Raw genomic sequence first — 57,671 nt, forward strand, 5'->3', positions numbered from 1 at the left:
TGTTGCTGGTGTTAAGCCCATTGCAACATGAGGATTATTTGTTGATGTTGGAGTTCCTGAACCTGTTGGCAAACCTGTGCCTTGAGGCTGTATAGCTATTTCCCAAGCTGTTTCTGTTCCACCTGCTGTCCATGATAAATTAGCGGTTGTAGCTGTAGTACTTACTACATTTGCATTATTAGGTTCTGGACATGTAACTTCAAAAACATTTATGTCATCAAAAGCAACACCTTCATCTTGCACTGATCCATCTGAACCAAAAATAAAACGCAATAATACGTTTGATTGACCAGCTAAACCATCAAGTGAGTGACTTGCTAACACCCAACCGTTTGAACCAGTTCCATTACGACCTGTCCAACCTTCTTGTTGTCCTGCTGGAAGACCGTTTATTGTGCCATCCGTATACCAGTTTCCTGTATCTCCTAGCATTCCTACAGTTATCCATGTTGTTCCTCCGTCTATTGAAGATTGTAGCGCAGTTCCATCCCAACTAAATTCTGATTCCCACCAAAGGCTAAAAGAAATTGCTGGTGCAGCTAAAGCTGAAAAATCAAAAATAGGACTAGTAACAGTTGATGAATCATTATTGTTATAATTTCCTGTTAAATTTGTTGCCCATGAATTAACTCCTGAGGCAGCACTGTTAATAACAGCTCCTGTTGGTGTACCAAGAGCCCAAGTACCATTGTTGGTATTATCTTCTATCCAGCCACCTGCTCCGGCTTCAAAATTTTCAGTGTAAGGATATACAGTAATTTGCGCATTGATATTTTGGCTTATAAATAAAGTCACAATTATCAAAAAAAGTGTAATTTTTTTCATCTTCGCTATTTTCAATTAGTTTTAAAAAGTTTCCTAAGCTAAAAAAAATAACATTCCTATTATCACTAAGTTTGTGTTTATAGATTAAATACGCTTTTTATCGATTAAATGCGCTTTAAATAAAATTGTTCGGTTTTTATATTATGGAGCCGGATTTGGTATTACGTTATGGATTTTATTAATAGCATTTAAAACCTCATCGCTTAACTCTAAATCGATACTGCTAATATTTTCTTTTAACTGCTCTAGGTTTGTAGCTCCAATTATGTTACTCGTAACAAACTCTCTTTGATTAACAAAGGCCAAAGCCATTTGTGCTAAAGACATATTATTGTCTTCGGCTAATTCTAAGTATTGTTTAGTAGCATTTGTTGCTTGGTTACTGCTATATCTTGCAAATCTTGGAAATAACTTTAATCTTGAATCTTCTGCAGCAGTGTTTTTAATATATTTTCCAGAAAGCACTCCAAAAGCCATTGGTGAGTAGACTAATAATCCAATATTTTCTCTCATGGATATTTCAGCCATATCACCTTCATAAACACGGTTTATTAATGAGTATGCATTTTGAATTGTTATTGGTCTTGGTAAATTACTTTTTTTAGATTCTTCGATATAGCGCATAGTTCCCCAAGCTTTTTCGTTAGATAAACCTATATTACGTACTTTGCCTACTTTAATAACTTCATCTAAACTCTCTAAAACTTCTTTAAAATTATCTTGCCAAGCATCATTAGGACTATGTTGATAATCTCTTACTCCAAAAGTATTTGTATTTCTCTCAGGCCAATGCAATTGAAATAAATCTATATAGTCTGTTTGCAGTCTATTTAATTCGTTATCTACAGCATCTTTTATGCTTTGTTTGCTAAAACCTGTGGTTCTAATATGAGCTGTATAATCTCCAGGTCCTGCAATTTTAGAGGCTAGAATTACTTTATCTCTATTTCCAGATTTTTTTAACCAAGTTCCAATAATTTTGCTTGTTTTTCCTTGTTTTTCTGCTGTTGCGGGAACAGGATACAACTCTGCTGTATCTATAAAATTTACGCCTTGATCTAAGGCATAATCTAGTTGTAAGTGGCCTTCGGTTTCAGTATTTTGGTTTCCCCAAGTCATGGAGCCTAAACATATTTTACTAACTTTTATATCTGTATTTGGTAGTTTTGTGTATTTCATAATAAAGTAAAACTTTTAATTTTTTATAAATATAAAAAGACCTTTCTGCTTTTGGTAAGTAGAAAGGTCTAAATATTTGTTAATTATTGATGGTTTAAATATCGTTTAATAGTTTAGAAATCTCATCTAACTTTGGTGTTAATATGACTTCTATTCTTCGGTTTTTTGCTTTTCCTTCAGTAGAGTCATTATCTGCTATTGGTGCAAATTCTCCACGTCCAGCTGCAGTAAGGTTTTCAGGATTAATACTTTCGTTCTCTTGTAAAATCTCCACTATTGCAGTTGCTCTTTTAGTAGATAAATCCCAATTTCCTTTAACTTGTCCTGAACCTGTATAAGGTGCATTGTCTGTATGACCTTCTATTAAAACTGCTATTTCTGGGTTATCACCTAAAACAGTTCCTAGTTGTTTTACAGCTTTTTTTCCTTCTACTCCTACAGCCCAACTACCTGAATTAAACAATAGCTTATTTTCCATAGATACATATACTTTGCCATTACGTTGCTCTATAGTTAAACCTTTACCTTCAAAATCTGTTAACGCATTTGAAATTGCATTTTTTAAATTTGTCATTGCTGCATCTTTTGCTGCAATAACACTTTCTAGCTCTGCAACTCTATTTGATCTTGCTTCTAGTTCTTTCTTTAGTTTCTCTAATCTTTCATTTTCTGAAGCCAAGGCTTGTTCTTTTGCTTCTAATTGAGCCAACAACTCTCTATTCTTTTTTGAATTGGCTGCAATTGCCGAAGAACTATTTGCTTCTAGAGCATTGTAAGATGTTTTAAGGTTGTCGTGTTCTTTTACCAAAGCTTTATATTCTGCTTCCCAATTATTTCTATCAGCTATTGCATTATCATAATCTTCTTTGGTAGTATTGTATTGGTTTTCTGCTATATTTTTCGCCTTTAATAAAGCATCATATTCATTTTGCAGACTTCTGTTTTCTTTTTTTAATGCTGCATATTTATCTTCTAAGTTTTTATATACTTTAGGTGAGACACACGATGTAACAAACACTAATAATAAGGCAATGATTGTGAATTTGTTTTTCATTTTTATTCTTTTTAATTTTCTAATTCAAGAAGTATAGGACAATGGTCACTATGTTTTGCTTCTGTAAGTATAACGGCTCGTTTTATTTTTTCTTGTAATGGTTTTGTTACCATAGCATAATCTAAACGCCATCCTTTATTATTGGCTCTTGCATTTGCTCTATAACTCCACCAACTATACTCTACTTTTTCTGGGTTTAAATAGCGAAAGCTGTCTGTAAGACCACTTTCTATAAAATTACCAATCCACTCTCTTTCTACAGGAAGGAAACCCGAAACATTTTTCATTTTTGGATTATGAATATCTATCGCTTCATGACAAATATTATAATCTCCACAAACCACTAAATTAGGAATAGTTATTCTTAATGCATTTATATAATCTTGAATTTCTGCCATGTAATTTAGTTTAAATTCAAGTCTATCCATATTTGTTCCAGAAGGCAAGTACATGCTCATTACAGAAACACCATTATAATCTGCACGAATATTTCGCCCTTCAAAATCCATGGTTTCTATTCCTGTACCATATTCTATATGGTTTGGCTCTATTTTACTTAAAATGGCAACACCACTGTAGCCTTTTTTTTGTGCGCTATACCAATAGCTATATTTATAACCAGCATCTTCAAAAAGCGATAAGTCTAATTGGTCTTCCATTGCCTTAATTTCCTGTAGACACACTACATCTGCATTTGTACTCACTAACCATTCTATAAACCCTTTTTTAAGTGCTGCACGTATTCCGTTAACGTTATAAGAGATAATTTTCATGTGTCTTATTTTTATTCTGTAATTGTTATTTCTGCTAAAATAAATAATGCGTTACTTTTACAACATTAATTAACGTTGAAATTAAACACAAACTATTAACAAAATAATTCGTTCTGTTTTTAGTTAAACTACTATATGAAGTTTACTGTTACTCTTTTTATCTTTTTCTTCGGAATTGCTATTGCGTTCTCTCAAGATCGTAGTACAAATTTGAAACAAAAAACAGTAGCAGTAACTAAAACCGTTACAATAGATAGCGTAAGTATAAATCCTAACTTTTTCTCCATAACACTTAAAGATTCAACATTAATTGATAGTACTTATTATTCTGTAGATTTCTCTAAGTCTCTTTTAACTTTTAATAAACCTGTAGAAGCAGACTCTCTTGTTATTAACTACCTTAAATATCCAGAATATCTTACTAGAACCTATCAGCAATTTGATGAAGCTATTATTGTTGAAAATAATGAGAAAGCAAATAAACTTTATAAAATTAAACAATCTAATACTGATAATATTTTTACACCTTTTGATGGCTTAACTACAAGCGGAAGTATTTCTAGAGGAGTAACTATTGGTAACAACCAAAACTCGGTATTAAATAGTGAATTAGACCTTCAAATTACAGGGAAGTTAAACGATAATGTTTCGCTTCGTGCATCTATTCAAGATGCAAATATTCCCTTACAAGAAAGTGGCTATTCTCAACGTTTAGATGAGTTTGATCAAGTTTTTGTAGAAATTTTTAGTGACAAATGGAATATAAGAGCTGGTGATGTTGACCTAGAAAACAAGAACTCTTACTTTGCAGAATATTCTAAACGTGTACAAGGACTCTCATTAAAAGCCAGACTGGGAGATGACGATGCTCAAACCAATCTTTTTGCAGCTGGCGCATTAGTACGTGGACAATTTACAACCAGTCAATTTACAGCTCAAGAAGGCAATCAAGGACCATACAAACTACAAGGACAAAATGGCGAATTATTTGTGCTTATTGTCTCTGGAAGTGAAACCGTTTATGTAAATGGAATTATAGCCGAACGTGGTGAAAATGAAGATTATATAATAGATTACAACGCTGGAGAACTAATTTTTAACTCTACATTTCCCATCACTAGCGAAATGCGAATTACTGTAGACTATCAATTTAGCGATAGAAATTATTCGCGTTTGGTAGCTTATGCAGGTGGAAACTTCGAATCTGAAAAATTTAAAATTGGTGCTTCGGTATATTCAGAAAACGATGCAAAAAACAATCCGTTACAGCAAAATTTATCTGCACAACAAGTTGAAATTCTTGGAACAGCTGGTGACGATAGATCACAAATGGTAGCACTTTCTAGTGTAGAAGAAGCCTTTAACGAAAACCGAATTCTTTATAAAAAAGAAAATATTAATGGAGTAGAAGCTTTTGTTTTCTCTAATAATCCAGACGATACGCTGTTTAGCGTTCGCTTTACAAATGTTGGCGACAATCAAGGTAATTACGTTATAAGCAGTATTAATGCCATAAACACAATTTACGAATATATTGAACCTATTATAGGTGAGCCACAAGGAAATTTTGAACCTATTGTACAATTAGTTGCTCCAGTAAAATTACAAATTGCAGTGGTTAATGGAAGTTATACACCATCAGAAAAAACCACCATTACTTTTGAAGCTGCTGGTAGTAAAAACGATTTGAATTTATTTTCTAGTATAGACGATAATGATAATAATGGTTTTGCAGCAAAACTTAATATTAAGCATTCTATTATAAAAAAAGATAGTTTGTGGAATTTAGATGCCTTTGTAGATACAGACTTTATTCAACAGGAATTTAGAAATATTCAAGGTTTATATAATCCAGAATTTAATAGAGACTGGAATATTAATGCCACAACTACTACTGGCTTAAATTCTAACTTTGGAGATCAGGTTTTATTTTCTGCGGGAACTAGGGCTTTTCATAATAAAAAAGGTACTGCTAATTATTTATTTGAACATCTAGGTTTATCAAATAACTTTAGTGGTAATAAACATACCGTTAATGCTAGATTATTTTTAAACGAAAAACTAGCGCTTACCACAAATACAAGTCTTTTAAATAGTAATGCTACAGAAAATACTTCAACTTTTCTTCGCACATATAATGAAGCGCGTTACAATTTTAAAAAGAGTTGGGTAGGTACAAGACTCTCTGCCGAAAATAACGAACAAAAAGATGTCGCTACAGATAATTTTACCCAATTAAGTCAGCGTTTTAAAGCTTACGAAATTTTTACAGGCGTTGGAGATAGTACTGGTGTTTTTGCAGAAATTGGCTATAAATATAGAGTAAATGATAGTTTGCGAAACAACAACTTACAACGTGTAAACACATCTAACACCTATTATTTAAACTCTAGAATTATTAAAAACGAACGTACAAACCTTTCTTTATTTGCTAATTACAGAACTTTAAAAAACACAGACGAAAACAGTGACGACGAACAATCTCTAAACTCGAGATTATTATATAATCAGCAATTTTTTGAGAATATTGTGAATTGGAATACCGTTTTCGAGACCAATTCTGGCACATTGGCACAGCAAGACTTTACATATGTAGAAGTTGAGCCAGGTCAAGGCGCTTATACTTGGATAGATTATAATGGCAACGGTATTCAAGAATTAGAAGAATTTGAAATTGCTCAATTTCAAGATCAAGGACAGTATATTAGAGTATTACTGCCCAATCAAATTTTTATAAAAACACATCAAAATAGATTAAGTCAATCGGTAACATTAAATCCTTCAAGCTGGATTAATGAAGACAGCAAAAGCAAAAAATTCTGGTCTCATTTTTACAACCAAAGCAGTTATTTAATAGACCGTAAAATTAAACGCGAAGGCAATGCTTTTAACATCAATCCGTTTGAAAACAATGAAGACAACCAATTAGGCCTACAACTTAATTTTAGAAATGTATTGTTCTATAATCGCGGAAAACAAAATTACACAACCTCTTATACTTACTTAAGCAACCAAACTAGAAATGTATTAAGCGTTGGTTTTATTGCTAATAGTTTACGTAGTCATCAATTAAATTTTAACCATAAGTTTGCAACAAGTTGGCTTATTAATATATTAACAGGTTTAGATAAAAATGAAAGTGAAAGTGAAAATTTTGTTACTAAAAATTTTAAAATAAACGAAGAACGCTTTAACCCAAAATTATCTTATTTACTAAGCGATAATATTCGTTTTGATGTATTCTACCAATACACAAATAAAGAAAACACCATAGGAGACCTAGAGACTTTAAACCAACAAAAATACGGCTTGTCTTTTGCCTTTACAAAAAACATAAAATCTGCCATTTCTGGCGAGTTTAACATCTTCTCAAATACCTTTACAGGTAATGCAAATTCACCTGTAGGTTATCAAATGCTTGAAGGTTTACAATCTGGTAAAAACTTAACATGGAGTGTTTTAGCCCAACAAAAAATAACTAAGTTTTTAGATTTAAATCTTACGTATTTTGGACGTAAAACCGAAACCAGTAAGACCATTCATACTGGAAACGTACAGTTAAAGGCCTATTTTTAAACAGCCTATGTAACTTTTATCACACTCAATTAAAATAAATTTTATACTTTCGCTTTAATATGAGTAAACTGCTAGCAGTCACCTATTCCTTTTTGATTCTTATACAAAGTTTCAATATAAACTTAGAAGATATTTCTAAGTTTAGTGCTTTGTTAGAACATGCTAGTTTCCATAAAGAAATGTATGGAGATACGTGTTAGTTTTAATGTCATTGTTCATAAAAATATAGCAATTTTTATTCTGTGAATAACAATTTAAAACAAAAAATAAAACAATAAAATTTAGAATAGGTTTCATAGATAGATAAAATTAGTCATTCAAAGATTAAAAAACTATTGTATTATTAAAAGTAGTAATGAGTGAACACTACTTTTTAATGAGTGACAACAAAAAAAGCTCGATTATACTATAATCGAGCGTTTTTTTAGGATTCCTTTTTTTAATGAATTTATGGTTATTTCATTTTCATTAACCACGTTTTTACATCCACTTCTTTTTTAATAATACTTCTTAAATCTTCAATTTTAACACGCGTTTGTTCCATAGTATCTCTGTGTCTTATGGTTACTGTGTTATCTTCTAAGGTGTCGTGATCTACCGTTATACAAAATGGTGTTCCATTGGCATCTTGCCTTCTGTAACGTCTTCCTACTGCATCTTTCTCGTCGTAAGCAATATTAAAATCCCATTTTAAATCGTCTACAATTTGTTGTGCTACTTCTGGTAAACCATCCTTTTTTACTAGTGGTAAAACGGCTGCTTTAAATGGTGCTAAAACGGCTGGTAATTTTAAAACGGTTCTTGTAGTGTTATTATCTAGCTCTTCGTCTTCTAGCGCGTTAGAAAATACTGCTAAAAACATACGATCTAAACCAATAGAGGTTTCTAAAACATAAGGTGTGTAATTTGCATTGTCTTCATGATCGAAGTATTGCAATTTCTTACCAGAATGCTCTTCGTGTGCTTTTAAATCGAAATCTGTTCGCGAATGTATACCTTCTAGTTCTTTAAATCCGAAAGGGAATTTAAATTCTATATCTGTAGCTGCATCTGCATAATGTGCTAATTTCTCGTGATCGTGAAAACGATAATTATCTTCGCCTAAACCTAGAGAATTATGCCATTTCATTCGGGTTTCTTTCCAATATTCAAACCATTCTTTTTGGGTGCCTGGTTTAATAAAAAATTGCATTTCCATTTGCTCAAACTCACGCATTCTAAAAATAAATTGTCTGGCAACAATTTCGTTTCTAAACGCTTTTCCTGTTTGTGCAATACCAAAAGGAATTTTCATGCGTCCCGTTTTCTGTACGTTTAAAAAGTTTACAAAAATACCTTGTGCTGTTTCTGGTCTTAAATATAAGTCCATGGCAGTTTCTGCACTTGCACCTAATTTAGTGCCAAACATTAAATTAAATTGTTTAACGTCTGTCCAGTTGCGACTTCCTGTTAATGGGTCTGCAATTTCTAATTCTTCAATTAGTGCTTTTACATCTGCTAAATCTTCAGCCTCAAGAGATTTTCCTAGACGTTTTAAAATACCATCTATTTTTTCTTGATAACCTAATACTCTTCCGTTTGTGGCTAAAAACTCTTCTTTATTAAAAGCGTCTCCATAGCGTTTTTCGGCTTTTTTAACTTCTTTTTCTATTTTGGTTTCTATTTTAGCACAATACTCTTCAACTAAAACATCTGCTCTGTAGCGTTTTTTAGAATCTTTATTATCTATTAATGGATCGCTAAAAGCATCTACGTGACCAGAAGCTTTCCATGTTTTTGGATGCATAAAAATTGCTGCGTCTATACCAACAATATTATCATGCATTTGCACCATGGCTTTCCACCAATAATCGCGAATGTTCTTTTTTAATTCTACGCCATTTTGTGCGTAATCGTAGACTGCGCTTAGTCCATCGTAAATTTCACTACTCTGGAATACGTAACCATATTCTTTAGCGTGAGAAATTACTTTTTTAAATTTATCGTCTTGATTTGCCATAGCTGCAAAAGTATAAAACCGCTGCAAATTTTAAACGTTTTCTGTTAAAATATTGCACTATTTTTTATTTACTCAATTCTGCAGATAATTTGCACATAAATTGTAATTGTATTAAATTTTACAACTCATTATCAAATTGTTAGTGTATTTTAGTGTCAACACATACACACTATTTATTATACATGTTTAAAGCGCTTTTAAATATCTTTTTTCCAGAGGTTTGTTTAACGTGTCAATTACAACTTATTGATAACGAAAAATACTTGTGTACTGCTTGTAGACATAAGCTTCCGTTAACCAATTACCATTTAGATAATAATAATTTTTTGTCTAAACTTTTTTACGGAAGAGCAAAAATTGAAACTGGTACAGCCTTGCTACATTTTGAAAAAAAAGGCATTACACAACAATTAATGCACCAATTAAAATACAGAGAACACCAACAAATTGGTACTTTTTTAGGTGTTTGGCTAGGTAAAGAATTAAAACAGTGTGAAGCATATTCTAACGTAGATCTTGTAATTCCTGTACCATTACATAAAAAGAAACTTAGAAGTAGAGGTTATAATCAAGTCTCTAAATTTGCACTAGAAATAGCAAATGCGCTTGGAGCAGATTATGAAGAGGATGTTTTAATAAAAGTAACAAATACAGCCTCTCAAGTTACTAAAAACAGATTTGCAAGATGGACAGGTAAAGACGATTTATTTGCTCTAAATATGGCTGAAAAAATTTCTGGTAAGCATATTCTTTTGGTAGATGATATTATTACCACTGGAGCGACTTTAGAAGCTTGCATTCAAGAATTAAATAAAGCAGAAAACATAAAAATTAGTATTGCAACTATGGCAATTGCTTAATTTATAATATAGTATTACTTATCGCTGTGTTAAATTCTTTATAAATAGACTGTTTAATACACTACTATTTGTGTTACTTTACAAATATGTTGTTATTTTGCGAACAATTAATTAGTAGCATGAAAAACAGGTTTCACAATACTTTATTTTTTATTTCTATAGCACTTATTATTGCAAGCTGTGCTAATAGAGGCTCGCCTAGTGGTGGAGAAAAAGATATTTTACCTCCAGTAATACTAAAATCTGTTCCTGAGAATTATAGCACTAATTTTAAAGGAAATGAAATTAGAATTTACTTTGATGAGTATGTAAAAACCAAAAATTTAAGTAGGCAATTGGTTATTTCTCCTCCCATGAATACGCAACCAAATATTACACCTTTAGGTTCTGCTAGTAAATATATTACCATTAAAATTTTCGACACACTCCAACCTAACACAACTTACGCCTTTAACTTTGGCAATAGTATTGTGGATAACAACGAAGAAAATCCGTTTAAATATTACAGGTATGTATTCTCAACTGGCGATTTTATAGATTCTCTTGCTGTAAAAGGAAATATTAAAGATGCTTTAAAATTTGATGTAGACGATTTTGTTTCGGTTGGCCTGTATGAATTAGATTCTACTTATACAGATTCCTTAATCTATAAAACACAACCCAATTATATTACCAATACCTTAGATAGCACTACAAATTTTACAATAGAAAACGTTAAAGCTGGAAAATATATGCTGCGTGCTTTAAAGGATAACAATAGTGATAATAAGTTTCAGCAAAAGACAGAAAAAATAGCATTTTATGAAACTCCTATTACCTTACCTCAAGACACCTCTAAAACTTTTGAGCTTCAGTTATTTGCAGAAGAAGTAAATTATAGAACTGTAAAACCTAGTTTAGTTGCAGGTGAGAAAATTATTTTTGGATACGAAGGTGATTACAAAAACACCAAAATAGAATTACTTTCTAAAGTAACAGATAGCTTTAAAGGACGCTATTATAAAAATGAAAAAACCGATTCGCTTTTCTATTACTATAATCCACGATTAAAGGTTGATTCGCTTATATTTAAAGTCTCCAATCGAAAGGTCATAGATACTTTTACAGTAAGAATAAAAGACAAAGAACGTGATTCTCTTGTAGTTAATTCTAGCCCTAAAGGAACTATTGGTATTGAAAAAGACCTTTACGTTTCTGCAAATATACCATTTGAAAGTATAGACGAAACCAAAATATCTATTAGAGATAAAGACTCTAGTATAGTCGCTTTTAAAACAGAATATGATAGTTTAAAGAATAGCTATGCTCTAAAATTTAAAAAAGCACAAGACAATAAATATAAAATACAACTGCTTCCAAATGCTCTAACAGATTTGTTTGAAAATACAAACGACACATTAAATTACAGCCTTAACACGCAAACAGAATACCAGTTTTTTAATTCAAGAATTATTCTTGAAAACGCAAAATATCCAGTAATTGTTCAGCTTACAGATTCTAAATTTGAAGTCATGGCAGAACAATACATTACTGAAGCTCAGCCAATAGATTTTAGATTTTTAGAGCCAAAAAAATTCTATTTACGTGTGATTTACGATAGTAATAAAAACGGAAAATACGATACTGGTGATTACTTAAAAGGTATCCAACCAGAACGTGTAAGTTACCATCCAGATATTATAGAAGGTACTGCTGGATTCGATGAAGTGACTACGCTTAAACTGTTAGATTAAAAGAATCTCTATCGTTTAAAAAGCCTAAATGTCTTCGGTTTATCTCTATATGAGATTTACTTAACGTTATCATTTCTATAGTTTCTTTGTTGCTGTTCTCTCTAGTTAATTTTTTGCCTAAAACATCGTACACTGCAGAATGTCCTGGATACTCATAATTATTTGCATCTAATCCTACTCTATTTACACCAATACAATAACTCATGTTTTCTATTGCTCTAGCTTTTAGCAAAGTGTCCCAAGCTGTAATTCTGGGTTTTGGCCAATTGGCAACGTATAACAAAACATCGTAATTATCTGTGTTTCTAGCCCAAACAGGAAAACGAAGATCGTAGCATATTTGTGGACAAATTCTCCAGCCTTTATACTCTATAATCACTCTTTCTGTTCCTGAAGTATAAACTTTGTCTTCTCCTGCTAAAGAAAATCCGTGCCTTTTGTTATACTGTATTATTTTTCCTTTTGGTTCAACAAATAATAAACGGTTATAATAATTATTATCCTCCTCTATTACAAGGCTACCAACAATTGCTGTTTGCTTCTGTTTTGCCATGTCTAGCATCCAGTGTACTGTTTCACCTTCCATACGTTCTGCTGCTGTTTGGGCGTTCATAGTAAAACCAGAAGTAAACATTTCTGGAAGTATAATTACATCTACAGCTTCAGTAATTTGTTCAAGCTTACTAGCAAAATTTAATCTATTTTGCAGAGGATTTTCCCAAACTAAATGAGATTGAATAATAGCTATTTTTAATTCCTCTTGCATATTATAGTTTTCTTAAACGTTTTTCAGCTTTTGCAATATTACCTTTAAGTTTTGAGAATTTTTTCTCCCATTTAGTATGATCATCAATAGATAATTTCCCTTTTCTTTATAGCTTTTCAAATTTTTTGTTTTGAGATACGTACTTTGCTTTAGCCTTTTTTAAATTCTGCTCTGCAGATTTTAATTTCTTTTCAGCCTTTTCTTTCTTTTTTAGTTCTTTTTCTGCTTGTTTTTGCTTCTTTTCAGCCTTTTTTTGAGATTTTTGGGCTTTTTTAAGCACTTTCTCTTGTTTTTTGCTTGCTTTTCTTCTTTCTTTATTGCTGCTGCTTCACTATCTAAAGTGTCTTGAATACGTTTGGCTTCTGCAAACATATCTTCTTTTTCCTTTTCAGTAAATGACTCAGTTACATCATCACCATTTACAAGGATTCTATTTTCTTTAACTTCATAAGTTCTTCCATTGTTTAATACTTTTTGTGAGAATGCAAAAGTTGAAACAAAAAATAATATTAATAATAAAAGTGGTTTTATTGTTTTCATTCTATATCTAATTTCAAAGTTATAATCGGTTCAATATAATAATTTAAATCCTATTTAAAATTGCTGCAGCTTGTTTAATTGTATCATCGGTTTTTGCGAAACAAAAACGTAACACTTTATCATCTTTATTATTATCGTTAAAAAACGATAATGGTATAGATGCTATTCCATGTTCTATTGTTAATCGCTTGGCAAAGTCAACATCATTCTCTTGAGTGATTTCAGAAAAATCTAACACTTGAAAATAAGTACCTTTTGAAGGTTTAAAATTAAAACGCGAGTCTTTAATTAAACCTAAAAACAAATCTCTTTTCTCTTGGTAAAATGGAGATAATTCTAAATAGTATTTCGGTTCATTTAAATACTCTGCTAGTGCTTTTTGCGTTGGACTATTTACGCTAAACACATTAAATTGGTGTACTTTTCTAAACTCTTCCATGAGATTTTTTGGTGCACAACAATAACCTACTTTCCAGCCTGTATTATGAAACGTTTTACCAAAAGATGCTGTAATAAAGCTTCTTGATTTTAAATCTGAGAACTTACAAACACTTTGGTGTTCTAAACCATCAAAAATAATATGTTCGTATACCTCATCACTTAAAACTATACAGTTAGTATTTTGTGTTAGATTTTGTAATGCTAACAAATCTGCTTCAGAAAATAATGAACCACTTGGGTTTTGTGGTGTGTTTACAATAATCATTTTTGTTTTATTAGAAAATTGGGATGCTACGCCTTCCCAATCAACTTTATAATCTGGTGCGTTTAATTGCACAGAAATGGTTTTTCCACCATTAACTGCTATTGCAGGTTCATAACAATCGTAAGCAGGACGAAAAATTATAACCTCATCATTCTGTCTAATGAAAGCAGAAATAATAGTATAAATAGCCTGTGTTGCTCCTGCAGTTATAGTAATCTCAGACTTTGGGTTATAGCTAGATTTGTATAACATATCCATTTTAGTAGCAATGGCTTCACGCAACTCCAAATTTCCTGGCATTGGTGCATATTGATTGTAACCAGAATTCATAGCTTGCGATACTAAATCAATAAGTTTTTGGTCGCTATTAAAATTTGGAAACCCTTGAGATAGGTTAATGGCATTGTGTTTATTTGCCAATGCACTCATTACAGAAAAAATGGTAGTGCCAACATTTGGAAGTTTAGATTGGTGTTTCATATTCTCTAAATATAATGAGAAATTTGGTTGATTTTAACAAAACTTAGCTCTTGATTATTTATATTTGAGACTATTCAAACAAAACAGCATTACTTATGAAATTTTTTAAATTCCTTTTACTTTTTATCACCATTAATGTGTCTGCACAACAAGGTGGAATGTGGATTCCTTCGCTTTTAGAAGGGATGAATGAAGACGAAATGACAAATCTTGGAAGTAAACTCACCGCAAAAGATATTTACGATGTTAATAATTCTAGTCTTAAAGATGCCATTGGCCACTTTAATGGTGGATGTACCAGTGAGATAATTAGTGATCAAGGTTTAATTTTAACCAATCACCACTGTGGATTTGGACAAATACAATCGCACTCTTCTTTAGAAAACGATTATCTAAAAGATGGTTTTTGGGCAAAGAATCTTGAAGATGAATTGCCAAACGAAGGATTATACATTGAGTTTATAGTGAGAATTGAAGATGTAACCACTAAGGTTTTAGCCAACGTAAACGATACAATGACTGAGAAAGAGAAGCAATCTCAAATTAGTAAAAATAGTAATGCTGTTGAAGGTTCTACTGCCAAAGAAGCTTGGCAAGACACTAAGGTTAAATCTTTTTACAATGGTAACCAATACTTTTTATTTGTAACAGAACGTTTTGAAGATATTAGATTAGTTGGTGCTCCACCAACAAGTATTGGGAAATTTGGTAGTGATACAGACAATTGGGTGTTCCCAAGGCATACAGGAGATTTTTCTATGTTTCGTATTTATGCAGATGCCAATAATAGACCTGCAAAATATAGTAAAGACAACAAACCATATAAACCAAAACACTTTTTATCAATTTCATTAGATGGTGTTGAAGAAGGCGATTTTACATTAGTTTTTGGCTTTCCAGGAACTACAAGCGAATATTTACCTGCTGTAGCAATAGAGCACATTACAAAAGAATTTAACCCTACAAATATTGCTATTCGCGAGGCTGCTTTAAAAGTTATTGATGCTAAAATGAAAGAAAGCGACGCTGTACGTATTAAATATGCTTCTAAACAAGCTCGTATCGCAAACGCTTGGAAAAAATGGATAGGCGAAAACCTTGGGATTGATAAGAGTGATGCTGTTGCAAAAAGACGTGCTTTTGAAGCTTCTTTTACTAAAGCTTTAAAAGAAAATAATTTAGAACAGAAATACGGAACTATTTTACCAGAATTTGATAGGCTTTACAAAGACTTTGCACCTACAAACATTAAACGTAGAAACTTTATTGAGGTATTCTTAGTTACTAATGAACTTATGCAAATGACCTTTAGAGCTTACCAAATGGAACAAGCGATAGCTGCTAATCCTGCAAATTTAGAAGCTGCAAAAGAGCGTTTGGTAGGCACATTAAACGGTATTCATAAAAATTACGATGTTACTGTAGATAAAGGTGTTTTTAGTAATGTGATGCCTTTTTATAATGAAAATGTAGATGTTTCTATTTACAATAAAACAGCACTTACTAATTTAGATTCTGCCTTAAAACTATTAAAAGGAGATGCAACAGAGGTTCTTAAAAAACTTAACGAAGATGCTGCATATAGTTACGCAAAACCAATGATAGAGGAGTTTTTTAATACTATAAATGCAGAGTATCAAAACAAAAACGAACCTATAACTGCTTTACAAACAAAATACATGACAGCACTTATGGAAGCCTTACCAAACGCACGTTATTTTCCAGATGCAAACAGTACACTTCGTGTAACTTATGGTCAAGTTCGTGGTTATGCACCTAGAGATGCTGTATATTATAATCCTGTAAGTTACCTTGATGGTGTTATTGAGAAATTTGTACCTGGCGATTATGAGTTTGATGTACCTAAAAAACTATTGGATTTATATGAAGCTAAGGATTATGGACAGTATGCTGATGCTAACGGAAAAGTACCTGTTTGCTTCTTAGGTACAAACCATACAACTGGTGGAAACTCTGGAAGTCCTGCTATTGATGCGCATGGAAATTTAGTTGGTTTAAACTTCGACCGTGTTTGGGAAGGCACAATGAGTGACATGAACTACGATCCGGAAATATGCAGAAACATTATGGTAGATGCACGTTATGTACTATTTATAGTAGATAAGTTTGCAGGTGCTACTCGATTGATTGATGAGATGACGTTGGTGCATCCTAAGAAGAAGTAGTGTTTTACTTCTCGATACAATTTGCTCGTGCCTCACAAATCACTCGAAGTGACAAACTTAATACTAAACTGAAACTCTTTGTCAGTTCGAGTGATGCGACCAAAGGAGCATTGTATCGAGAACCTTTTAATCTTTAAATTTCTTTTTTGAAAGATTAGGTAACTTCTCAAATTCATTATTTATTAGAGCTTCTTTCTTTGCTCTTGACCATTTTTTTATTTGTTTTTCAGAATCTATTGCATAATTTGGGTCTGTAAATTCAGCATGAAAAACCAATTTAACTGGTAGTCTTGTATAAGTGTAGCAATCTGGATATTTTCCAGTTTGGTGTTCTATTATTCTCGAGTACAATTTTGAGCTAAAACCTGTATAATAACTTTTATCGGAGCATTCGAGTATATAAACGTAGTAAGTTTTCATGCTTAAAGATAGTTAAAAAGTAAGCTTCTCGATACAATTTTCTCGTGCCTCGAAAACCACTCGAAGTGACAAACATAATATTAAACTTGAACACATTGTGAGTTCTATTGACGTGACGAAGGAGCGTTGTATCGAGAACTTCACCCAATCTTCAACTTACTTAACAGCTCCTGCTTGTACGTTCTACCAATTGGTAATCTATTTCCTGAAACATAAATTTCGTTTCCAGCAATTTTATCGACATCATTTTTATTTATAATAAACGATTTATGTATTTGAATAAAATCGGTTGTTGCTAGTTTTTCTTTCCAATTTTTAAGAGATTCTATATACGATAGCTTTTGTGTTTTGGTAACAACTGTAATATAATTTCTATTACTTTCTATAAATAAAATATCACTTACTACTATTTTATGATGCGTTTTATCGACATTTAAAAATAGTGTTTCTGTGTTATCTTGTACTCTTGTATTTGGTGCTTTATTACTACGTTTTTCTGCTTTATTAATCGCTTTTAAAAACCTATCGAAAGCAAAAGGTTTTACTAGCTGTTGTTGAATTAAGTAATATGAATATAGTCTATAGAGATGTTAGAAATCCTGTTAGAATTTCTTTTCCAAATGCTATTAAAATTGAAGCTGAAGGAAAAGGTTTGAAAAAAATTGATGATTTTGGAAATTATGAAATTGTTCCACAATCTGGAAGAACAATAGATATTACTTTAAATGCTACTATGATTGATGGTACATGATGACTGATGTAAAGTAGATTAGAATTAAAAATATAGGTAAGCTTGAAGGAACTATTAATGGGCTACTATGTACTAAATATTGTGAAGTGTTACTCAATAAAAATCAATTTAAAGAAGCTGAAATAAAAGCTAAACTAGTTGATTTTTTATTTGCTTTTAGATTTGATGTTGTTGGATTTAAAATAAAAAAACCATTAGTATCGATAGAAATAAAATTACCGAAGATTTATTTAATAAATTTAAAGACAACTTATATATTGGTGATTTAGTACAAATTTTTGATCTAAAAGTTAATACTAATTCTGGATATCTAATAAAACCTCCATCTCCAATAATAATTAGAATAATTGAGTAAAAAGATTTCGTTTTTTACTCTGCAAATTCACTAAACAATCTCCATTTTCTTCAATAGAAAACTAGCGTTCATATTCTGGCAAATGCCTTTTTTAAAGGTATAATCGAAATACAACTCGTTATCTATAATTTGCGCATCGAAATAGTAGTTTTTAACTTCCTCAAGTTCTTTTTCTATTTCACACAAGCTTAAATCGTGAGTAGCAATAATTCCTGTTGCATTAGTCGCTACCAATTTTTCTACAAATTTTCTTGAACCAATGGCCTTATCTCTGCTGTTAGTACCTTTTAAAATTTCGTCAAGAATAATAAAATAATTATCGTTGGCAATGGCATCGACTATATATTTTAAACGCGTTAATTCGCTAAAAAAGTAAGAACTATCATCTGTTAACGAGTCGCTTGTTCGCATACTTGTTATGAGTTTTACAGGTACGTATTCGCTAGATTTTGCACAGACTGGCAAACCTACATTCGCCATAACAATATGTAAAGAAACAGTTCTTAAAAACGTACTTTTTCCTGCCATATTTGCTCCTGTAACTATAAAAAATTGTTCGTTATCTGTAGTAAAATCGTTGTCAATACGTTTCTCTGTTTTTAATAATGGATGTCCTAATGCAGTAACTTTTGTTTGCTTACCTTGTTCTAAAACCTTTGGATATATATAGTGTTTATGGTTAAAGGCATAATTTCCTAAACTGTTATAAGCATCGAAAAAAGTGACAACTTTAAACCAATCGTTCACCTTATTATTGTAAGTTTCAATCCATTGTTCTATTATAAAGCTGTTTTTTATATCTGTTAGAAAATAACCATTCCCAAAAATTGCTGAAATTAAATTATTTCTGTTATCTAAGGCGTCCATAGCTTTAGATAAATCGGTTAAAATAGCCGACGCTTTTTTACCTTCTAACTGAATTTCCTTTTGCTTTTCAATTAATAATTCTGAACTAAAAGTTTCATTTTCAATTGCATTTAGTAGTTGTGCGTACTGCCTAAAGGTATCACGTATTTTATCTGTGTTAGCAGCTAAATCGTTTATTTTTTTTAAATATTTACCAGTAATTGCCAAACCTATTAACAGCCAATACCCAAAAAATGATATTGAAATTATTTTAGTAATTCCTAAAACAAGAAGCGTAATTGAAATAATAGAAAAGATTAATGGTAGCCGTTTTAAAGCCTTTGGTAAAAAGGATTGGTGCTGGTGTAACCATTTTATAATTTGATCTGGTTTAGTCTCAACCTTTATTAAGTTAGCTTTTGCTTGAAACTGTTGTCTCCATTCTGGCTTTGTTGATAGTTCTTTAATAGCTTCTTGTCTTTTTTCGATATTTAAAATAGCATTAGCCTTTAAAGCATTAGACAATGCAAGCGCTCCAATTTTTGTGGCTGTTCTATCTACAAATTGAAAAAAAGAACCACGACCAAACAAATCAATATCTAAAGCATAATTATGCTGAGGATCATGAAATTCTAGACCTTCGGTTTTATAAAAAAAATCTCCAGAACCAATTTTTAGTTCTTCTTCATTTATTGCAACTAAAGCTTTTTTAAAGTTGTATTCTGCTTTTAAAGCCGTGTATTTTGATAGTAAATACAAAAATAAAACAATACCTAATAAAGCAAAGCCAACAGCTAATTGCCAATTACTAATTGTAAAATAAACTCCTACAGCAGTAGCAATAAAAACCAAAAGTCTAATAGTGCTTAATCCTGTAAGTTGTTTATATAATTTTGAAACCTCAGCTTTGTAAGTTTCGAGTTGTTGCAGATAGTATTTAAAAGAGTCTTGCATTAGTTTTATAACTCTAAAGTATCAAGTTGTATAAACACTTGAATGATAGTTTCTACTGCATCTTGATAAAACTGATTGTCTATACGCTCGAAATCGTCTGTAGGTTTATGGTAATCTTCATGATCTGCAACACCAAAGTATATAAAAGGTATCTCTGCTTTATGGAAAGCAGCATGATCGCTTGAATTGGTCCAGTTGTCACCATCTCCTATACCTTCATGACCAATTAATAAATCTACTTTCCCTAAATCTTTAAAGTTTTCAATGGTTGGTTTTAAGTGTGGGTTATAACGCGTTCCAACTGCGAAGAGTTCGTTCTTTTCGCTTCTACTAATCATGTCCATATTTAAATTTAAAACAATATTTCTTTGTTGAATGGTATTGTCTTTTACAAAATGATAAGCGCCTTTTAAGCCTAACTCTTCTGCATCAAAGGCTGCCAAAATTACATTGTATTTAGGCGGATTGAGTTTAAGATACTGAGCAAAAGCAATTAATGCGCTTATACCAGAAGCGTCATCATCTGCTCCATTATATATTTTACCATTTTTTACACCTTCGTGATCGTAATGTGCAGATAAAACAAAATACTTGTTGGTATTCCCAGTTCCTTTTATTTCACCTAGAATATTTACTGCATTATAGTTTCCAAATGTAAAGTGTTGCTCAAAATCTCCACCTAGCGGTTTAACTCCTTCTTCTTTAAAGGCATTTATAATATATGTTTTAGCTTTTTCTGCTCCTTTAGTTCCTGTTCTTCTGCCTTCAAAAGCATCAGAAGATAGAGTTTTAATATTGTTTAACAGGTCTTTGGTAGAATAGGAATACTCTATCGAAACTGTTTTGTTTTCTTCCTTTTTTTGTGCCTCTGTAGTTTGCGTTTTACAACTTACAAACGCTGTACAAATTACTAAAGCATATAATAAATATGTTTTGTTCATTTTTAAAAATTTTAAGTAAATCTAATAAAAAACCCAAGCATAAGCTTAGGTCCTTTTTATTATTAAATAGACTTTAGTTATTTATTATCCTTTTAAACTTGCTGCTAAATACTCACGATTCATACGTGCAATATTTTCTAAAGAAATACCTTTTGGGCATTCTACTTCACAAGCTCCTGTATTAGTACAATTACCAAAACCTTCGTCGTCCATTTGTTTTACCATATTTAAAACACGGTCGGTTGCTTCTATTTTACCTTGTGGTAATAAGGCAAACTGAGAAACTTTTGCTCCTACAAACAACATTGCCGATGAGTTTTTACAGCTTGCTACACAAGCTCCACAGCCAATACAAGTTGCTGCTGAGAAGGCTTCATCTGCATCTTCTTTATTTATAGGAATTGCATTTGCATCTATAGTGTTTCCTGAAGTATTCACCGAAATAAATCCTCCAGCATGTTGTATACGATCGAAAGCTGATCTGTCTACAACTAAATCTTTAATTACAGGAAATGCTTTTGCTCTAAATGGCTCTATAAAAATAGTATCTCCATCTTTAAACATACGCATGTGTAATTGACAAGTTGTTATGCCTCTGTCTGGTCCATGAGCTTCTCCATTAATATATAGAGAACAAGAACCACAAATGCCTTCACGACAATCGTGATCGAATGCTACTGGCTCATCTCCTTTTTCTATTAGTTCGTTATTTAAAATGTCTAACATTTCAAGAAAAGACATATCTGGTGACACATCGCTGATTTGATAATCAACCATTTTCCCTTTATCGTTAGCGTTTGCTTGACGCCAAATTTTTAACGTTAAATTCATAGCTTTTCTTATTTATAACTTCTTTCTTTTACCTTAATATTATCGTATTCTAATGCTTCTTGATGAAGTACTGCGTCTTTAGGTTCTCCTTTATATTCCCATGCCGAAACATATTGAAATTCTTTACGACGAACAGCTTCTCCTTCTGGTGTTTGATACTCATCTCTAAAATGACCTCCTGCAGATTCTTCACGCTGCAAAGCATCTTTTGCAAATAATTCTCCTAATTCTAGAAAGTCTGCTACACGACCTGCTTTTGCTAATTCTTCATTAAACTCGTTAGCAGTTCCAGGTACACGAACGTCTTTCCAGAATTCTGCTCTAAGTTCTGAAATTTCAGTAATTGCAGATTTTAAATCTTTTTCGTTTCTAGCCATACCACATTTGTTCCACATAATTTTTCCTAATTTCTTATGGAAATAATCTACAGAATGTGACCCATTATTATTGATTAAATGATCAATGTTTTTTCTAACTTCTGCTTCGGCTTCTTCAAACTCTTTTGTGTCTGTTGAAATTGGACCTGTACGAATATCATCAGCTAAATAATCTCCAATAGTATATGGTAATACAAAATAACCATCTGCTAAACCTTGCATTAAAGCAGAAGCTCCTAAACGGTTAGCACCATGATCGGAGAAGTTTGCTTCTCCAATTGCATATAGTCCTGGAACAGTGGTCATTAAATTGTAATCTACCCAAACGCCACCCATTGTGTAGTGCACTGCTGGATAAATCATCATTGGTGTTTCGTATGGATTTTCATCTACAATCTTCTCATACATTTGGAATAAGTTTCCATATTTAGTTTTAACAATTTCTTGTCCTAATTTTCTAACTAAAACATCATCATTTTCATCTAAACCTTTAACGTGTGCTTGTTCTTTTCCATAACGCATAAAAGCTGAAGCAAAATCTAAATATACTGCTTCTCCTGTTGCATTTACACCAAAACCAGCATCGCAACGTTCTTTTGCTGCACGAGAGGCTACATCACGAGGTACTAAATTTCCAAAGGCAGGATATCTACGCTCTAAGTAGTAATCTCTATCTTCTTCTTTTATTTGCGTAGGCTTTAATGTTTTATTACGAATAGCCTCGACATCTTTTTTATGTTTTGGAACCCAAATACGTCCGTCGTTACGTAAAGACTCAGACATTAAGGTTAGTTTAGACTGATGGTCTCCAGAAACAGGAATACAAGTTGGGTGAATTTGTGTGTAACAAGGGTTTGCAAAGTAAGCACCACGTTTGTGTGCTTTCCAAGCAGCTGTTACGTTACTTCCCATAGCATTAGTAGATAAGAAAAACACGTTACCATAACCTCCTGTTCCTAAAACAACAGCGTGGGCTGAGTGTCTTTCTATTTCACCATTGATTAGATTTCGAGTAATGATACCTCTCGCTTTACCATCGACCTTAACAACGTCAAGCATTTCATGACGATTGTACATTTTAATTTTTCCACGTCCTATTTGACGGTTCATTGCAGAATAGGCACCTAATAATAATTGCTGTCCTGTTTGTCCTGCTGCGTAAAAAGTTCTTGAAACCAAAACACCACCAAACGAACGGTTATCTAATAATCCACCATATTCTCTTGCAAAAGGAACACCTTGTGCAACACATTGGTCGATAATATTAGTAGAAACCTCAGCTAAACGATACACGTTTGCTTCTCGTGAACGGTAATCGCCTCCTTTTACAGTATCGTAGAACAATCTGTAAGTAGAGTCTCCATCACCTTGATAGTTTTTTGCTGCATTAATTCCACCTTGTGCTGCAATAGAATGCGCACGTCTTGGAGAATCTTGAAAACAAAATGCTTTTACATTATATCCAAGCTCTGCTAAAGTAGCAGCTGCAGATCCACCAGCTAATCCTGTTCCTACAACAATAACATCTATGTTACGCTTGTTTGCTGGATTTACTAAATCGATATTATTTTTATAATTTGTCCATTTGTCTGCAATTGGACCTTGAGGTATTTTAGAATCTAAAGCCATAAATCTCTCTGTGTATTAATGATTAAAATAGTGAAATAACGCAATAAAAATGAATCCTAATGGAACTCCAATTGCATAAACTTTACTAAACCCTTTTAATCCTTTAGTATATTTGTTATTTGCTCCAACCGATTGGAATGCTGAGTTGAAACCGTGTAATAAATGTAATGCTAAGAATACAAATGATATAACATATAGTGCAACTCTCCAACCGTCAACAAATTTATGTTGTAAGTGCTCTAAGTATCTGTAACCACTATCTGCATTGTTTGGGTCTATAAGGCCTGACATATCACCTTCTATAAACTTGATGTTTATTTCTGGAAACCAAAAATCATAAAAATGTAATGCCATAAATCCTAAGATTGCAAGACCACTCCAAATCATGTTTCTACTCATCCAAGTAGAATTTGCACCACCATTGTTTTTAGCATAGCTGATTTGTCTTGCTTTATTATTTTTAATTTCTAGAACAAATCCCATTACAAAATGGAAAATAACGCCAAAAATTAGCACTGGTTGTAGTAGATACTGAATAACCCAAAATGTTCCCATAAAATGAGATACATCGTTAAAGGTGTCTCCATCTAAAACAGAAAGCAAGTTAATAGTAAAATGCTGAAGTAAGAATACCATAAGAAAGAGTGCCGAAAGTGCCATCGCAAACTTTCTTCCTATTGAAGAATTTAAAATTCCGCTCATTGTTTTTGTAGTTAAAGTATAGTTACTACAAAGATAAGGCTCAATGGATATTGAAACAAATTTTAACTATTATTTATGCTATTTAGAATGGGTATAAGTTAAAAGTTAAACCTAGCAATTATTTAATAAATATAATTTGCTTAATTAGATACACTAGGAATTAAACCACGAAGTCCCATATCTACAACTTGCTCTCCAGCAGCTGGCTCGTATTTCCCATCGTTGTTAACTTCTGTCCACTCAAAACTATTGTTTATAGAAAACGATAAAACCACTTCAATATCATCTGTCTCATTTCCTGTAATAATAAATGGTGTAGAAAATTCTCCTGTTACCACACAAGAGCCTTGAGGAATTGGAGATGAATTAAATAATGGATTAGGAACTGTTGTAGCGCCTTCTGGCGCTTGACCTTGAGAAGTAAAGCCTAAGGCTTCAAAAGCCCAAAAGCCTTGTAATTTATTATCGTTTACATTAAATGTGCTACCGTTTATGTTAAAAGAAGTAATATAATTATTGAAGCCAACAAAACTACCTAGAGTTCCAGTAATTTCATTTCCATTTGCAATAAGATTTATACCTCCTTCTTGATAGGCAAGAGATATACGAACCCATTCGTAATTTCCTGCCGCAACATCGCTTAATGGAATGGTTACAAACGTTTGGTTATTTCCGGCAAACTGCGCATTTTCAAAATCTATTGCAATGCTTCCTCCTTGTGTAGTTTCTGCGCCTTGATAGAGTATTTCGCCTTGACCTAATGCAGTAAAAGCAGAAGGTGCAAGCTCTATATAATTAGCACTCATTCTAGAAACAACTGGAGATTGAGCTGCGTTTCCTACAGGAATTGTAGAAGGTTGCCCAATATTATTTAATCGCTCTTGATTTGGATCGAATTTAAATTTAATGATAAGATTAGCTTCAGAATTATTTACAACGGTTTCATTTTCATCACTACTACACGACACCAAAAAAACAGCAACTGAAAGTAAAGTCAATATTATATTTTTCATTTTGAATATGTTTTTTATAAAACTATATAACGCTATTTTTATAAAAGTATTATTCTACTTCTAAACTAGTAGTTACTCCATTAATATAAATTAAGTATTCTCCTTTTGGTAAATAATATTTGTTGTTTTTAGCTTTATTAATGTCTATTTTAGTGTTCTCTTTTAAAAGCTTCTTTCTTCCTTTTTCTGTTATCGACAAATCATAATCAACATAATTAAAACCTAAATCTGCATTAGCTACTATGGTTTTTAAGACTGTGTTTTTATCACTTCTAATTTCAATAATCTTCTTTTCTGCTGTATTAGCAAAAAACTTAATTTGTGTTGAGGGTTCGTAAGGTTTCATCCATTTACTCCAGCTATTTCCCCAACGACTACTTGCTCTAATTTTATTGATATTAAATAAAGTTACGGCTTCGTTCATTAAACCAGTATTCATTTTTTGTAATGGCTCCACATTTGTTTTGTAGATACTTCTTCCGTGCGTTCCTAGTAACAAATCGTTACTTGCTTCTTGCAACACCATATCGTGTACTGCAACAGCAGGTAAGTTCTTAGAGAAAGCTTCCCACATTTCTCCATTATTAAACGACACATAAGCGCCATTATCTGTGCCTAAGTATAAGATGTCTTTATTTACATGATCTTCTCGAATAACATTTACTGGAGCATTTGGGATATTAGAATTAATAGTGGTCCAAGTTTCTCCATAATCTTCAGACATATAGACATAACTAGTAAAATCATCAAATCGATAACCATTTAATGTTGCATAAACACGCTCTTTTTTATGCTTTGATGCCACTACTCTAGTCAACCATAAATCTTTTGGTAAGTCTGCTGTTATGTTTTCCCAACTGCCACCTCCATTTTTAGTAAGTTGCACATTTCCATCATCTGTACCAATATAAATTAAACCAAAATCGAAAGGCGATTCGCTAATGGTTGTTAATGTTCCATAGGCTACATTTCCTTTTTTACCTCCTTGTGTTAAGTCTGGTGAAATGGCTTTCCAAGTGTCGCCTTTATCCATAGAACGCATTAATTTATTACCTCCTAAGTATAAAATGTCTTGATTGTGCCTAGATAAATGAATAGGTGTTTGCCAATTAAAACGATATGGAGTTTCGCCTAATTCATGTTTTGGTTGAATATATTTTTGCGCTCCTGTCTCTCTATTAATTCTGTAATAATTTCCAAACTGGTAACCAGTATACACTATGTCTGAATTGCGATTATCAATTTCAATTTGCATACCATCGCCACCCATTATACTTTTCCATGGATACTCGCCATTTTGATGCCAAGCTTTATTTTCTGGAGCATTATGAGCACCAACCCAAACACCATTATCTTGCAAACCTCCATACACTCTATATGGTTTTTGGTTATCTACATTTATAGCATAAAATTGCCCTACTGCTGGAGTATTGTTTTTTATCCAGCTTTCTCCATCGTCGTATGTAATATTTACGCCTCCATCGTTTCCATTAATTAAATGATTTGTGTTTTTTGGATTAATCCATAACGCGTGATGGTCTGCATGCACATTTTCTGCACTTATAGACGTAAATGTTTTTCCGCCATCTTTTGACTTTATTATTGGTACACCATAAACATATATGTGATCTTGATTATCTGGAGCCACATGAATGTGTCCAAAATAATAACCGTAGCTATAGTATAAATCGTCTAAATAATCTTCATGAGTTTTGTTCCAGGTTTGCCCACCATCTGTACTTTTATAAACCTCAGCACCAATAACTGGTGTATCGAACAGCATAGAATTTGCATCTTCAAGATAGTGAGCCAAATCAATTGGTTTTACATTTCCGCTACGAACCATTTGTTTTACGTTTTCGGCTCTGTATTTTTCTTGAAATCCATTAGTTTTTAAAAATCCGTTAAGTTTTTTATCATCTAGATCTAAAAAGACTTGAGTACTCATCGTTTTAAAGTGGTCTTTTTTAAGCCCTCTAGTTTGTTCTTTTTCTCCTTCTAAAGGTCTTCTAAATTGGCTATCATGAATAGCATAAACAATATTATCATCGTAAATTGCCAATCCTATTCTACCCACACCTTCACCTATTGGAAAACCACTAGCATCGGTAGATACTTTAGTCCAAGTTTCTCCAGCATCAACACTTTTATAAATGGAAGAATTGTTTCCACTACCATCAAAATTCCATGCTTTTCTGTCTTTAGTCCAAGACGATGCAAACATAACATTATAGTTATTTGGTGCATGTTGCACATCTATAATACCACTAACATTATCTACAAATAGTGTTTTGCTCCATGTTTTACCACCATCTTTTGTTTTATAGATGCCTCTATCCTCACTTTTAGAATATAAAGCTCCTGTAACACCAACCACAACTTCGTCTCCATTGTTTGGGTTTATTAAAATACGTCCAACATGCTGCGAATTTGGCAAACCTACATGTTCCCATGATTCGCCATTATTGGTCGATTTTAACATACCTATTCCAGAATAGGAAGAACGCGAGGCGTTGTTTTCTCCTGTTCCTACCCAAATAGTTCTAGTTTTCCAGTCTACAGCAATATCACCAACATTCTGGGTTTGAGAGCTGTCTAGAATTGGCATAAAAGTGGTTCCGTTATTTGTAGTGTGCCAAAGTCCTCCTGAGGCATAACCAACATAAAATTCTGTTGAATTTTCCGGGTTTACCGCTAAATCCACAACTCGACCACTCATTACCGTTGGTCCAATATTTTGAAAAGGAACATTTTTAACTAAAGACTCTTGTTGTCGTTTCGTTTTTTTCTGAAGACTTTCTTCAACCTTATTAGAATTTAATGTGGCTTGTTGGGCTTCAGTATTTAGAATAGCTAAAAAACAGAATGCAAGAAAAATTTTGAATTTCATGTAGATAATATTTAAGACCTTGAAGGTAAGTATTCTGTTAAATATGAGCAAAACTGAAATGCTTTTTAGTAATAAAATGTTATTTTTACGACTCAGAGATTTTTTAACTTCACTAAAAAAAATACTATTATTAATAAAATTTCCATTGCTAATGGAAATAAAAATAAATTCCTCAATGAAATACCACAAAATAGATTCTTCTCTTTTTATTAAAAACCGTAAAAATTTTATGGCTCATATGCAACCTAATAGCATTGCTGTATTTAACTCTAACGATATTTATCCTATAAGTGCAGATAGTACAATGCCTTTTGAGCAACATAGAGATATCTTTTATTTAAGTGGTGTGGATCAAGAAGAAAGTATTTTAATACTATATCCAGATTCTCCAAACCCAAAAAATCGTGAAGTCTTATTTTTAAAAGAAACAAACGAACATATTGCTGTTTGGGAAGGCGAAAAACTAACCAAAGACGCTGCTTTTGAAACTAGCGGAATTAAAACTGTGTATTGGCTACAGGACAAAGAAAAGTTGCTATTTGAAATGATGACTCAAGCTGAAACCGTTTACATTAATACTAATGAGCATTATCGTGCAAACATAGAAACAGAAACTCGCGAAGACCGTTTTACAAAATGGTTAAAAAATAAATATCCTGCACATCGCGTTGCAAAAAGCAATCCAATTTTACAACGTTTACGCTCTGTTAAAGATAAACTAGAATTAGACTTAATACAAAACGCTTGTAATATTACAGAAAAAGGATTTAGACGTGTTTTAGAATTTGTAAAACCTGGCGTTTGGGAATTTGATATTGAAGCAGAATTTATGCATGAATTTTTAAGAAACCGCTCTAAAAAATTCGCTTATACTCCAATTGTTGCTTCAGGAAATAACGCTAACGTGTTACATTATATAGAAAACAACCAACAGTGTAAAGCTGGTGATTTAATATTGCTTGATGTTGGTGCAGAATATGCAAATTATTCTAGCGACATGTCGCGTACTATTCCTGTTTCTGGGAGATTTACAAAAAGACAAAAGGAAGTTTACAATGCTGTAAACAGAGTTAAAAACGACGCTACAAAACTATTAGTTCCAGGAGCGCTATGGGCAGAATACCATAAAGAAGTTGGTAAATTAATGACAAGCGAATTATTAGGCTTAAGCTTAATAGATAAGGCAGATGTTAAAAACGAGAATCCAGATTGGCCTGCTTACAAAAAGTATTTTATGCATGGCACAAGCCATCATATGGGATTAGACACGCATGATTATGGTTTATTACATGAACCTATAAAAGAAAATATGGTGTTTACTGTAGAGCCTGGAATTTATATTCCAGATGAAGGTTTTGGTATTAGATTAGAAGACGATGTCGTTGTGCAGAAAAGTGGAGAGCCTTTTAATTTAATGCGAAATATCCCAATTGAAGCTGATGAGATTGAGGCATTAATGAATAAATCTTAACTTTAACAAAGAGACTGTTCTTAAAAACTATTTTTATGCTTTCTAATTTTAATAAGCTTGTTTTAGTTATTTTTTCGACTCTGTGTTTCTCTTTTCATTCGGAAGCTCAATCTCAACCAGAAAGATTTATAGATGCTTCTTTAGGTTTTGGAGATAGCTTCCCATTTGATGAAGTTGATATTATGGGTTCCGGTTTCTATGCAGAAGGAGAGTATGTGCTGCGTTATTCTAAATGGATTGATTTTAGACCTTATGCTGGACTAATATTAGCAACTTCTAATGATAGTGATGCACAATTAGCACAATTTGGTTTTAAGTCTACTGCACAAGCTTTTATGGTTGGTGGAAAGGTTAGGCTTACTTTTCCTATTCCTTGGATCGCTCCTTATTTAGAAGGTGGACTAGGTGCTTCTTTAGGTTCTTTTGAGACTATTACTCCTTTTACCAATGTAAAGAAAAGCGGTTTAACTCCTCATATTCCAATAAGTATAGGTTTAAAGATTGGTCGCAAACATAGATTTGATTTTTCATTCTCATATTATTTTCATCCATCTGCCGAACAGTTTACAGGTTCTGCTGCGTTTGGTTTTTCTTTTCCATTGAGTCAAAACCAAACAAAAAAGGTGTAGATTAAGACTTGAGGGTGTTTTGTGAAAAAATGAAACTTCGTTTTAACGATAGATAAAAATATTGTCTTGCTATTCTTAATTATAGCATCGTTTTTTTTGTAGTAATCGTTTTAATATTTAATACTACAAATGTTAATATTGCTGGTAAAAGCCATCCTAAATTTTGATTAGCAAATGGAATAAGTGCTTTTAGACTCGTTAAACTTCCTTTTGGCAATAAAAATACTAAAAAAATCTGGAATACTAAATATAAAAGTTACCAAAGCAACACCTTTAAAAACAGTTGAGGAAGCATATTTTTGTGGTATTACATTTAATATAATAAGGATTATAGTTATTGGATAAATAAACATTAACGCTGGTAAGGCTACAACAATAATATAACTTACATCAAACTGTCCAACAAAAACACCTATTAAGCAAGAAATAACAGCTGTAATAGTATAAACTATTTGTGAATTTTTAAATAGGCCTTTAAAAAAATCTGCTGTACCAACAATAACAGAAACTGCTGTAGTAAAACAGGCTAATGCTATTAATACGCTTAAAAACACATTGCCTATGTTTCCTAAAGTTTTTATGCTTAAACTAGTTAATAATTCTGGTCTAGAAATGGAAGCTTCAAATTCGGTATTATGTAATGCTCCAACTGCAATCATTCCTGTATATATTAAAAATAATCCAATGGCAGCTACTAAACCTGATTTTGCAATGATTGCTTTTTTATCTTCAAATGAAATACCTCCTTCAAGATTTAATGATATAATAACAACACCTCCAATTAAAACACCTCCAAGTGCATCATACGTTTGGTAGCCTTCAAGTAATCCTGCTATTATAGCTGGAGAGTCTAAAACTGATGGGTTCATACTCTCTGGTGAAGTAAAAAGTCCAATACCTATTATTGCTAAAAGAATTAAAACTATTAAAGGCGTAAGAAACTTACCTAGTATACTTAATATTTTGTCCCTTTTCATGATAAATATGAAAGCAATTCCAAAATAAAGAGTACTCGTTAATAAAGAGGATGAATTAAAGAATGGCTGAATAGCCATTTCATGAGTTACAGCAGCTGTTCTAGGTATAGGTAAGGTAATAGCAATTATATAAACACATAAACAATACACTAAACTAAATAAAGGAGACACTTTGCTACCAAAGTCTAACATAGTGCCTTGCAATCTTGCATGACCAAATAATGCTAGCAATGGTATTATAATTGCAGATGCTATAAAACCAAGCGTTACAAGCCACCAGTCTGGTCCAGAATTAAAACCTAGTTGTGGTGGCAATATTAAGTTACCTGCACCAAAATAACTGGCGAATATGGCAAAACCAATTATTAATATTGTTTTTCTATTATTCATTTCTGAAAAATTATCTTTGCCAAGATACTAATTTCAATCTATGTCGTTTTTCCACAAGTTTAAAAATTTAAAGATTCATTACACAGACCAAGGCTCTGGAAAAGCCATTGTTTTACTACATGGTTTTTTAGAAGATTTATCTATGTGGAATATTATTGTTCCTGAATTGTCTAAAAAAAATAGAGTTATTTGTATCGATTTATTAGGTCATGGTAAAACAGGTTCCATAGGCTACGTTCATAAAATGGAAGATATGGCTGAAGCCGTAAATTCCGTTTTAAAACATTTAAAACTTCGTAAATACATTCTTATTGGACACTCCATGGGTGGTTATGTGGCTTTAGCTTTTGCAAAACGACACACTGAAAGTATTAAAGGTTTATGCTTATTAAATTCTACTTATGAAGCTGATGACAATGAGAGAAAGCAATTAAGAATTCGTGCAAATAAAATGGTACAAACCAATTACGAAAATATGGTTCGCATGAGTTTTGCTAATCTTTTTAGTGAAGAAAGCAAACTAAAACAGACTGAAGCTTATAATACTGCATTACAAATTGCTTTAAAAACTCCTCTTCAAGGTTATATGGCTGCTAACGAAGGCATGATGCAACGTGTAGATTATTCAACTTTCTTTGCAAAAGCTACCTTTAAAAAAATGGTATTATTAGGACAAAAAGACACTATTTTAAATTCAGAAAACATCCTAAAGTATACAAAATTGCATAGTATTGAAACCCATGTTTTTAGTGAAGGACACATGAGTCATATAGAAAATAGTAAGGCATTTATTACAAAAACAATGCGTTTCGTCGAAAAAACATAACTTTTAATCGGTTTTTTGTTTTTTATACTTAAGTTTAACTAATCAATAGTCCCAACTATTTTAAATAAAAAACCTATGTCTGTATATTGTAATATTTTTGGTCATCGATTTGAAGTTTCTAAAAAAGTAACATACCACGTTAGTGAATACAAATGCGATAATTGCAGTAAAGAATTAACTACCAATAGTGATGGTGGATTAATAGAACTTACTCCTAAATTTAGAGAAATAAACTCTATTTTATTCAGAATATACAGTAAAAGACAAGCTAGACAAATAAGAAAAGAATTACATAAAGCCTACAAAATATCTTCTTAACTCTCAAAGTTTTTCCAACCTTGAGCTTGTAACGGAATTTTTGTTTCTGCTCTGGTTACTAGATTTGCTCCAGAATTTTCATCTGTCATAAAACCAATTACAGTGAAATTTGGATTTGCTTTTATTTTTGGAAAATCGTCTTGAGAAATAGTCATTAACAATTCGTAATCTTCGCCACCATTTAGTACAACAGTAGTACTGTCTATATTAAACTCTTCACAACTAGAAATAACCTGAGGATCTAAAGGCAGTTTATCCTCATATACATCACAACCCACTTTACTAGCTTTACAGATGTGTAGAATTTCAGAAGATAAACCATCGCTTATATCTATCATTGCAGTTGGTTTTACATTTAAGTCTTTTAAGAGTTTAATAATATCTTTTCTTGCTTCCGGTTTTAATTGACGCTCCATTATGTATGTATAAGCATCTAAATCTGGTTGATTATTTGGGTTTACTTTAAACACTTCTTTTTCACGCTCTAAAATTTGAAGTCCCATGTAAGCTGCTCCTAGATCTCCAGAAACCACTAATAAATCGTTTGGTTTTGCGCCTTTTCTATAGACAACATCATCTGCATTAACTACTCCAATTGCAGTAATAGAAATTAGTAATCCAGAAGTAGAAGATGTAGTATCTCCTCCAACAACATCTACATTATAAATTTTTGATGCCAACGCTATACCTTCATACAAAGCTTCTAATGCTTCTAATGGAAAACGATTTGAAACAGCTATAGAAACTGTAATTTGAGTTGCTTCTGCATTCATTGCATAAACATCAGATAGATTGACTATGACAGATTTATAGCCTAAATGTTTTAAGGGCACATAACTTAAATCAAAGTGCACACCTTCAACCAACATATCTGTTGTAACTACAATTTGTTTCTTTTTAAAATCTAAAACAGCAGCATCATCACCTATGCTTTTAATGGTCGAGCTTTGTTTTATTTCAAATTGCTCAGTTAAGTGTTCTATTAACCCAAACTCTCCTAGTTTGCTTAATGGAGTTCTTGATTGATTTTTATCTTCTATCATATTGCAAAAATAAGAAGTTGAAACACAAATTAAGCAAAATTATTTTTTAATTATTTGATTTATAAAAACAATTAAGGTGATTAAAATTACAAGCTTTAGTGATTTCAAAAGAATGGATGAAGGTATTCAATCCGATATTAAGAAATATATAAAAAAACATAAAGTAGAATACTAGCATTTTAACAGTAAAACTGAATATTATATAGTTTTTTTAATTAATTTTGTTGGTGCCCTAATTATTAATAAACCTCATGTTTAAAAATTACTTTTTAGCAGTATTGCTATCATTTTCTTTTCTTAACGTTACAAATGCTCAAACTCCATGCGAATCCGGAATGGCAGGCATTTATCCTTGTAATGACTATGACTTAATGTCTAGAATCCCAATATCGACTTTAGCAACCTCATTAGGTAATCCTGAAGGTAGCGATGTTTGGGGATGGACAGATTCATTAGATGGAAAAGAATATGCCATTATTGGCACAACAAATAGTACTGCATTTGTTGATGTTACAAATCCTGTAAATCCTATTTTTTTAGGACGCATAGAAACAGCAAATGGAAACACTTCTTTTTGGAGAGACGTAAAAGTATATAATAATCATGCGTTTATAGTTGCAGATATTATTGGAAATCATGGTATGCAAGTTTTTGATTTAACCATTTTAAGAAATGGTGTAGATCCAGATTTAACTTTCGATGGTAATCAAGTATTAAGATATCAAGGTGATGGTGGTCCTGGAGATTTAGTGATTGGGAGTTGCCATAATATTGTAATTAATGAATCTGAAGGTGTTGCTTACCTCGTAGGCTGTAATTCGGCAAATGGAGGAGGTCCTATTTTTGTAGATATTACAAATCCTGCTAATCCAACTGTTCTTGGCGATTATACATTAGGTGGTTATTCTCACGATGCGCAAGTTGTTACTTATACTGGACCAGATACAGATTATTACGATCCAGCAAATGGAATTACTAATAGACAAATATATATTGGAAGTAATGGGAATTCAGATAAAGTAGTAATTTTAGATGTAACTGATAAGTCTAATGTAGTCCCAATTAATGCTTTCGATTATCCTCAAATTTCATATGCACATCAAGGGTGGTTTACAGAAGATCAACGTTATTTTATTTTAGGAGATGAAGTAGATGAACAAAGTTTTGGTAATAATTCTAGGACTTTAATTTTCGATTTTCAAGATCTTAATGCAGATTTTGATCTTGATGTAAATATGGATCAAATACCAGATTTAATAAACATCTACTCAGGACCAACTGCTGCAATTGACCATAATGGATATGTAAAAAACAACACGTTTTATTTAGCTAACTATAGAGCTGGAATGCGAGTTCTAGATGTCCCAACACTTATCTCAGCTAACAATTCATCTTCCGAAATTGGTTTTTTTGACACTTTCCCAAGTAGTAATGGAGCAAGTTTTAATGGTGCTTGGAGTATTTATCCTTATTTCTCAAGCGGAAATATTATAATTAGTGATATAGAAAGAGGGATGTTTATTGTAAGAAAAAGTGGCACACTTAATACAATTGAGTTTACTCAATCTTCTAGTTTTTCATTATCGCCAAACCCAACAACATCTATTTCTACATTAAAAAGTAATAACGACAACTCAATAATAACTGTAGAAATATATAATATTATAGGACAAAGGGTATTTAATAAAGGCAATATAAATAAACAAGAATTCGTTTTACCTACAAAAGATTATAACTCTGGAGTTTATTTAGTTAAGATAAATAATTCTTTAACTAAGAAACTGGTTATAAAATAAAAATTACAGAAAATGAAAAAAACAATAAAAATTGCATCACTTCTAATAATTTGTTTCACATTAAGTGTTGTAATTCAAGGTTGTCAGGATGAACCTGTAAGCATTGCAACTTTTGTAGATACTGATAACGATGGTATAAATGATGACTTAGATAACTGTCCATTAATAGCAAATCCAGACCAAGCAGATGCTAACAACAATGGTTTAGGTGATGTATGTGACAATCAACCTCTTTCACCTTGTGAAAATGGAATGGCAGGAATATATCCATGTAATGGAATAGATCTATTAGCTGTTATAGACGCACAAACTTTAGGAGGAAGTGCTAGTGTGGAAGGTAGTGATATTTGGGGATGGACAGACCCAACTAATGGTAAAGAATATGCATTAGTAGCATTAACAAATAGTACTGCGTTTGTAGATGTTACTAATCCTATAAATCCAGTATTTTTAGGAAGATTAGACACAAATGCAGGAACAAGTTTTTGGAGAGATGTAAAAGTTTATAATAACCATGCCTTTATTGTTGCCGATAATGTTGGTGCACATGGTATGCAGGTTTTTGATTTAACAAGATTAAGAACTGTAGCAAATCCTCCAGAAACTTTTAATGCAGATGCTGTATATAATGGTGTTGGAAGTTGTCATAATATTGTAATAAACGAGAGTGAAGGCGTAGCTTATTTAGTAGGTTGTTCTTCAACTAATGGTGGTGGCCCAATTTTTGTTGATATATCTAATCCAACAAATCCCACTTTTATAGACGATTATACAGCTGGAGGATACTCTCATGATGCTCAAGTAGTAACTTATAATGGGCCAGACTCAGACTATACAGGAAAACAAATATATGTTGGTAGTAATGGTAATACAGACAAAGTTGTTATTTTAGATGTCACAGATAAATCTAATGTTATTCCAATTAGTGACTTTACCTACCCACAAACAGCTTATGCACATCAAGGTTGGTTTACAGAAGATCAAGCATATTTTATTTTAGGAGATGAAGTAGACGAACAAAGTTTTGGTTTTAATACAAAAACATTAGTTTTCGATTTTACAGATTTGGATAATCCTATATTATCGTCAACCTATACTGGTGAGACAGCTGCAATAGACCATAACGGTTATGTTAAAGGAAACGAATATTATCTCGCTAACTACAGAGCTGGTTTAAGAATACTAGATATCACAAATATTTCTGCTTCTAATAATGCAATGACAGAAATTGCATTTTTTGATACTTTTCCAAACAGTAACAGTGATAATTTTAATGGTCTTTGGAGTGTTTATCCTTATTTTGCTAGTGGTAATATCATTTTAAGTGATATTGAAGGTGGTCTTTTTATTGTAAGAAAAAGTAATTAAATGAATCAAAAAAGACACATACTAATTTATTTACTAGTTATAGTTACTGCTTTAAGTTGTAAAAATGATGATGATAATATTACACTTAACAATCCATCAGCAATAGGAATACTAGAATCTGTTAATACATTTGGTGGTTCAAAAAATGATAGTGCACAAGAAGTTGTAAGCACGAGCGATGGTGGTTATGCTGTGCTTGGTTTTACACAAAGTATGGATGGAGATATTCTAGATAAACAAAACGAAAGTTTCGATTTTTGGGTACTAAAATTCAATGCAGAAAATGAAATAGAATGGAATAAAACGTTCGGAGGTACAGCAGATGATAAAGGGAGCGATATTATTCAAACTACAGATGGTGGTTTTGCAATTCTAGGTTCAAGTTTTAGTAACGACGAAGACGTTTCTGGAAATCAAGGTCAAAATGATTATTGGTTAGCTAAACTAGACGCTTCAGGTAATATTTTATGGCAAAAATCTTACGGTTATCAAGGTGCAGATTATGGTATATCTGTCATACAAACAAGTGACTCTGGATACTTAGTAACTGGAGTTTTAGATGTCACTGCATCTAATGGAGAAGGGAATACATCTAGAACCAGTAATAGACATGCAGGTGGAGATTATTGGGCAATAAAGTTAGACGCTTCTGGAACTATAGAATGGAGTAAATATTATGGTGGTTTATTTACAGATACACCTGAAGGAATTGTTGAAACAGATGATAACGAATTTATTATTGTTGGTGGTTCAGATAGTATGGATACAGATATCTCAAGCAACATTGGTTCTTACGATTTTTGGGTTGTAAAAATTTCTAATACAGGAGCAATAGTTTGGGAAAAATCTTTTGGAGGAGATGAAATTGATGAAGCTTGGTCAATTACAAAATCTAACGATGGTAATTTTATTATTGCTGGAGATACTAGAAGTAACAATGTAGACGTCTCTAATAATATTGGAGCTGCAGATTTATGGTTAATTAAAATTTCAACTAACGGAGAATTACTTTGGGAAAAATCTATTGGTGGAACAAGTTTCGATGTCGCTAGAGATATAACTCCTACTCAAGATGGAGGCTTTTTAGTTGCTGGCAGCTCAAGAAGTAACGATGTAGATGTCTCAGAAAATAAAGGACAAAATGATGCATGGGCAGTTAAAATAGACAGCAACGGTTCTATTGAATGGGAAAAATCTGTGGGAGGAACAAATATAGATTTTGCCTATGGAATAGTAGAATTAAATAATAAAAAAGTGGTAGTCGTTGGTGATACAACAAGTAACGACGAAGATATAATTCAAAACAAAGGTTTTACAGATTTATTGATAATTAACATTGAATAAAAACAGAATATAATGAAACAGATTTTTGCTTTATTAATGTGTGTTGCTTTAGCATTAACTTCATGTGGTGAAGATATGGATGACAACGCTCTTTCAAATGCAAACATAAACTTTAAATTTTCGCATACTTGGGATAACACATTAATAAATAGTTCTAATTTAACGACCCAAACGTTAACTAATGAAAATGGCGAAAATATTAACATAACTCGTATAAGATATCTTATTTCTAAACTACAATTAGTAAATAGTTCTGGAACAACTTTTACTTTCGATGGTTATAAATTTACAGATTTAGAGAACGAAGACACCTATAATTTTACACCAGAAAACAACTCTATTCCTACAGGAACCTATACTTTAAAATTTGTTTGGGGATTTAATGAAGAAGATAATATAGATGGTGCCTATTTAGATTTAAATAGTGCTTCTTGGAATTGGCCTACTATGTTAGGTGGTGGCTACCATTTTCTTCAATTTGATGGCATGTACAATGTAGACACAACACCAAGTCCATTTAATTATCATAATGGAACAGCAAGAGTAAGTGTTGGTAATTTTGAGCAAAACTTTGCTATCATTGAATTAGAAACACCACTAAACATAACAAAAAATGCAACAATTAATGTAAATATGAATATTTCAGAATTCTTTAAAAACCCAAACACATGGGATTTAAATGTTCTAGACACACCACTAATGCCAAATTATAATGCGCAAAAAATGATGCAAGAAAATGTAATGAGCGTATTTAATGTAGAAGGAATTACCCAATAAAAATGAAAAACTGGATTGCATATTTATTATTAATCGTTTCCGTTTTAGCTTGTTCTAAAGAAAATGCCTCAGATACAGAAACGTATGAACCTACTCCATTACCTCTTAATATTCCGCAAATTTTTTCAAATAATATCATTCCACCAGTAATACCAAATAACAACCCACAGACGGTTGAAGGTGTTGCTTTAGGAAAAAAACTGTTTTTCGATAAAACCCTTTCTGCAAATCAAACAATAGCGTGTGCAAGTTGCCACGCACCACAAAACGCATTTACAGATAACACTCCAACAAGCGATGGCATAGATGGTATTTTTGGTACTAGAAACTCAATGCCTTTATTTAATTTAGCATGGAATTATGGAGAACGTTTTACTTGGGACGGAAAAGAACTTAGTCTAGAGCGTCAAGCCATAGAACCTGTACAAAATCCAATTGAAATGCATAGCGATTGGGATGATGTAGTCGATAGATTGCAAGTAGACAACGACTATCCAGAATTATTTCGTTTAGCATTTAAAACTAGCACGATAACTAAAGAATTAACAACAAAAGCAATAGCTCAATTTGAACGAACACTTATATCTGCAAACTCAAAATTCGATAGATTTTCTCTGGGACAAGCAACATTAACACCACAAGAACAAAATGGTTTAAACGTATTCATGGATGAAGAAAAAGGAGACTGCTTTCATTGCCATGGAAACCCAAATAACCCATTATGGACAGATAATGTTTTTCATAATAATGGTTTAGATGCCACATTTACAGACCTTGGCTTAGGTGGAGTAACAGGTGATCCAAGCGACAATGGGAAATTTAGAAGCCCATCACTTAGAAATTTAGCGTACACTGCTCCATATATGCACAATGGTAGATTTGCAACATTAGATCAAGTAATAGAATTTTACAGCACTGGATTACAACAGTCTCCCACTATAGATGCTTTAATGAAAAAAGTAGACCAAGGAGGCGTTAATCTATCTGCTCAAGATAAAGCAGATTTAAAAGCCTTCCTGCTAACGCTATCAGACCCTTCTTTTCTTTCTAATCCTGGTTTTCAAGACTAAATATTTTAAAACTTATTTTGTATAAGTAATACCTATTAAACCATATGCTAATATAATGTTAGCACTCATTGTTAAAAGCGACTAATATTGTATATTTGCACTCTATTTAGAGTAAATCTATATAAGATTATGATAAAAGTTTCTGAAACAGCAAAAAAGAAAGTCGTTGAATTAATGAAAGACGACGGTTTTAATCCTACAAAAGATTTTGTTCGTGTTGGAGTTAAAAGTGGTGGATGCTCTGGTTTATCTTATGACCTAAAATTTGATAAAGATCAAAAAGAAGAGGATAAAATTTTTGAAGATAATGGTGTAAAAATCATTATAGATAAAAAAAGTTTTTTATACCTTATAGGTACAACATTAGAATATTCTGGTGGATTAAATGGCACAGGTTTCGTGTTTAATAATCCAAACGCTAACCGAACTTGTGGTTGTGGAGAAAGTTTCTCATTATAAAAATTGAAAGAACACATTATGTCGAAATATACAGAAGACGATTTAAGAGAAGAACTTAAAACTAAAGAATACGAATATGGTTTTTATACAGATATTGAGTCTGATACATTTCCTATTGGATTAAACGAAGATATTGTTCGTGCCATTTCAAAGAAAAAGGAAGAGCCAGAATGGATGACAGAGTGGAGACTTGAAGCCTTTAAAGTTTGGAAATCTATGGAAGAGCCTAATTGGGCAAACGTAAATTATAAAAAACCAGACTTTCAATCTATTGCATATTATTCTGCCCCAAAAACCATAGATCCTAATAAGACACTAGACGATGTAGATCCAGATTTGCTAGCCATGTATAAAAAGTTAGGAATCTCTGTCGACGAACAAAAGAAAATGAATAATGTAGCTATGGATATTGTTGTAGATTCTGTTTCTGTAGCAACAACATTTAAAAAAACATTAGGAGAAAAAGGGATTATTTTTATGCCTATTTCTGAGGCTATTCAAGAACATCCCGAACTTGTTAAAAAATACATTGGTACCATTGTGCCAACAAAAGACAATTTCTATGCAGCCTTAAATAGTGCTGTATTTAGTGATGGCTCTTTTTGCTACATTCCAAAAGGTGTAAAATGCCCAATGGAATTATCTACTTATTTTAGAATAAACCAAGGTGGAACAGGACAATTTGAACGCACACTAGTAATTGCAGACGAAGGTAGTTATGTTTCTTATCTAGAAGGTTGTACTGCACCAAGTCGTGATGAAAACCAATTACACGCTGCTGTAGTAGAGCTTATTGCTCTTGACGATGCCGAAATAAAATACTCAACGGTTCAAAACTGGTATCCTGGAAACGATAAAGGTGTTGGAGGCGTTTACAACTTTGTAACCAAAAGAGGTCTGTGCGAGAAAAATGCAAAAATTTCTTGGACACAGGTAGAAACTGGAAGCGCAGTAACCTGGAAATATCCAAGTTGTGTATTAAAAGGAGATAATTCTGTAGGAGAGTTTTATTCTATTGCAGTAACAAATAATTACCAACAAGCAGATACTGGAACTAAAATGATTCATTTGGGAAAAAACACCAAATCAACCATTATTTCTAAAGGTATTTCTGCTGGAAAATCTCAAAACTCATATAGAGGTTTAGTACAAGTTAGCTCTCGAGCAGATAATGCTCGTAATTTCTCTCAGTGCGATAGTTTGTTAATGGGTAACGAGTGTGGTGCACACACCTTTCCTTACATAGAAGCAAAAAACAAAAGCGCCATGATTGAGCACGAGGCCACCACAAGTAAAATTGGCGAAGACCAAATTTTTTATTGTAACCAACGTGGTATCGATACAGAAAAAGCAATTGCTTTAATTGTTAATGGCTTTAGTAAAGAAGTACTAAATAAATTACCAATGGAGTTTGCTGTAGAAGCACAAAAACTATTAGAAATTAGCCTTGAGGGCTCAGTAGGATAAACCAAACATTAATAAAATGAAGAAAATTTTCATGCTCCTTTTATGTCTTTCACTTTTTACTAATTGTAAAGAAGAAACAAAACAAGAAACAACTGTAGCTAACGAAAATCCTTATGGGAAAACTGCAAAACAAAGTGACGGCTTAACGCTTTTAGGTGGAGAGTTTTCGTATTATGCAGATGCAGCAGTGCTACAAATAGGAAGTAGTTCTATTTATGGTGTCGTGTTAAACGATAAAATGAAAGAACTTTACACCATGGGAAAACCATATAGAACTGAACCAACAGACGGAATACAGGTGCAAGTTCGAGGTAAAATTATACCTAAAGAAGAAGGGAAAGAAGGTTGGCCTAACAGTATAGAAATTAAAGAAATTATTAGTGTTAAAGCATTAACTAATAAAAATGAAGTGATTAAAATTGGAAAATAAAACTATGTTACAAATAAAAAATTTACACGCAAGTGTTGAGAATAAATCGATTTTAAAAGGAATTAACCTTGAAGTAAAAGCTGGTGAAGTACATGCTATTATGGGACCAAATGGTTCAGGAAAAAGTACTTTAGCATCAGTTATTGCTGGTAAAGAAGAATATGAAGTAGAAAAAGGACAAATTCTTTTAAATGGTGAAGATTTAGAAGATTTAGCTGCCGAAGAACGTGCTCATAAAGGCATATTCCTATCGTTTCAATATCCTGTTGAGATTCCAGGAGTTTCTGTAACAAACTTTATAAAAACAGCAATAAACGAAACTAGAAAAGCAAAAGGTCTTGAAGATATGCCAGCAAAAGACATGCTAAAAATGATTCGTGAAAAAGCTGAAATGCTAGAAATAGATCGTAAATTCTTATCACGTTCTTTAAACGAAGGATTTTCGGGTGGAGAAAAGAAACGTAACGAGATTTTTCAAATGGCAATGCTTGAACCTAAACTAGCAATCTTAGACGAAACAGATTCTGGTTTAGATATCGATGCCTTACGTATTGTAGCAAACGGTGTAAACAAATTAAAATCTAAAGACAATGCAGTAGTGGTTATTACGCACTACCAACGTTTGTTAGATTATATTGTTCCTGACTTTGTACACGTATTATATAATGGTCGTATAGTTAAATCTGGCGGAAAAGAATTAGCGCACGAATTAGAAGAAAAAGGTTACGACTGGGTTAAAGAAGAAGTAAATGCGTAAAATTAGTAAGCAGTGATTAGTTTGCAGTAAGTAGTTACTTACTCTAATGTAATTACTATCAATATTAAAAAAGTAATCAAGTAACAAAGTGTTGTTTCCTTTTGAGTGAACTGAAGACTGAAGACTGAAGACTGATTACTGAAGACTTATAATAATGGAATTAAAAGAAAAATTAGTATCATCCTTTTTAGCATTCGAAGACACTATCGATATACATTCTCCTGTTCACGATATTCGTAGTGAAGCCATCAAGACATTCGAAACTAATGACTTTCCTTCAAAAAAGGAAGAAGCTTGGAAATATACCCCTTTAAATAGTATTTTAAAACATGACTATAGCGTATTTCCAAAACAAGAAAACGCATTAGAATATAGAGATATAAAAAAGTACTTTATTCACGATATAGACACTTATAAAATTGTGTTTATAGATGGTAAATACTCGTCTCATTTGTCTCAAACCACTCACGATGGTATAGATGTTTGTTTAATGTCATCGGCTTTAAACAAGCCAAAATACAGGCTGATTATTGAAAATTATTTTAATAAAGTAGCCACAAAAGATAGTTTAGCATCTTTAAACACGGCATTTTCGAGTGAAGGTGCTTACATTCACATTCCAAAAAATAAATTGGTAGAAAAACCAATTCAAATTATACATTTCTCTACAGGAAACGAAGCGGCTTTAATGCTTCAACCTAGAAATTTAATTGTTGTAGACGAAAACTCTCATGTTCAAATTATAGAGCGTCATCAAAGTTTAACAGATAATCCAGTACTTACAAATAGTGTAACAGAAATATTTGCAAATAAACGTGCTATTGTTGATTACTACAAAGTTCAAAACGATAACAAAAATGCGTCTTTAATAGATAGTACTTTTGTAAATCAAAAAGATCAAAGCCATTGTTTAGTGCACACATTTTCGTTTGGAGGAAAACTAACGCGTAATAATCTTAACTTCTATCAAAATGGAGAGCGTTTAGATTCTACAATGAAAGGCATTACTATTATAGGCGAAAAACAACACGTAGACCATAACACATTAGTGCACCATATAGAACCTAATTGCGAAAGTCACCAAGATTATAAAGGTATTTTTGCAGATAGTTCAACAGGTGTATTTAATGGTAAAGTTGTTGTTGAAAAGCTAGCCCAGAAAACAAATGCGTTTCAATCTAACAATAATATTTTATTGAGTGATAAAGCATCTATAAACACAAAACCTCAATTAGAGATTTTTGCAGACGATGTAAAATGTTCTCATGGCTGTACTATTGGACAACTAGACGAAAGCGCCTTGTTTTACATGAAACAACGTGGTATTCCAGAAAAAGAAGCAAAAGCTTTATTAATGTTTGCTTTTAGTAACAACGTTTTAAATTCTGTAAAAATTCCAGAATTAAAACAACGTATCACTAAATTAATCGCCATGAAATTAGGTGTTAATATTGGGTTTGACTTATAGTAACAAAATCCAAAACAGATAAAAAAGCCTCTAACTAATATAAGTTTGAGGCTTTTTTATTTCTAATGTTTAGCTAATTTATACTTTTGATAGAAATATAAAGGCATTAACCCAAAGTTTAAAAACAATAAGCCTATAGAAACTATAACTCCTCTGTAAGGCCAATTTAAAAATTCGAACATGGCTCCAATTCCTAAAATAAAAAAGGTTAAAAAGCCAACAATATAAAATGATTTTTTCATGTGTAAAGGTTTAAGAAAATTTGTGATTAGATTTTTTATATTTAGAATAAAAAATAAGCGGTATTACTCCAAAAGCAAATAATACTATTGCAACAATTAATAGTGCACTTGAATAAGGCCAATGCATTATTTTAAATAAAGAACCAATTACTAAAAGCATAACCATAGCTAAACCAACCATAAACAATAAGTTATTAATAACTCTTGCTTGCTTAGCAAACTTTTGAAAATTAGTTTCTAATTGTAAATTTTGAAAACTAGAATAACCACCAAATTTTTGTAATGCCTCTTGATAAAGCCTATTAAAATCGTTAGAATCTTGACTTTCAATATAGGTGCAGATATGGTCTACTAAATCTTCTTTTAAAGCCTCAGATTTAATACCATGAAACTTTAAACTGTTCTCTATAAACTCAACATGTTTGTCTTCTATTTGCATTATATAATAGGTTTAGGATTAAAAATTAAGTTTAAAGTCGCAATAAAATTATTAATTTCTTCGGTTACTTCTTCTACTGCTTTTTTTCCTTCAGATGTCACTTTATAATATTTTCTTACACGTTTACCAATAAATACTTTCTCGGTTTCTAATGTGCCTTTGGCTTCTAACTTATGTAAAATAGGATATAAAGCACCTTCAGAAATGTCAATCTTATTAAGTGTCAATTTCTTTACTTCTTGAGTAATCTCATAACCATACATTTGATCTCGCTCACTAATGAGTTTTAAAATAATAGGTTGTAATGTCCCTTTTGTTAATTCTTTACTATACATAGTACAAATATACATTTTATTTAAATGCATATATAATAAATATTAAAAAAATTATCTTTTATATTTTCTTTATACATCTTTTATTAAACAAAACGTAAATTTGTAGTATGTTAAATTTGAAGAAAATAAGAGCAGATTTCCCTATACTTTCACGCAAAGTAAATGGTAAACCACTAGTGTATTTTGATAACGCTGCAACCTCGCAAACTCCACAACAAGTTATAGATGTTATTGTAGATTATTATAGTAATTACAATGCAAATATTCACAGAGGAGTACATACTTTAAGTCAAGAAGCAACAGATAAATATGAAGCTGCAAGACAAACAATTCAAGCACATTTTAATGCTAAACATGCCTACGAGATTATTTTAACTGCTGGAACAACAGAAAGTATTAATCTAGTCGCAAGTGGTTTTGCTTCTATTTTACAAAAAGGAGACGAAATTATAGTTTCGGCTTTAGAACACCACAGTAATATTGTGCCTTGGCAAATGCTATGTGAAAAAACTGGTGCCATTTTAAAGGTCATTCCTATGAACTTAGAAGGCGAATTGGAAATGGATAGTTATACTCAATTGCTTTCTAATAAAACGAAGTTAGTTTTCGTCAATCATATTTCTAATGCATTAGGCACTATAAATCCTATAGAAACTATAATAGAACAAGCTCATAATGTAGGAGCTGCTGTTTTAATAGATGGTGCTCAAGCTTGTCCGCATATTAAACCAGATGTACAAGCTCTAGATGTTGATTTTTATGTGACCTCAGCTCATAAAATATGTGGTCCAACAGGAGTTGGTATGCTGTATGGCAAACAAGAATGGTTAGAAAAATTACCTCCATATCAAGGTGGTGGCGAGATGATAGACCAAGTAAGTTTCGAAAAAACAACATATGCAGGATTACCTCATAAATTTGAAGCTGGCACACCTAACATTTCTGGTGGTATTGCCTTTGGTGCTGCTTTAGATTATATGAATGCTATAGGTTTTGACAACATTTCAGAATACGAAAATGAGCTTTTAAAATATGGTACAAAAGAACTATTAAAAATTGAAGATTTAAAAATCTATGGTACTTCAAAAAATAAGACGTCTGTAATTAGCTTTAATATTAAAGGTATTCATCCTTACGATATAGGAACCTTATTAGATAAAATGGGAATTGCTGTAAGAACAGGTCATCACTGTGCACAACCAATCATGACGTTTTATAATATTCCAGGAACTGTTCGTGCTTCGTTTGCATTCTATAATACAAAAGAAGAAATTGACGTTTTGGTTAATGGTGTTAAAAAGGCTAAAATGATGCTCTCTTAAAAGTTTGGCGCCTTTTTTGTTTATATTTATTAAAATAAATATATAATCATGAAAATCATTACTATTCTTTTAACTGTCTTTGCATTAAATTCTTGTGGAAGCACTAAATCTAAAACAAATATGAAAGAAGTTTCAGACGAAAATAAAACAGAGAAACTTTCAGGAAAATACGTTATTACTTCTTTTAATAGTACTGAGGATTTACCAGAAAACATGCATTTAGATTTTGACAATGAAAACAATAAAGTCTCTGGTTTTTCTGGATGTAATACATTTTTTGGGAACTATACTATAGAAGGAAACACTATTAATTTTAAAGGCTTAGCTTCTACAAAAAAATACTGTTCGAAAGTCGAAAATGATATTGAAAGTAAAATGCTAAAAGCTATAAACCAAACTAACAACTTTAAAATTAAAAATAATTCCATAACCTTACTTAATAATAAAACAACATTGCTTAATGCAATCAAAGCAACAGATGCCAAAATAGCTCAAGAAACTATAAAAATTGAGTACAGAGCACACACTAGAGGCTATTTAAATAAAATAGTTTTAGAGAATAAAACAGTAAGTGTTCAAGAAAGTTTTAATGTAGAACCAACAGTTAAACCATGTAGTGATGAAGAGTGGAATGCAATAATGAAACTAGTTTCAGAATATAATTTAAAAAACCTGAATACATTGGAAGCGCCATCAAAAGCGTTTCAATATGATGGTGCAGCAATAACAAACCTAACTGTTTATAAAAATGGTGAAACCTACCAAACACCTCCTTTCGATAATGGGAAACCAAATCAAGAAATTGCATCTATTGTTGAAATGATTTTAAAGATTGCAAAATCAAGTAAAGAAAAGAACTAAAGAATTTTGTATTTTTGCAGTTGTAAAATTTTTATAAAAATGCAAAGCATTAAAGAGATACAAGAAGAAATTATAGACGAATTCGCAATGTTTGAAGATTGGGAAGAACGCTATCAATACATGATAGATTTAGGTAAGGATTTGCCATTAATAGACGACCAATTTAAAATAGATGATAACATTATTAAAGGCTGCCAAAGTAAAGTTTGGGTTCATGCAGAATTGAATGATGATAAAATTGCGTTTACAGCAGATAGTGATGCCATAATAACTAAAGGAATTATTGCTATTTTAATTAGAACCTTCTCTAACCAACATCCTAAAGCTATTTTAGAAGCAGATACAGATTTTATTGATGCTATTGGCTTAAAAGAACATTTGTCTCCAACACGAGCAAATGGTTTAGTAAGTATGATAAAACAATTAAAAATGTATGCCATTGCATACCAAACACAATTAGATTAAGCACTATTACTGTAAAATAAGTAATCTAATTTTATCAAAACTATTTCTGTATTTACAGAAATGAAAAAGAAATGAATATTATGAGTGAAACAATAGATACAACAAAGTTAGGAGAAAAGATAGTAGCAGTAATTAAAACCATTTACGATCCAGAAATTCCTGTAGACATCTACGAACTAGGCTTAATTTACGATGTTTTTGTAAACGAAGATTACGACGTTAAAATATTAATGACGTTAACAACACCTAATTGTCCAGTAGCAGAAACATTACCACTAGAAGTTGAAGAAAAAGTAAAATCAATAAAAGACGTAAATAACGCTGAAGTAGAAATTACTTTCGATCCACCATGGACTCAAGAGCTTATGAGTGAAGAAGCAAAGCTTGAACTTGGTATGCTTTAATTTTTATTAATATTTTAATAAATAGTAAAAATTGTCTAACGAAATAATAAATCGCGTAGCGAACAGTAAACTAGTAACTTTTGATCTTGAAGATTTTTATCCAGATGGCAAACGTGTGTTGTTTGATATAAAAGATTGGCTACTAGAAGGTCTCGTTTTACGAGAAAAAGATTTTCGGGAATATGTAAAAAATTACAATTGGTCTCAACACCAAAACCAATACGTAGCCTTAACATGTTCTACAGATGCTATAGTGCCTGCTTGGGCATATATGCTTTTAGTCGTTAATTTAGAACCATTTGTCGAAAAGGCCGTTATTGGAACTTTAGACGATTTAGAAACTTCCATTTATCAAGACATTATAAACAAAATAGATGTAGATTCTTTTAAAAACAAACCTATAATTATTAAAGGTTGTGCCAATAAACCAGTACCAGTAAACGCTTACACGATGCTCATTAAAAAATTAAAGCCCGTAGCAAAATCTTTAATGTATGGTGAAGCTTGCTCATCTGTACCACTTTTTAAACGTTAGCTAGTCTGTTATTTTTTACAAATACCTGTTTATTAAGGTTTTATGTTTTTTTCGTTTTTTGGTTAAACACTAACAAAACATATATTTGCAGTCGTTTTTAAAAACGTGCGAATAGTAAATATTAAATAAAACAAACATGAAAAAATTATTACTATTATCTGTGTTCTTTATCGGAATGGTTTCGATAAATGCACAAACTAAAGAAGAGTTACAAACTCAAAAATCTGAAAAACAAGCGATTGCAGATGCTGCTCAAGCAGAAGCTGATGCTTTACAGGCTCAAATTAATGCACTTCCAGGTTGGAAAAAAGGAATGTTTGGTACTATAGGTGGTACGCTTTCTAACTTTAACAACTGGTACTCTCAAGGTGCTCCAAATAATGCTTCTGGAAACATTGGTGTTTCTATTAATGCATTTGCAAACTTACAACAAGAGAAATTTTTCTGGAGAAACGCATTAACTTCAAACTTAAACTGGGTAAAATTAGATAACAAGGATACTAACTTAGATAGTGAAGATTTTAACCCAACAACAGACGTTTTTAATATCTCTTCTTTATACGGTAGAAAATTAAGCGAAAAGTTTGCGGTTTCTGGATTGGCTGAATATAGAACTATTCTATTAGATAACTTTAACGATCCTGGATATTTAGATCTTGGTGTTGGTGGTACATGGACTCCTATGGAGAACTTGGTAGTTGTTATTCATCCATTAAACTACAACTTTGTTTTTGCTAAAAACGATGCTATTTTCGAATCTTCTTTGGGTGCAAAAATTGTTGCAGATTATACAAGACAAATTGGAGCTATAAGTTTTAAATCTAACTTATCTACATTCCAAAGTTATAAAGATGGAGATTTATCTAACGTTACTTGGACGAACTCTTTTAGCTATACTTTATGGAAAATGATTGGTGTTGGCTTCGATTTTGGATTAAGAAGCAATAAACAAGAAGCTGCTAATTTTCAAAACGTAATGTTACCTGCTGCAGACAATAAATTACAATCTTACTGGTTATTAGGTTTAAGTTACAACTTATAATAATTTCTATTATACATAATAAAAAAGGTGAAACATTTCTGTTTCACCTTTTTTATTTGCGTTAAGGATGGTAGCGACATCCTTTTTTTGCTGCTATATATGGCAAAAAAAGATATAGCGTACAGCCTGACCTTTAGGTAACGCCAAAAATATTCTACTCTTCTTCTCCCATATTATCATAGTCGTAATCTGGATATAGAAAATGATTGTATGGAAAACGGGTTACATGGATATCGCGAACCTCGTCGTAAATACGTTTTTTAAAATCTTCAAGATTCTGTTTATTTAAAGCAGAAATAAATAGCGCGTTATCTTCTCCAACTCTATTCATCCATGTTTTTTTCCACTCTTGAAGGCTGTAATGCTCTTCTGTACGCTCTGCAATTAAATCTGTTTCATCAAATGGTTTAGGTTGGTAAGCATCAATTTTATTAAAGACCATAATGGTTGGTTTGTCTCCACTATTTATTTCGCCTAAAACTTTTTCTACCGATGCGATATGGTCTTCGAAATTTGGATGTGAAATATCTACCACATGTAATAATAAATCGGCCTCACGAACCTCGTCTAATGTGCTTTTAAAACTGTCTACCAGTTGTGTTGGTAGTTTTCTTATAAAACCAACTGTATCGCTTAATAAAAAAGGAAGGTTTTGGATGACTACTTTTCTTACTGTAGTATCTAAAGTTGCAAACAATTTGTTTTCTGCAAACACTTTACTTTTACTAACCGTGTTCATTAAAGTAGATTTACCAACGTTGGTATAACCTACTAAAGCAACACGTACCATTTTACCACGATTACCACGTTGTACAGACATTTGCTTGTCTATTACCTTAATTTTTTCTTTTAGCAGAGAAATGCGATCACGAACAATACGTCTATCGGTTTCAATTTCGGTTTCACCAGGTCCACGCATTCCAATACCACCTTTTTGACGCTCAAGGTGAGTCCACATTCCTTTTAATCGAGGTAATAAATATTCGCATTGTGCTAATTCTACTTGAGTTCTTGCATAACTTGTTTGCGCACGTTGTGCAAAAATATCGAGAATAAGATTGGTTCTATCTAAAACTTTACACTCTAGTATTTTGCTAATATTACGTTCTTGAGCTGCAGAAAGCTCATCGTCGAAAATGGCAGTACCAATATTATTATCATGAATATATTGTCGCACTTCATCCATTTTACCTGTACCAATAAAAGTTTTTGGATTAGGCATATCTATTTTCTGTGAGAATCGTTTTTTAACCTCTCCTCCTGCTGTGTAAGTTAAAAACGCTAACTCGTCTAGGTATTCTTTAGATTTTATTTCGTCTTGATCTTTAGTAATTACACCTATTAAAACTGCGCTTTCTAGGTCTATATCTTTCTTTTCTAGCATAACTATTTTTAAAGTACAAAGTTAATCAATTGCAAGCAGATAATATTTGCTATTTTTAGCAACATTAAAACTAAAAATTTGAGACTAAACTTCTTTAAACCAAGAGAAAAACGGCATACCATAGCCTTTTATAATATTGAAAACCTCTTTGATGTTTATGATGACGAAATAACTCGAGATTACGACATGTTACCATCTTCTGAAAAAAGATGGTCTATAAAACGTTATAATAATAAGCTACGCAAAATTGGTTATGTTATTTCTAACATTGGCTTAAAAGAAGTGAAAAGGCATCCTGCAATTGTAGGCATAGCAGAGGTAGAAAACGATGCTGTTTTAAAAGATTTAATTAACTCCAAGCATTTAGAAGAACACAACTACAGCTTTGTGCATTATAACTCTCCAGATGAGCGTGGTATTGATGTGGCGTTGTTATACGATGAAACTGTATTTAAAGTTGCTTTTTCTAAAACGTTTACTGTAGATTTACTTGATGATGATGGAAGTATAGATTATACAAGAGACATCCTTTTAGTGAGTGGGTTGTTTGAAGGTCTAGAGCTCCATGTCATAGTAAACCATTGGCCATCAAGACGCACTGGTGATATAGAGACCGAACAAAAACGTATGAAGGCCTCAAAAAAAGTAACTGAAATAATTAGCTTTTTAAAAGATAAAAATCCGGAAGCAAAAATTGTTATTATGGGAGATTTTAATGATGACCCAAATAGCAATAGCCTTAAAGCTTTAGAACTTAGTCATGGTTTATATAACCCAATGCGTACATTATTGTCTCATGATAGAGGCACAACGAGCCATAACCAAAACTGGAATTTATTCGACCAGTTTTTAATGACTCATAATTTTTTCGAGCGTAAAAAAAATACGCTGCGTTTTGTTAAAGCAAATATTTTTGATGAAGCGTATTTAAAAGAATACGAAGGTAAATATAAAGGAAGTCCATACAGAACTTATGTTGGTAAACGCTATAATGGTGGTTATAGTGATCACTTCCCTGTGTATATGGTTGTTTCTAAGCGATAAAAAAATAGGCTCACGATTGTGAGCCTGATTTAATTTAACAATACTAGTAGTGTTTACTTAGCACCCAACATTAATAACTCGTTACAAACCACCTCTGTTGTGTAACGTTTTATACCATCTTTATCGTCCCAAGCTCTTGTGGTTAATTTTCCTTCTATTGCTATTTCTTTGCCTTTAGTAACATATTTCTCTATTATTTGTGCTGTTTTTCCAAAAGCTACAATTCTGTGCCATTGTGTGTCTGTTACTTTTTCTCCACTTGCATTTTTATAACTTTCGTTTGTTGCAATAGAAAACTTTGCAACCGTGTTTCCAGATTCAAGATTAATAATTTCTGGATCGTTTCCTAAATTTCCAATTAACTGTACTTTGTTTCTTAACGTATTCATAAGATAAGGTTTTTATTATATTGAATTTCATTAGTTCCATTCAACACTGCAAACATAAAACAGCATCCAAATTTTAGTCGGTATTTACGCATTTAATGTCGATTGTAAACACTTGTAGTCGTTTGTAAACGAATAATTTGTATCTTTCAAAAAATATTTAAAAAATGAAAAACGCTCTACTTATAATAGCTCTCGTGTTTTTTAGTTGTTGTATAGCACAAGAAAACACAGTTAAATTTCCAGAAAACGGAATAGCTCCAAAAGCTAATTTAAATCAAGTATCTTGGATTCAAGGTCACTGGAAAGGTGAAGCTTTTGGTGGCATTACTGAAGAAATATGGAGTCCACCTCTTGGTGATTCTATGATGTTTAGTTTTAAATTAGTAAGCGATGGCAAAGTTGTGTTTTACGAACTTGGAGGTATTAGACAGGTAGATGAAACCTTAATATTTCAACTAAAACACTTTGGAAACGACTTTAAAGGTTGGGAAGAAAAAGACGAAACTGTAGATGCTAAATTGGTTAAAATTGAAGGAAATCGTGTGTATTTTGATGAATTTACTTTCGAAAAAATAAGCGATACCGAAATTAATATTTATGTTGTTATTAAAGAAAATGGCGAAACAGAAGAGGTAAAATTTAATTACAAAAAACAATAATGGCGTTTAATATAGAAACCGAAAGATTACGACTTCGCGAACTTAGAAAATCAGATTTAGAGGGTATGTTTAAATTAGATTCCAACCCAAACGTTCACAAATATTTAGGTAATAAACCAATAAAAACTAAAACCGAAGCTCAAAAAATCTTAGATAGTGTTTTACAACAATATACAGAACGTGGTATTGGACGGTTTGCCGTTATTGAAAAAGCATCAGGAGATTTTATTGGTTGGTCTGGTTTAAGACTTAATACCGAATACAACATGAACGGTTTTACCAAATATTACGATGTTGGCTATAGATTAATAGAGCGTTTTTGGGGAAAAGGCTATGCAACAGAATCTGGTAAAGCGTCTGTAGACTATGCATTTAACACTATGAAACTTCCAGAGTTGTATGCTACTACAGAGATAAGCAATCAAGCATCACATAACGCACTTTTAAAAATAGGATTACAATACAAAACCGATTTCTTTTTTGAACAAGAACAAATGAACTTACGTTGGTATACTATTAAAAACCCAAATTTATGAATAAGACTTGTCCAGAATGTGGAGATAAAATTGTAGGTAGAATAGATAAAAAATTCTGTAGTGATGGCTGTAGAAATGCCCACAATAACAAGGTAAATAAAGATGGTAAAAACCTTATTAGAAATATAAATAACCGTTTACGCAAAAATTGGCGTATTCTAGAAAGTCTAAATCCAGATCAGAAAACAAAAACCACTAAAACAAAATTAGAAGCCAAAGGTTTCGATTTTAATTACTTTACAAGCACCTATACTACTAAAGCAGGCAATGTGTACTATTTTGTATACGACCAAGGTTACTTGCCTTTAGATGGTGATTTTTATGCATTAGTAAAACGAAAATAAATCACTTCCAATTTTGTTGTTTCAACTGCATAGCAGCCTTTAAAATATCTTTCTGGCTTATTTGTCCAACTAATTTTCCGTCTTCAACAATTGGAAAACGACGTCTTTTTGAATCTAGAAACTGTTTGGCAGCATCAAAAACATTAAGATTACCATCTATAGTTTCAACGTTTCTAGCCATATATTTTTCGATAGCATTATTTTCTGTAGGCATATTGTAATACCTACTGTCGCTAATTTGTTTAATACAATCGCCTTCAGAAATAATGCCAATTAATTCATTATTTTCGTTAACTACAGGTCCTCCAGAAATTCTATGTTTAATTAAAATATTAACAACCTCTTCAACAGATTGAGTAGATTTAAAAGTTATTAAGTCTCGCGTCATAAAATCGCTAACTTTAAAATTTTCTTGATTATTATTCTTATTTTGTTGAGTCACTTTACGTGCACCTTGAAAGCTTTTAATTCCCATAATATAATTATTTTTTAATGTTAGACACAAACTAAAGTTACTCATTTTAAGGCATTTAACCTAAAGTGTTAACATTCTTAATAATTTACTACTTTTATATCAACTAGTTAAACTCAATACAGATGTTAAAAAAAGGCATTGCTTTATTAATTATTATAGTTTCAATTTATATAAGCTTTCAAGCTTTATTACCCACAAAAATTTCAGATTTAACTACAGAAAAAACTGAGTTTTCTACAGAACGTGCCCTTATTCATTTAAAAGAAATTTCAAAAAAACCACATTTTGTTGGCACAGAAGAGCACAAAAATGTTAGACATTATATTGTTTCAGAATTAAAAAAATTAGGTTTAGAAACTGAAATTCAAGAAGGTTACTCCATAACAACTTGGAATAACCTGACAAAATCTAAAAACATACTAGCGCGTATAAAGGGAAGCGATAAAGGTAAAGCCTTAATGTTACTAACGCATTACGATAGCAATCCTCACTCTGCAATTGGAGCTAGTGATGCTGGATCTGGAGTCGTGACTATTTTAGAAGGTTTAAGAGCCTTTTTAGTAAAAAACATTCAACCAAAAAACGATATTATTATTCTAATTACTGATGCTGAAGAATTAGGATTAAATGGAGCAGACATCTTTGTTAAACAACATGAATGGGCAAAAGATGTTGGTTTAGTTTTAAATTTTGAAGCACGTGGTAGTGGTGGACCAAGTTATATGCTTATAGAAACTAATGATGGAAACGCTAATTTAATGAAGGAATTTGTTGCTGCAAATCCACAATTTCCTGTAGCTAATTCTCTAGCCTATAGTATCTATAAAATGCTACCTAACGATACCGATTTAACTGTTTTTAGACGCGACGGTAATATTGATGGTTTTAATTTTGCATTTATAGACGACCATTTCGATTACCATACCGTAAAAGATAATTTTGAAAGATTAGATAGAAACACTTTAGAGCATCAAGGTAGTTACCTCATGCCTTTGTTACAGCACTTTAGCAATATAAATCTAAATAATATTAAAGCTAATGAAGATTACATTTATTTTAATGCGCCATTTGTAAAAACGGTTATCTATCCTTTTTCATGGATTTTGACTTTACTGTCTGTTGCTATAGTTATTTTTATTGTTCTTTTAATGTATGGCTACAAGCAAACCGTTTTTAAAACAAAAGCAATTGCTCATGGTTTTATAACCTTTATATTGGCTTTACTGTTTGGTGGATTTCTAACATTTTTAGGTTGGAAAAGCATACTACTACTCTATCCAGAATACAACGAAATTCTTCATGGCTTTACATATAATGGACATACTTATATTTGGTTTTTTGTGTGTTTAACAATATCCATTTGCTTCTACCTTTATAGTAAGATAGATTTAAAACACAATGTTGCAAATATACTTGTCGCACCACTAACTATATGGTTAATAATATGCGTTGGTGTTGCTATAAAGCTTGAAGGTGCTAGTTTTTTTATTATCCCTGTTTACTTTGCATTACTTGCTTTATTTCTTTTAATAAGGCAGCAAAAACCAAATCTTATTTTATTGGCATTACTAACAATACCTGTGCTTTTTATAATGCCTCCTTTTGTTAAAATGTTTCCAGTAGGTTTGGGCTTAAAAATAGTTTTTGTAAGTGCTGTATTTGTAGTTTTAATTTTTGGGTTTCTTTTGCCTGTTTTCGGGTTTTTTAAACATAAAAAAAGATGGAGTTATGTGTTTTTATGCTTCGGAATAATTCTATTTTTTAAAGCGCATTTTAATTCAAGTTTTACAGAAAACTCACCTAAACCTAATAGTTTAGTTTACAATTTAAATACAGATACTAATGAAGCTAATTGGGCTACTTACGATTATGTTTTAGATTCCTGGACAAAAAATTTTTTAAGCAAGACACCAGAGCGCATTACAAACACTAGTACTATCTTTAGTAGTAAATATGGCACAACGTTAACTTACAGTAAAAAAGCACCTTTAAAAGCGCTTGCACTTCCTATAATTGAAATTACAAACGATACCGTTATTGAACACAACAGGCATTTTAAAATTACTATTACACCTCAACGTGATGTTCAACGTTTAGACATGTTTTGTAACGCAAAAAGTCGTTTCAATGCTTTTAATATTAATGGTGTTTTAGTTAAAAAACTGAAAGATAGCACTCATGTTTTTACAGAAAGAAAAAACAACAGACTATTTAGTGCC

The 57,671-nt window shown here is 32.0% G+C and carries 54 protein-coding genes and 1 pseudogene (1 of these 55 running past the window's edge); 30 read left to right on the forward strand and 25 right to left on the reverse strand.

Annotated features, from left to right (window positions below; all coding sequences use genetic code 11):
- The 4 genes and pseudogenes from P8H50_RS03080 to P8H50_RS03095 all read right to left on the reverse strand — a co-directional run.
- Positions 1-825, reverse strand: a pseudogene (locus tag P8H50_RS03080) (immune inhibitor A domain-containing protein); the annotation flags it as partial.
- A 141-nt stretch (positions 826-966) separates the two neighbouring features.
- Positions 967-2,004 (reverse strand): aldo/keto reductase, encoded by a 1,038-nt coding sequence (locus P8H50_RS03085; protein ID WP_300205493.1) that lies wholly within the window; start codon positions 2,002-2,004, stop codon positions 967-969.
- Positions 2,005-2,098: 94 nt separating this feature from the next.
- Positions 2,099-3,058, reverse strand: a complete 960-nt coding sequence (locus P8H50_RS03090; RefSeq protein WP_300205495.1) for an OmpA family protein — start codon at positions 3,056-3,058, stop codon at positions 2,099-2,101.
- A gap of 11 nt (positions 3,059-3,069) precedes the next feature.
- The gene (locus P8H50_RS03095; protein ID WP_300205497.1) at positions 3,070-3,831 is read right to left on the reverse strand and encodes an exodeoxyribonuclease III; all 762 of its coding nucleotides are present in this window, start codon (positions 3,829-3,831) and stop codon (positions 3,070-3,072) included.
- Between the two features lie 135 nt (positions 3,832-3,966).
- On the opposite strand from P8H50_RS03095, the gene P8H50_RS03100 reads away from it, so the two are divergent.
- Positions 3,967-7,407, forward strand: a complete 3,441-nt coding sequence (locus P8H50_RS03100) for a hypothetical protein (protein WP_300205499.1) — start codon at positions 3,967-3,969, stop codon at positions 7,405-7,407.
- Between the two features lie 454 nt (positions 7,408-7,861).
- On the opposite strand, the gene P8H50_RS03105 is transcribed toward P8H50_RS03100, so the two are convergent.
- Positions 7,862-9,406 carry a glycine--tRNA ligase gene (locus P8H50_RS03105; protein WP_300205501.1) on the reverse strand — a complete coding sequence of 515 codons (1,545 nt, stop codon included), beginning with the start codon at positions 9,404-9,406 and terminating at the stop codon, positions 7,862-7,864.
- A 152-nt stretch (positions 9,407-9,558) separates the two neighbouring features.
- Between P8H50_RS03105 and P8H50_RS03110 the strand changes: the two genes are divergently transcribed.
- Both P8H50_RS03110 and P8H50_RS03115 read left to right on the forward strand, forming a co-directional pair.
- Positions 9,559-10,266: a phosphoribosyltransferase family protein gene (locus P8H50_RS03110; RefSeq protein ID WP_366900949.1), complete on the forward strand. Its 708-nt coding sequence runs from the start codon at positions 9,559-9,561 to the stop codon at positions 10,264-10,266.
- 119 nt (positions 10,267-10,385) lie between these two features.
- A complete protein-coding gene (locus tag P8H50_RS03115; RefSeq protein ID WP_300205503.1) occupies positions 10,386-11,999 on the forward strand; it encodes an Ig-like domain-containing protein in 1,614 nt (537 codons plus the stop codon).
- Here the strand turns inward: P8H50_RS03115 and P8H50_RS03120 are convergent.
- The 3 genes from P8H50_RS03120 to P8H50_RS03130 all read right to left on the reverse strand — a co-directional run bounded on the left by P8H50_RS03120 (position 11,983) and on the right by P8H50_RS03130 (position 14,491).
- Positions 11,983-12,765, reverse strand: coding sequence for an amidohydrolase (locus P8H50_RS03120; RefSeq protein ID WP_300205505.1), 783 nt, complete (start codon positions 12,763-12,765; stop codon positions 11,983-11,985). The genes P8H50_RS03115 and P8H50_RS03120 overlap by 17 nt on opposite strands.
- A gap of 210 nt (positions 12,766-12,975) precedes the next feature.
- Complete coding sequence (locus P8H50_RS03125; RefSeq protein ID WP_300205508.1) at positions 12,976-13,305, reverse strand: hypothetical protein; 330 nt, start codon at positions 13,303-13,305, stop codon at positions 12,976-12,978.
- Positions 13,306-13,348: 43 nt separating this feature from the next.
- Positions 13,349-14,491, reverse strand: a complete 1,143-nt coding sequence (locus tag P8H50_RS03130; RefSeq protein ID WP_300205510.1) for a methionine aminotransferase — start codon at positions 14,489-14,491, stop codon at positions 13,349-13,351.
- Positions 14,492-14,586: 95 nt separating this feature from the next.
- Between P8H50_RS03130 and P8H50_RS03135 the strand changes: the two genes are divergently transcribed.
- Positions 14,587-16,677, forward strand: a complete 2,091-nt coding sequence (locus P8H50_RS03135) for a S46 family peptidase (protein ID WP_300205512.1) — start codon at positions 14,587-14,589, stop codon at positions 16,675-16,677.
- Positions 16,678-16,803: 126 nt separating this feature from the next.
- Here P8H50_RS03135 and P8H50_RS03140 read toward each other — a convergent pair whose 3' ends face one another.
- Complete coding sequence (locus tag P8H50_RS03140) at positions 16,804-17,097, reverse strand: GIY-YIG nuclease family protein (RefSeq protein WP_300205514.1); 294 nt, start codon at positions 17,095-17,097, stop codon at positions 16,804-16,806.
- A 140-nt stretch (positions 17,098-17,237) separates the two neighbouring features.
- Entirely contained in the window at positions 17,238-17,657 is a 420-nt protein-coding gene (locus P8H50_RS11035; protein WP_366900952.1) for a LytTR family DNA-binding domain-containing protein, read from the reverse strand.
- An 8-nt stretch (positions 17,658-17,665) separates the two neighbouring features.
- Between P8H50_RS11035 and P8H50_RS03150 the strand changes: the two genes are divergently transcribed.
- Complete coding sequence (locus P8H50_RS03150; RefSeq protein ID WP_366900950.1) at positions 17,666-17,848, forward strand: hypothetical protein; 183 nt, start codon at positions 17,666-17,668, stop codon at positions 17,846-17,848.
- Positions 17,849-18,233: 385 nt separating this feature from the next.
- Here P8H50_RS03150 and P8H50_RS03155 read toward each other — a convergent pair whose 3' ends face one another.
- The 7 genes from P8H50_RS03155 to P8H50_RS03185 all read right to left on the reverse strand — a co-directional run bounded on the left by P8H50_RS03155 (position 18,234) and on the right by P8H50_RS03185 (position 28,386).
- Complete coding sequence (locus tag P8H50_RS03155; protein ID WP_300205516.1) at positions 18,234-20,003, reverse strand: DNA mismatch repair protein MutS; 1,770 nt, start codon at positions 20,001-20,003, stop codon at positions 18,234-18,236.
- Positions 20,004-20,008: 5 nt separating this feature from the next.
- The gene (locus P8H50_RS03160; RefSeq protein ID WP_300205517.1) at positions 20,009-20,944 is read right to left on the reverse strand and encodes a M28 family peptidase; all 936 of its coding nucleotides are present in this window, start codon (positions 20,942-20,944) and stop codon (positions 20,009-20,011) included.
- Positions 20,945-21,028: 84 nt separating this feature from the next.
- Positions 21,029-21,775, reverse strand: a complete 747-nt coding sequence (locus tag P8H50_RS03165; protein WP_300205519.1) for a succinate dehydrogenase/fumarate reductase iron-sulfur subunit — start codon at positions 21,773-21,775, stop codon at positions 21,029-21,031.
- An 8-nt stretch (positions 21,776-21,783) separates the two neighbouring features.
- Positions 21,784-23,781, reverse strand: a complete 1,998-nt coding sequence (locus tag P8H50_RS03170; protein ID WP_300205521.1) for a fumarate reductase/succinate dehydrogenase flavoprotein subunit — start codon at positions 23,779-23,781, stop codon at positions 21,784-21,786.
- 15 nt (positions 23,782-23,796) lie between these two features.
- Positions 23,797-24,483 (reverse strand): succinate dehydrogenase cytochrome b subunit, encoded by a 687-nt coding sequence (locus P8H50_RS03175; protein WP_300205523.1) that lies wholly within the window; start codon positions 24,481-24,483, stop codon positions 23,797-23,799.
- 140 nt (positions 24,484-24,623) lie between these two features.
- Entirely contained in the window at positions 24,624-25,496 is an 873-nt protein-coding gene (locus P8H50_RS03180; protein ID WP_300205525.1) for a hypothetical protein, read from the reverse strand.
- Between the two features lie 49 nt (positions 25,497-25,545).
- Positions 25,546-28,386, reverse strand: coding sequence for a sialidase family protein (locus P8H50_RS03185; RefSeq protein WP_300205527.1), 2,841 nt, complete (start codon positions 28,384-28,386; stop codon positions 25,546-25,548).
- A gap of 175 nt (positions 28,387-28,561) precedes the next feature.
- On the opposite strand from P8H50_RS03185, the gene P8H50_RS03190 reads away from it, so the two are divergent.
- Complete coding sequence (locus tag P8H50_RS03190) at positions 28,562-29,857, forward strand: aminopeptidase P family protein (RefSeq protein ID WP_300205529.1); 1,296 nt, start codon at positions 28,562-28,564, stop codon at positions 29,855-29,857.
- 35 nt (positions 29,858-29,892) lie between these two features.
- Positions 29,893-30,486, forward strand: coding sequence for a hypothetical protein (locus P8H50_RS03195; protein WP_300205532.1), 594 nt, complete (start codon positions 29,893-29,895; stop codon positions 30,484-30,486).
- A 167-nt stretch (positions 30,487-30,653) separates the two neighbouring features.
- Here the strand turns inward: P8H50_RS03195 and P8H50_RS03200 are convergent, their stop codons facing one another.
- Complete coding sequence (locus P8H50_RS03200; protein ID WP_366900951.1) at positions 30,654-31,853, reverse strand: branched-chain amino acid transport system II carrier protein; 1,200 nt, start codon at positions 31,851-31,853, stop codon at positions 30,654-30,656.
- 40 nt (positions 31,854-31,893) lie between these two features.
- Between P8H50_RS03200 and P8H50_RS03205 the strand changes: the two genes are divergently transcribed.
- Positions 31,894-32,679: an alpha/beta hydrolase gene (locus tag P8H50_RS03205; RefSeq protein WP_300205534.1), complete on the forward strand. Its 786-nt coding sequence runs from the start codon at positions 31,894-31,896 to the stop codon at positions 32,677-32,679.
- 75 nt (positions 32,680-32,754) lie between these two features.
- On the forward strand, positions 32,755-32,997 hold the full coding sequence (locus P8H50_RS03210; RefSeq protein ID WP_300205536.1) for a hypothetical protein: 243 nt from the start codon (positions 32,755-32,757) through the stop codon (positions 32,995-32,997).
- On the opposite strand, the gene thiL is transcribed toward P8H50_RS03210, so the two are convergent.
- On the reverse strand, positions 32,994-34,040 hold the full coding sequence (gene thiL, locus P8H50_RS03215) for a thiamine-phosphate kinase (RefSeq protein WP_300205538.1): 1,047 nt from the start codon (positions 34,038-34,040) through the stop codon (positions 32,994-32,996). The genes P8H50_RS03210 and thiL overlap by 4 nt on opposite strands.
- Before the next feature lie 251 nt (positions 34,041-34,291).
- On the opposite strand from thiL, the gene P8H50_RS03220 reads away from it, so the two are divergent.
- The 10 genes from P8H50_RS03220 to sufD all read left to right on the forward strand — a co-directional run bounded on the left by P8H50_RS03220 (position 34,292) and on the right by sufD (position 44,976).
- Entirely contained in the window at positions 34,292-35,836 is a 1,545-nt protein-coding gene (locus P8H50_RS03220) for a choice-of-anchor B family protein (protein ID WP_300205540.1), read from the forward strand.
- A 12-nt stretch (positions 35,837-35,848) separates the two neighbouring features.
- Entirely contained in the window at positions 35,849-37,204 is a 1,356-nt protein-coding gene (locus tag P8H50_RS03225; RefSeq protein WP_300205542.1) for a choice-of-anchor B family protein, read from the forward strand.
- The gene (locus P8H50_RS03230; RefSeq protein ID WP_300205544.1) at positions 37,205-38,548 is read left to right on the forward strand and encodes a hypothetical protein; all 1,344 of its coding nucleotides are present in this window, start codon (positions 37,205-37,207) and stop codon (positions 38,546-38,548) included. It abuts the gene before it with no gap.
- A gap of 12 nt (positions 38,549-38,560) precedes the next feature.
- On the forward strand, positions 38,561-39,325 hold the full coding sequence (locus P8H50_RS03235; RefSeq protein ID WP_300205546.1) for an MbnP family protein: 765 nt from the start codon (positions 38,561-38,563) through the stop codon (positions 39,323-39,325).
- A gap of 2 nt (positions 39,326-39,327) precedes the next feature.
- Entirely contained in the window at positions 39,328-40,395 is a 1,068-nt protein-coding gene (locus P8H50_RS03240; protein WP_300205548.1) for a cytochrome c peroxidase, read from the forward strand.
- Positions 40,396-40,524: 129 nt separating this feature from the next.
- Complete coding sequence (locus P8H50_RS03245) at positions 40,525-40,854, forward strand: iron-sulfur cluster assembly accessory protein (RefSeq protein ID WP_300205550.1); 330 nt, start codon at positions 40,525-40,527, stop codon at positions 40,852-40,854.
- Between the two features lie 18 nt (positions 40,855-40,872).
- A complete protein-coding gene (sufB, locus tag P8H50_RS03250) occupies positions 40,873-42,321 on the forward strand; it encodes a Fe-S cluster assembly protein SufB (RefSeq protein ID WP_300205552.1) in 1,449 nt (482 codons plus the stop codon).
- A 16-nt stretch (positions 42,322-42,337) separates the two neighbouring features.
- The gene (locus P8H50_RS03255) at positions 42,338-42,751 is read left to right on the forward strand and encodes a hypothetical protein (protein ID WP_300205554.1); all 414 of its coding nucleotides are present in this window, start codon (positions 42,338-42,340) and stop codon (positions 42,749-42,751) included.
- A 4-nt stretch (positions 42,752-42,755) separates the two neighbouring features.
- A complete protein-coding gene (gene sufC / locus P8H50_RS03260) occupies positions 42,756-43,508 on the forward strand; it encodes a Fe-S cluster assembly ATPase SufC (RefSeq protein WP_300205556.1) in 753 nt (250 codons plus the stop codon).
- 154 nt (positions 43,509-43,662) lie between these two features.
- On the forward strand, positions 43,663-44,976 hold the full coding sequence (sufD, locus tag P8H50_RS03265; protein WP_300205558.1) for a Fe-S cluster assembly protein SufD: 1,314 nt from the start codon (positions 43,663-43,665) through the stop codon (positions 44,974-44,976).
- Between the two features lie 62 nt (positions 44,977-45,038).
- On the opposite strand, the gene P8H50_RS03270 is transcribed toward sufD, so the two are convergent.
- Genes P8H50_RS03270 through P8H50_RS03280 form a run of 3 tightly spaced genes read right to left on the reverse strand, consistent with a single transcriptional unit; the run spans position 45,039 to position 45,992 of the window.
- Positions 45,039-45,218: a hypothetical protein gene (locus P8H50_RS03270; RefSeq protein ID WP_300205560.1), complete on the reverse strand. Its 180-nt coding sequence runs from the start codon at positions 45,216-45,218 to the stop codon at positions 45,039-45,041.
- Between the two features lie 10 nt (positions 45,219-45,228).
- A complete protein-coding gene (locus P8H50_RS03275) occupies positions 45,229-45,657 on the reverse strand; it encodes a hypothetical protein (RefSeq protein WP_300205562.1) in 429 nt (142 codons plus the stop codon).
- A complete protein-coding gene (locus tag P8H50_RS03280; RefSeq protein WP_300205564.1) occupies positions 45,657-45,992 on the reverse strand; it encodes a PadR family transcriptional regulator in 336 nt (111 codons plus the stop codon). Before P8H50_RS03280 ends, P8H50_RS03275 begins: the two co-directional genes overlap by 1 nt.
- Before the next feature lie 107 nt (positions 45,993-46,099).
- On the opposite strand from P8H50_RS03280, the gene P8H50_RS03285 reads away from it, so the two are divergent.
- From P8H50_RS03285 to P8H50_RS03310, 6 genes are all read left to right on the forward strand, one after another.
- Positions 46,100-47,314 carry a cysteine desulfurase gene (locus tag P8H50_RS03285; protein WP_300205566.1) on the forward strand — a complete coding sequence of 405 codons (1,215 nt, stop codon included), beginning with the start codon at positions 46,100-46,102 and terminating at the stop codon, positions 47,312-47,314.
- A 48-nt stretch (positions 47,315-47,362) separates the two neighbouring features.
- Complete coding sequence (locus tag P8H50_RS03290; RefSeq protein ID WP_300205568.1) at positions 47,363-48,175, forward strand: META domain-containing protein; 813 nt, start codon at positions 47,363-47,365, stop codon at positions 48,173-48,175.
- Between the two features lie 39 nt (positions 48,176-48,214).
- A complete protein-coding gene (locus P8H50_RS03295) occupies positions 48,215-48,640 on the forward strand; it encodes a SufE family protein (protein ID WP_300205570.1) in 426 nt (141 codons plus the stop codon).
- Positions 48,641-48,720: 80 nt separating this feature from the next.
- A complete protein-coding gene (locus P8H50_RS03300; RefSeq protein ID WP_300205572.1) occupies positions 48,721-49,044 on the forward strand; it encodes an SUF system Fe-S cluster assembly protein in 324 nt (107 codons plus the stop codon).
- A gap of 31 nt (positions 49,045-49,075) precedes the next feature.
- Positions 49,076-49,579 carry a DUF2480 family protein gene (locus tag P8H50_RS03305; protein WP_300205574.1) on the forward strand — a complete coding sequence of 168 codons (504 nt, stop codon included), beginning with the start codon at positions 49,076-49,078 and terminating at the stop codon, positions 49,577-49,579.
- A 136-nt stretch (positions 49,580-49,715) separates the two neighbouring features.
- The gene (locus P8H50_RS03310) at positions 49,716-50,621 is read left to right on the forward strand and encodes a DUF3078 domain-containing protein (RefSeq protein WP_300205575.1); all 906 of its coding nucleotides are present in this window, start codon (positions 49,716-49,718) and stop codon (positions 50,619-50,621) included.
- Positions 50,622-50,775: 154 nt separating this feature from the next.
- On the opposite strand, the gene hflX is transcribed toward P8H50_RS03310, so the two are convergent.
- A complete protein-coding gene (hflX, locus tag P8H50_RS03315) occupies positions 50,776-52,005 on the reverse strand; it encodes a GTPase HflX (protein WP_300205577.1) in 1,230 nt (409 codons plus the stop codon).
- 78 nt (positions 52,006-52,083) lie between these two features.
- On the opposite strand from hflX, the gene P8H50_RS03320 reads away from it, so the two are divergent.
- Complete coding sequence (locus tag P8H50_RS03320; RefSeq protein WP_300205579.1) at positions 52,084-53,049, forward strand: endonuclease; 966 nt, start codon at positions 52,084-52,086, stop codon at positions 53,047-53,049.
- 53 nt (positions 53,050-53,102) lie between these two features.
- Here P8H50_RS03320 and ssb read toward each other — a convergent pair whose 3' ends face one another.
- On the reverse strand, positions 53,103-53,438 hold the full coding sequence (gene ssb / locus P8H50_RS03325; RefSeq protein ID WP_300205581.1) for a single-stranded DNA-binding protein: 336 nt from the start codon (positions 53,436-53,438) through the stop codon (positions 53,103-53,105).
- Positions 53,439-53,602: 164 nt separating this feature from the next.
- On the opposite strand from ssb, the gene P8H50_RS03330 reads away from it, so the two are divergent.
- From P8H50_RS03330 to P8H50_RS03340, 3 genes are read left to right on the forward strand one after another with little or no spacing between them, the layout of a single operon-like run.
- Positions 53,603-54,097 (forward strand): DUF6265 family protein, encoded by a 495-nt coding sequence (locus P8H50_RS03330; protein ID WP_300205583.1) that lies wholly within the window; start codon positions 53,603-53,605, stop codon positions 54,095-54,097.
- Entirely contained in the window at positions 54,097-54,633 is a 537-nt protein-coding gene (locus P8H50_RS03335; RefSeq protein ID WP_300205585.1) for a GNAT family N-acetyltransferase, read from the forward strand. Before P8H50_RS03330 ends, P8H50_RS03335 begins: the two co-directional genes overlap by 1 nt.
- Complete coding sequence (locus P8H50_RS03340; protein ID WP_300205587.1) at positions 54,630-54,977, forward strand: hypothetical protein; 348 nt, start codon at positions 54,630-54,632, stop codon at positions 54,975-54,977. Before P8H50_RS03335 ends, P8H50_RS03340 begins: the two co-directional genes overlap by 4 nt.
- Before the next feature lies 1 nt (position 54,978).
- Here P8H50_RS03340 and P8H50_RS03345 read toward each other — a convergent pair whose 3' ends face one another.
- The gene (locus P8H50_RS03345) at positions 54,979-55,452 is read right to left on the reverse strand and encodes a CBS domain-containing protein (protein WP_300205589.1); all 474 of its coding nucleotides are present in this window, start codon (positions 55,450-55,452) and stop codon (positions 54,979-54,981) included.
- A 122-nt stretch (positions 55,453-55,574) separates the two neighbouring features.
- On the opposite strand from P8H50_RS03345, the gene P8H50_RS03350 reads away from it, so the two are divergent.
- A protein-coding gene (locus P8H50_RS03350; protein WP_300205591.1) for a M20/M25/M40 family metallo-hydrolase crosses the window boundary here: on the forward strand, positions 55,575-57,671 show its 5' portion. The gene runs 204 nt beyond the window's last position; only the first 2,097 of its 2,301 coding nucleotides appear in the window; its start codon is at positions 55,575-55,577; its stop codon lies beyond the right edge, outside the window.

The organism is Lacinutrix sp. (assembly GCF_029238095.1).
Lineage (GTDB): Bacteria > Bacteroidota > Bacteroidia > Flavobacteriales > Flavobacteriaceae > Lacinutrix.

Excerpts from the sequence above, each read along its gene's own strand:
- P8H50_RS03085 (WP_300205493.1), bottom strand. The coding sequence starts at position 2,004 with ATGAAATACACAAAACTACCAAATACAGATATAAAAGTTAGTAAAATA.
- P8H50_RS03270 (WP_300205560.1), bottom strand. The coding sequence starts at position 45,218 with ATGAAAAAATCATTTTATATTGTTGGCTTTTTAACCTTTTTTATTTTA.
- P8H50_RS03210 (WP_300205536.1), top strand. The coding sequence starts at position 32,755 with ATGTCTGTATATTGTAATATTTTTGGTCATCGATTTGAAGTTTCTAAA.
- P8H50_RS03225 (WP_300205542.1), top strand. The coding sequence starts at position 35,849 with ATGAAAAAAACAATAAAAATTGCATCACTTCTAATAATTTGTTTCACA.
- P8H50_RS03095 (WP_300205497.1), bottom strand. The coding sequence starts at position 3,831 with ATGAAAATTATCTCTTATAACGTTAACGGAATACGTGCAGCACTTAAA.
- sufB (WP_300205552.1), top strand. The coding sequence starts at position 40,873 with ATGTCGAAATATACAGAAGACGATTTAAGAGAAGAACTTAAAACTAAA.
- P8H50_RS03205 (WP_300205534.1), top strand. The coding sequence starts at position 31,894 with ATGTCGTTTTTCCACAAGTTTAAAAATTTAAAGATTCATTACACAGAC.
- sufC (WP_300205556.1), top strand. The coding sequence starts at position 42,756 with ATGTTACAAATAAAAAATTTACACGCAAGTGTTGAGAATAAATCGATT.
- P8H50_RS03335 (WP_300205585.1), top strand. The coding sequence starts at position 54,097 with ATGGCGTTTAATATAGAAACCGAAAGATTACGACTTCGCGAACTTAGA.
- hflX (WP_300205577.1), bottom strand. The coding sequence starts at position 52,005 with ATGCTAGAAAAGAAAGATATAGACCTAGAAAGCGCAGTTTTAATAGGT.
- P8H50_RS03190 (WP_300205529.1), top strand. The coding sequence starts at position 28,562 with ATGAAATACCACAAAATAGATTCTTCTCTTTTTATTAAAAACCGTAAA.
- P8H50_RS03295 (WP_300205570.1), top strand. The coding sequence starts at position 48,215 with ATGCAAAGCATTAAAGAGATACAAGAAGAAATTATAGACGAATTCGCA.
- P8H50_RS03220 (WP_300205540.1), top strand. The coding sequence starts at position 34,292 with ATGTTTAAAAATTACTTTTTAGCAGTATTGCTATCATTTTCTTTTCTT.
- P8H50_RS03140 (WP_300205514.1), bottom strand. The coding sequence starts at position 17,097 with ATGAAAACTTACTACGTTTATATACTCGAATGCTCCGATAAAAGTTAT.
- P8H50_RS03125 (WP_300205508.1), bottom strand. The coding sequence starts at position 13,305 with ATGAAAACAATAAAACCACTTTTATTATTAATATTATTTTTTGTTTCA.
- P8H50_RS03200 (WP_366900951.1), bottom strand. The coding sequence starts at position 31,853 with ATGAATAATAGAAAAACAATATTAATAATTGGTTTTGCCATATTCGCC.
- P8H50_RS03185 (WP_300205527.1), bottom strand. The coding sequence starts at position 28,386 with ATGAAATTCAAAATTTTTCTTGCATTCTGTTTTTTAGCTATTCTAAAT.
- P8H50_RS03120 (WP_300205505.1), bottom strand. The coding sequence starts at position 12,765 with ATGCAAGAGGAATTAAAAATAGCTATTATTCAATCTCATTTAGTTTGG.
- P8H50_RS03150 (WP_366900950.1), top strand. The coding sequence starts at position 17,666 with ATGAATATAGTCTATAGAGATGTTAGAAATCCTGTTAGAATTTCTTTT.
- P8H50_RS03240 (WP_300205548.1), top strand. The coding sequence starts at position 39,328 with ATGAAAAACTGGATTGCATATTTATTATTAATCGTTTCCGTTTTAGCT.
- P8H50_RS03170 (WP_300205521.1), bottom strand. The coding sequence starts at position 23,781 with ATGGCTTTAGATTCTAAAATACCTCAAGGTCCAATTGCAGACAAATGG.
- sufD (WP_300205558.1), top strand. The coding sequence starts at position 43,663 with ATGGAATTAAAAGAAAAATTAGTATCATCCTTTTTAGCATTCGAAGAC.
- P8H50_RS03105 (WP_300205501.1), bottom strand. The coding sequence starts at position 9,406 with ATGGCAAATCAAGACGATAAATTTAAAAAAGTAATTTCTCACGCTAAA.
- P8H50_RS03340 (WP_300205587.1), top strand. The coding sequence starts at position 54,630 with ATGAATAAGACTTGTCCAGAATGTGGAGATAAAATTGTAGGTAGAATA.
- P8H50_RS03300 (WP_300205572.1), top strand. The coding sequence starts at position 48,721 with ATGAGTGAAACAATAGATACAACAAAGTTAGGAGAAAAGATAGTAGCA.
- P8H50_RS03130 (WP_300205510.1), bottom strand. The coding sequence starts at position 14,491 with ATGAAACACCAATCTAAACTTCCAAATGTTGGCACTACCATTTTTTCT.
- ssb (WP_300205581.1), bottom strand. The coding sequence starts at position 53,438 with ATGAATACGTTAAGAAACAAAGTACAGTTAATTGGAAATTTAGGAAAC.
- P8H50_RS03160 (WP_300205517.1), bottom strand. The coding sequence starts at position 20,944 with ATGAACAAAACATATTTATTATATGCTTTAGTAATTTGTACAGCGTTT.
- P8H50_RS03290 (WP_300205568.1), top strand. The coding sequence starts at position 47,363 with ATGAAAATCATTACTATTCTTTTAACTGTCTTTGCATTAAATTCTTGT.
- P8H50_RS03115 (WP_300205503.1), top strand. The coding sequence starts at position 10,386 with ATGAAAAACAGGTTTCACAATACTTTATTTTTTATTTCTATAGCACTT.
- P8H50_RS03310 (WP_300205575.1), top strand. The coding sequence starts at position 49,716 with ATGAAAAAATTATTACTATTATCTGTGTTCTTTATCGGAATGGTTTCG.
- P8H50_RS03285 (WP_300205566.1), top strand. The coding sequence starts at position 46,100 with ATGTTAAATTTGAAGAAAATAAGAGCAGATTTCCCTATACTTTCACGC.
- P8H50_RS03165 (WP_300205519.1), bottom strand. The coding sequence starts at position 21,775 with ATGAATTTAACGTTAAAAATTTGGCGTCAAGCAAACGCTAACGATAAA.
- P8H50_RS03230 (WP_300205544.1), top strand. The coding sequence starts at position 37,205 with ATGAATCAAAAAAGACACATACTAATTTATTTACTAGTTATAGTTACT.
- P8H50_RS03245 (WP_300205550.1), top strand. The coding sequence starts at position 40,525 with ATGATAAAAGTTTCTGAAACAGCAAAAAAGAAAGTCGTTGAATTAATG.
- P8H50_RS03345 (WP_300205589.1), bottom strand. The coding sequence starts at position 55,452 with ATGGGAATTAAAAGCTTTCAAGGTGCACGTAAAGTGACTCAACAAAAT.
- P8H50_RS03330 (WP_300205583.1), top strand. The coding sequence starts at position 53,603 with ATGAAAAACGCTCTACTTATAATAGCTCTCGTGTTTTTTAGTTGTTGT.
- P8H50_RS03155 (WP_300205516.1), bottom strand. The coding sequence starts at position 20,003 with ATGCAAGACTCTTTTAAATACTATCTGCAACAACTCGAAACTTACAAA.
- P8H50_RS03195 (WP_300205532.1), top strand. The coding sequence starts at position 29,893 with ATGCTTTCTAATTTTAATAAGCTTGTTTTAGTTATTTTTTCGACTCTG.
- P8H50_RS03090 (WP_300205495.1), bottom strand. The coding sequence starts at position 3,058 with ATGAAAAACAAATTCACAATCATTGCCTTATTATTAGTGTTTGTTACA.
- P8H50_RS03275 (WP_300205562.1), bottom strand. The coding sequence starts at position 45,657 with ATGCAAATAGAAGACAAACATGTTGAGTTTATAGAGAACAGTTTAAAG.
- thiL (WP_300205538.1), bottom strand. The coding sequence starts at position 34,040 with ATGATAGAAGATAAAAATCAATCAAGAACTCCATTAAGCAAACTAGGA.
- P8H50_RS03235 (WP_300205546.1), top strand. The coding sequence starts at position 38,561 with ATGAAACAGATTTTTGCTTTATTAATGTGTGTTGCTTTAGCATTAACT.
- P8H50_RS03280 (WP_300205564.1), bottom strand. The coding sequence starts at position 45,992 with ATGTATAGTAAAGAATTAACAAAAGGGACATTACAACCTATTATTTTA.
- P8H50_RS03175 (WP_300205523.1), bottom strand. The coding sequence starts at position 24,483 with ATGAGCGGAATTTTAAATTCTTCAATAGGAAGAAAGTTTGCGATGGCA.
- P8H50_RS03180 (WP_300205525.1), bottom strand. The coding sequence starts at position 25,496 with ATGAAAAATATAATATTGACTTTACTTTCAGTTGCTGTTTTTTTGGTG.
- P8H50_RS03100 (WP_300205499.1), top strand. The coding sequence starts at position 3,967 with ATGAAGTTTACTGTTACTCTTTTTATCTTTTTCTTCGGAATTGCTATT.
- P8H50_RS03255 (WP_300205554.1), top strand. The coding sequence starts at position 42,338 with ATGAAGAAAATTTTCATGCTCCTTTTATGTCTTTCACTTTTTACTAAT.
- P8H50_RS03135 (WP_300205512.1), top strand. The coding sequence starts at position 14,587 with ATGAAATTTTTTAAATTCCTTTTACTTTTTATCACCATTAATGTGTCT.